The organism is Alkalibacterium sp. s-m-28 (genome assembly GCF_054658175.1).
Genome location: NZ_BAAGIQ010000010.1, coordinates 1 through 43,982, shown reverse-complemented (window position 1 = coordinate 43,982; position 43,982 = coordinate 1). Strand labels below are relative to the sequence as shown.

General features: G+C 41.7%; 47 protein-coding genes and 1 other annotated feature. Of the genes, 42 read left to right on the top strand and 5 right to left on the bottom strand.

All coding sequences use genetic code 11. The features are described from left to right. A partial coding sequence (locus ACYQ4S_RS02990; RefSeq protein WP_459769278.1) for a hypothetical protein occupies window positions 1-190 on the bottom strand: 190 nt, incomplete at its 3' end. Window positions 191-363: 173 nt separating this feature from the next. On the opposite strand from ACYQ4S_RS02990, the gene yhbY reads away from it, so the two are divergent. The 25 genes from yhbY to ACYQ4S_RS02865 all read left to right on the top strand — a co-directional run bounded on the left by yhbY (window position 364) and on the right by ACYQ4S_RS02865 (window position 22,804). Next, window positions 364-675, top strand: a complete 312-nt coding sequence (gene yhbY / locus ACYQ4S_RS02985; RefSeq protein ID WP_091479023.1) for a ribosome assembly RNA-binding protein YhbY — start codon at window positions 364-366, stop codon at window positions 673-675. Between the two features lie 22 nt (window positions 676-697). Then, on the top strand, window positions 698-1,339 hold the full coding sequence (locus ACYQ4S_RS02980; protein ID WP_346025461.1) for a nicotinate-nucleotide adenylyltransferase: 642 nt from the start codon (window positions 698-700) through the stop codon (window positions 1,337-1,339). Then, window positions 1,329-1,961 (top strand): bis(5'-nucleosyl)-tetraphosphatase (symmetrical) YqeK, encoded by a 633-nt coding sequence (yqeK, locus tag ACYQ4S_RS02975; protein ID WP_346025462.1) that lies wholly within the window; start codon window positions 1,329-1,331, stop codon window positions 1,959-1,961. Before ACYQ4S_RS02980 ends, yqeK begins: the two co-directional genes overlap by 11 nt. After that, entirely contained in the window at window positions 1,942-2,301 is a 360-nt protein-coding gene (rsfS, locus tag ACYQ4S_RS02970; protein WP_091479018.1) for a ribosome silencing factor, read from the top strand. Before yqeK ends, rsfS begins: the two co-directional genes overlap by 20 nt. Next, window positions 2,301-3,023 (top strand): class I SAM-dependent DNA methyltransferase, encoded by a 723-nt coding sequence (locus tag ACYQ4S_RS02965; protein WP_346025464.1) that lies wholly within the window; start codon window positions 2,301-2,303, stop codon window positions 3,021-3,023. The genes rsfS and ACYQ4S_RS02965 overlap by 1 nt, the downstream gene beginning before the upstream one ends. 9 nt (window positions 3,024-3,032) lie before the next feature. Next, on the top strand, window positions 3,033-4,238 hold the full coding sequence (locus ACYQ4S_RS02960; RefSeq protein ID WP_459769276.1) for a nucleotidyltransferase: 1,206 nt from the start codon (window positions 3,033-3,035) through the stop codon (window positions 4,236-4,238). Between the two features lie 105 nt (window positions 4,239-4,343). Beyond that, a complete protein-coding gene (locus ACYQ4S_RS02955) occupies window positions 4,344-4,907 on the top strand; it encodes a DUF177 domain-containing protein (RefSeq protein WP_346025466.1) in 564 nt (187 codons plus the stop codon). A gap of 45 nt (window positions 4,908-4,952) precedes the next feature. After that, a complete protein-coding gene (gene rpmF, locus ACYQ4S_RS02950; RefSeq protein ID WP_091264598.1) occupies window positions 4,953-5,132 on the top strand; it encodes a 50S ribosomal protein L32 in 180 nt (59 codons plus the stop codon). A 103-nt stretch (window positions 5,133-5,235) separates the two neighbouring features. Beyond that, the gene (locus ACYQ4S_RS02945; protein WP_346025467.1) at window positions 5,236-5,616 is read left to right on the top strand and encodes a DUF3397 family protein; all 381 of its coding nucleotides are present in this window, start codon (window positions 5,236-5,238) and stop codon (window positions 5,614-5,616) included. A gap of 176 nt (window positions 5,617-5,792) precedes the next feature. After that, on the top strand, window positions 5,793-6,224 hold the full coding sequence (mraZ, locus tag ACYQ4S_RS02940) for a division/cell wall cluster transcriptional repressor MraZ (protein ID WP_091264592.1): 432 nt from the start codon (window positions 5,793-5,795) through the stop codon (window positions 6,222-6,224). A gap of 15 nt (window positions 6,225-6,239) precedes the next feature. After that, window positions 6,240-7,193 carry a 16S rRNA (cytosine(1402)-N(4))-methyltransferase RsmH gene (rsmH, locus tag ACYQ4S_RS02935; RefSeq protein ID WP_346025469.1) on the top strand — a complete coding sequence of 318 codons (954 nt, stop codon included), beginning with the start codon at window positions 6,240-6,242 and terminating at the stop codon, window positions 7,191-7,193. 40 nt (window positions 7,194-7,233) lie between these two features. Continuing rightward, window positions 7,234-7,614: a cell division protein FtsL gene (gene ftsL / locus ACYQ4S_RS02930; RefSeq protein WP_346025470.1), complete on the top strand. Its 381-nt coding sequence runs from the start codon at window positions 7,234-7,236 to the stop codon at window positions 7,612-7,614. Further along, entirely contained in the window at window positions 7,611-9,755 is a 2,145-nt protein-coding gene (locus tag ACYQ4S_RS02925; protein WP_459769273.1) for a penicillin-binding protein, read from the top strand. The genes ftsL and ACYQ4S_RS02925 overlap by 4 nt, the downstream gene beginning before the upstream one ends. A 20-nt stretch (window positions 9,756-9,775) precedes the next feature. Further along, window positions 9,776-10,738 carry a phospho-N-acetylmuramoyl-pentapeptide-transferase gene (gene mraY, locus ACYQ4S_RS02920; protein ID WP_459769271.1) on the top strand — a complete coding sequence of 321 codons (963 nt, stop codon included), beginning with the start codon at window positions 9,776-9,778 and terminating at the stop codon, window positions 10,736-10,738. A gap of 96 nt (window positions 10,739-10,834) precedes the next feature. Then, window positions 10,835-12,220: a UDP-N-acetylmuramoyl-L-alanine--D-glutamate ligase gene (murD, locus tag ACYQ4S_RS02915; RefSeq protein WP_459769269.1), complete on the top strand. Its 1,386-nt coding sequence runs from the start codon at window positions 10,835-10,837 to the stop codon at window positions 12,218-12,220. 23 nt (window positions 12,221-12,243) lie between these two features. Then, window positions 12,244-13,368, top strand: coding sequence for an undecaprenyldiphospho-muramoylpentapeptide beta-N-acetylglucosaminyltransferase (gene murG / locus ACYQ4S_RS02910; protein WP_346025474.1), 1,125 nt, complete (start codon window positions 12,244-12,246; stop codon window positions 13,366-13,368). A 20-nt stretch (window positions 13,369-13,388) separates the two neighbouring features. After that, on the top strand, window positions 13,389-14,207 hold the full coding sequence (locus ACYQ4S_RS02905; RefSeq protein ID WP_346025475.1) for a cell division protein FtsQ/DivIB: 819 nt from the start codon (window positions 13,389-13,391) through the stop codon (window positions 14,205-14,207). A 234-nt stretch (window positions 14,208-14,441) separates the two neighbouring features. Continuing rightward, the gene (gene ftsA / locus ACYQ4S_RS02900; protein ID WP_346025476.1) at window positions 14,442-15,752 is read left to right on the top strand and encodes a cell division protein FtsA; all 1,311 of its coding nucleotides are present in this window, start codon (window positions 14,442-14,444) and stop codon (window positions 15,750-15,752) included. 30 nt (window positions 15,753-15,782) lie between these two features. Beyond that, the gene (ftsZ, locus tag ACYQ4S_RS02895; RefSeq protein WP_459769265.1) at window positions 15,783-17,000 is read left to right on the top strand and encodes a cell division protein FtsZ; all 1,218 of its coding nucleotides are present in this window, start codon (window positions 15,783-15,785) and stop codon (window positions 16,998-17,000) included. 24 nt (window positions 17,001-17,024) lie between these two features. After that, a complete protein-coding gene (locus ACYQ4S_RS02890; protein WP_346025478.1) occupies window positions 17,025-17,495 on the top strand; it encodes a cell division protein SepF in 471 nt (156 codons plus the stop codon). 24 nt (window positions 17,496-17,519) lie between these two features. Next, the gene (locus ACYQ4S_RS02885; RefSeq protein ID WP_346025479.1) at window positions 17,520-17,819 is read left to right on the top strand and encodes a YggT family protein; all 300 of its coding nucleotides are present in this window, start codon (window positions 17,520-17,522) and stop codon (window positions 17,817-17,819) included. A 7-nt stretch (window positions 17,820-17,826) separates the two neighbouring features. After that, complete coding sequence (locus ACYQ4S_RS02880; RefSeq protein WP_346025480.1) at window positions 17,827-18,612, top strand: YlmH family RNA-binding protein; 786 nt, start codon at window positions 17,827-17,829, stop codon at window positions 18,610-18,612. A gap of 76 nt (window positions 18,613-18,688) precedes the next feature. After that, window positions 18,689-19,345 carry a DivIVA domain-containing protein gene (locus ACYQ4S_RS02875; protein WP_459769262.1) on the top strand — a complete coding sequence of 219 codons (657 nt, stop codon included), beginning with the start codon at window positions 18,689-18,691 and terminating at the stop codon, window positions 19,343-19,345. A gap of 263 nt (window positions 19,346-19,608) precedes the next feature. Then, complete coding sequence (gene ileS / locus ACYQ4S_RS02870) at window positions 19,609-22,389, top strand: isoleucine--tRNA ligase (RefSeq protein WP_459769280.1); 2,781 nt, start codon at window positions 19,609-19,611, stop codon at window positions 22,387-22,389. A 214-nt stretch (window positions 22,390-22,603) separates the two neighbouring features. Next, window positions 22,604-22,804 (top strand): cold-shock protein, encoded by a 201-nt coding sequence (locus ACYQ4S_RS02865; protein ID WP_091264554.1) that lies wholly within the window; start codon window positions 22,604-22,606, stop codon window positions 22,802-22,804. 58 nt (window positions 22,805-22,862) lie between these two features. Here ACYQ4S_RS02865 and ACYQ4S_RS02860 read toward each other — a convergent pair whose 3' ends face one another. The 3 genes from ACYQ4S_RS02860 to ACYQ4S_RS02850 all read right to left on the bottom strand — a co-directional run bounded on the left by ACYQ4S_RS02860 (window position 22,863) and on the right by ACYQ4S_RS02850 (window position 25,114). Continuing rightward, window positions 22,863-23,105 (bottom strand): GlsB/YeaQ/YmgE family stress response membrane protein, encoded by a 243-nt coding sequence (locus ACYQ4S_RS02860; RefSeq protein ID WP_091264552.1) that lies wholly within the window; start codon window positions 23,103-23,105, stop codon window positions 22,863-22,865. Window positions 23,106-23,219: 114 nt separating this feature from the next. After that, window positions 23,220-24,416, bottom strand: coding sequence for a toxic anion resistance protein (locus ACYQ4S_RS02855; protein WP_459769260.1), 1,197 nt, complete (start codon window positions 24,414-24,416; stop codon window positions 23,220-23,222). 29 nt (window positions 24,417-24,445) lie between these two features. Continuing rightward, on the bottom strand, window positions 24,446-25,114 hold the full coding sequence (locus ACYQ4S_RS02850; RefSeq protein ID WP_459769258.1) for a 5-bromo-4-chloroindolyl phosphate hydrolysis family protein: 669 nt from the start codon (window positions 25,112-25,114) through the stop codon (window positions 24,446-24,448). A 172-nt stretch (window positions 25,115-25,286) separates the two neighbouring features. Between ACYQ4S_RS02850 and ACYQ4S_RS02845 the strand changes: the two genes are divergently transcribed. The 11 genes from ACYQ4S_RS02845 (at window position 25,287) to rpsD (ending at window position 34,385) form a co-directional block, all read left to right on the top strand. Further along, the gene (locus ACYQ4S_RS02845) at window positions 25,287-25,841 is read left to right on the top strand and encodes an NUDIX hydrolase (protein WP_459769257.1); all 555 of its coding nucleotides are present in this window, start codon (window positions 25,287-25,289) and stop codon (window positions 25,839-25,841) included. An 11-nt stretch (window positions 25,842-25,852) separates the two neighbouring features. Then, entirely contained in the window at window positions 25,853-26,098 is a 246-nt protein-coding gene (locus ACYQ4S_RS02840; protein WP_459769255.1) for a hypothetical protein, read from the top strand. 29 nt (window positions 26,099-26,127) lie between these two features. Further along, window positions 26,128-26,850 carry a 5'-methylthioadenosine/adenosylhomocysteine nucleosidase gene (locus ACYQ4S_RS02835; RefSeq protein WP_459769253.1) on the top strand — a complete coding sequence of 241 codons (723 nt, stop codon included), beginning with the start codon at window positions 26,128-26,130 and terminating at the stop codon, window positions 26,848-26,850. A gap of 258 nt (window positions 26,851-27,108) precedes the next feature. Further along, window positions 27,109-28,107 (top strand): ABC transporter permease, encoded by a 999-nt coding sequence (locus ACYQ4S_RS02830; RefSeq protein WP_459769251.1) that lies wholly within the window; start codon window positions 27,109-27,111, stop codon window positions 28,105-28,107. Next, window positions 28,104-29,060, top strand: a complete 957-nt coding sequence (locus tag ACYQ4S_RS02825) for an iron chelate uptake ABC transporter family permease subunit (RefSeq protein WP_459769249.1) — start codon at window positions 28,104-28,106, stop codon at window positions 29,058-29,060. Before ACYQ4S_RS02830 ends, ACYQ4S_RS02825 begins: the two co-directional genes overlap by 4 nt. 2 nt (window positions 29,061-29,062) lie before the next feature. Then, window positions 29,063-29,824 carry an iron ABC transporter ATP-binding protein gene (locus tag ACYQ4S_RS02820; protein WP_459769248.1) on the top strand — a complete coding sequence of 254 codons (762 nt, stop codon included), beginning with the start codon at window positions 29,063-29,065 and terminating at the stop codon, window positions 29,822-29,824. A gap of 30 nt (window positions 29,825-29,854) precedes the next feature. Further along, entirely contained in the window at window positions 29,855-30,862 is a 1,008-nt protein-coding gene (locus tag ACYQ4S_RS02815; protein ID WP_459769246.1) for a siderophore ABC transporter substrate-binding protein, read from the top strand. Window positions 30,863-30,970: 108 nt separating this feature from the next. Continuing rightward, window positions 30,971-31,603: a DUF1054 family protein gene (locus ACYQ4S_RS02810; protein ID WP_459769244.1), complete on the top strand. Its 633-nt coding sequence runs from the start codon at window positions 30,971-30,973 to the stop codon at window positions 31,601-31,603. Window positions 31,604-31,628: 25 nt separating this feature from the next. Further along, window positions 31,629-32,186, top strand: coding sequence for a sugar O-acetyltransferase (locus ACYQ4S_RS02805; protein WP_459769242.1), 558 nt, complete (start codon window positions 31,629-31,631; stop codon window positions 32,184-32,186). Between the two features lie 148 nt (window positions 32,187-32,334). After that, window positions 32,335-33,468, top strand: coding sequence for a baeRF6 domain-containing protein (locus tag ACYQ4S_RS02800; RefSeq protein WP_459769240.1), 1,134 nt, complete (start codon window positions 32,335-32,337; stop codon window positions 33,466-33,468). A 311-nt stretch (window positions 33,469-33,779) separates the two neighbouring features. Further along, window positions 33,780-34,385 (top strand): 30S ribosomal protein S4, encoded by a 606-nt coding sequence (gene rpsD / locus ACYQ4S_RS02795; protein ID WP_091478967.1) that lies wholly within the window; start codon window positions 33,780-33,782, stop codon window positions 34,383-34,385. A gap of 79 nt (window positions 34,386-34,464) precedes the next feature. Here rpsD and ACYQ4S_RS02790 read toward each other — a convergent pair whose 3' ends face one another. Next, the gene (locus ACYQ4S_RS02790; RefSeq protein ID WP_459769238.1) at window positions 34,465-34,923 is read right to left on the bottom strand and encodes a GAF domain-containing protein; all 459 of its coding nucleotides are present in this window, start codon (window positions 34,921-34,923) and stop codon (window positions 34,465-34,467) included. Between the two features lie 130 nt (window positions 34,924-35,053). Between ACYQ4S_RS02790 and ACYQ4S_RS02785 the strand changes: the two genes are divergently transcribed. The 6 genes from ACYQ4S_RS02785 to ACYQ4S_RS02760 all read left to right on the top strand — a co-directional run bounded on the left by ACYQ4S_RS02785 (window position 35,054) and on the right by ACYQ4S_RS02760 (window position 43,470). Next, on the top strand, window positions 35,054-36,772 hold the full coding sequence (locus ACYQ4S_RS02785) for a septation ring formation regulator EzrA (protein ID WP_459769236.1): 1,719 nt from the start codon (window positions 35,054-35,056) through the stop codon (window positions 36,770-36,772). Between the two features lie 149 nt (window positions 36,773-36,921). Continuing rightward, on the top strand, window positions 36,922-38,058 hold the full coding sequence (locus ACYQ4S_RS02780) for a cysteine desulfurase family protein (protein WP_459769234.1): 1,137 nt from the start codon (window positions 36,922-36,924) through the stop codon (window positions 38,056-38,058). Window positions 38,059-38,068: 10 nt separating this feature from the next. After that, the gene (gene thiI / locus ACYQ4S_RS02775; RefSeq protein ID WP_459769233.1) at window positions 38,069-39,286 is read left to right on the top strand and encodes a tRNA uracil 4-sulfurtransferase ThiI; all 1,218 of its coding nucleotides are present in this window, start codon (window positions 38,069-38,071) and stop codon (window positions 39,284-39,286) included. Window positions 39,287-39,354: 68 nt separating this feature from the next. After that, window positions 39,355-39,858 carry a thiol peroxidase gene (locus tag ACYQ4S_RS02770; protein ID WP_459769231.1) on the top strand — a complete coding sequence of 168 codons (504 nt, stop codon included), beginning with the start codon at window positions 39,355-39,357 and terminating at the stop codon, window positions 39,856-39,858. Window positions 39,859-39,875: 17 nt separating this feature from the next. Then, window positions 39,876-40,114: a binding site (T-box leader), on the top strand. A gap of 51 nt (window positions 40,115-40,165) precedes the next feature. Further along, on the top strand, window positions 40,166-42,817 hold the full coding sequence (locus ACYQ4S_RS02765) for a valine--tRNA ligase (RefSeq protein WP_346025497.1): 2,652 nt from the start codon (window positions 40,166-40,168) through the stop codon (window positions 42,815-42,817). After that, window positions 42,814-43,470 (top strand): HAD family hydrolase, encoded by a 657-nt coding sequence (locus tag ACYQ4S_RS02760; protein ID WP_459769229.1) that lies wholly within the window; start codon window positions 42,814-42,816, stop codon window positions 43,468-43,470. The genes ACYQ4S_RS02765 and ACYQ4S_RS02760 overlap by 4 nt, the downstream gene beginning before the upstream one ends. Window positions 43,471-43,982 lie beyond the last annotated feature (512 nt).

Here is a 43,982-nt window from a genome sequence, read left to right as displayed (position 1 = left end):
TCTTTACAACTTTCGGTGGGTCATCAAGGGTCAATTTGTTGTAATCAAGCTTTGTGATATCGGTCCCTTTAGGTGGTCGATCACCCGCATCTTCAAGCCAAGTAATATAATCGTTTAAAAGTTGAATCAAACTGTTTTGCCACTTGATTTTATTAACTAAATACATGATAATCTGAAGTAGATTAGGCATCTCTTTTCACTCCTTAAGTGATGAATGTTTGTTTTTAGTGAACTTCATTTTATCAGATTAAGGGGGGAAGAGGTGCCTTTTTGTATTTTAATTGATAGAGCAACGATAGTTGCATTAAAACAACACGAAAAAACAAAAAAATTGGTAATTACTTTAATTTAGAAAGAAGGACAATGATGAAATTAACAGGCAAGCAGAAGCGTTTCTTAAGAGCAGAAGCGCACGATATGTCACCCCTTTTCCAGATTGGAAAAAACGGGCTGACTGTTGAAATGATAAGAGAATTTGAAGACTCTCTTGAAAATAAAGAACTGATGAAAGTCCAGCTGCTGCAGAATACTGACTGGACCACCAAAGAGGCAAAAGAGCTTATCGAAGAAGAGTCGGATATAACCGTCGTTCAGACGATAGGAAAAGTTCTGGTGCTATATAAACAGGCGGAAGAAGAAAAATATCAGCACTACTCTTCCAGACTACCAAGATAAAATTAAAGGCAGGTGTAAGCAAGTGAGTCAAAACGTTTCCAGTACCATTGAACCCGAAGTGCTCACTGAACTTTTACAGTCGATTCCTGATAAAAAAATCGGCATCCTTGGAGGAAGTTTCAACCCACCTCATCTAGGTCATCTTATCATAGCAGAGCATGTAAGAGATCAGCTTGACCTGGATACTATTCTGTTTATACCATCGTATGAGCCGCCTCACAAGCAGTCGAAGCAGACAATCGATCATGTGCACAGAGTTAATATGCTTGAACAATCACTTTCAGATAATGAGCAGTTTAAGATCGATCTAAGTGAAATAGAGAGGAAAGGCAAAAGTTACACATACGATACGATAAGAATACTTAAGGAGAAGCATCCTGATACAGAATTCTACTTTATCATAGGAGCGGATATGGTCGAGGATCTGCCGAACTGGTATAAAGTAGATGAACTTATTCAGCTCGTTCAGTTTGTAGCTGTCAACCGGCCCAATTATAAGACCGGTACCCCTTATCCAGTGATTATGGTAGACGTGCCTGATGTGGATATCAGCTCGAGTATGATCCGCCAGAAGGTAAGAGACGGCTGTTCGATCAGGTATCTAGTCACGGCTGAAACCGAGAAGTACATCGAAAGTGAAGGACTATATAAGAATGAAAAATAACAAACCGATATATTCTCAAAACTATTGCGATCTGTCTAGGCCTGAACTTGTTGAGCTTATGGAAAAGACGCTGAGTAAAAGACGGTTCAAGCACGTTTTGAGAGTTGAAAAAACAGCTTTGAAACTAGCTGAGGCTTATAATGCTGACAAGGAGAAAGTCAGTATAGCTGCACTGGCTCATGACTATGCAAAAGAAAAACCGGATGAAGAGATGCGTGATCTGATCATTAGTGAAAACCTGGACCTGGAAATGCTTCAGTTCGGAAGCAACATCTGGCATGGGCCTGTGGGAGCAGTTCTGATGAAAAACGAGTATCACTTAGATGATGAAGAGATACAGGATGCAATAAAATACCATACCATCGGTTCGCCCCGAATGGATATCGTGGCGCAGATCATTTACATTGCAGATTTCATCGAACCTAACCGGTCGTTCAATGGTGTGGAGGATGCTCGTCAGCTTGCAAAGACCGATCTTGAATCGACTATAGCTTACATTTCCAGACACACATTAAAAAATCTGATAAAACGTAAGGCAAAAATATATCCCAAGGCAATCGAGACATACAATGTCTGGGGCGTTAAAAACAAGGAGGAGCAAGATGACCCGTTCGTCTATTGAACTTTTAGAATATGTAGTTAAAGCAGCTGATGATAAAATGGCTCAGGAAATACTGGCATTGGATATGAAAGAGGTATCACTTCTAGCAGACTATTTTGTAATTATGCACGCCAACAATAACCGTCAGCTTGATGCAATTGCCCAGAGTATACTGGAGGCAGCTGAGAAGAATCAGCAGCCAGTTAAGAGAGTGGAAGGTAAGGACCAGGGTAAATGGATCCTGATCGATCTCGGAGATGTTATCATTCATTTATTCAATGAGGAAGAACGAGAGTTCTACAAACTGGAAAGACTTTGGTCTGATGCTGAGCAGGTCGACGTCAGCGGCTGGCTGAGCTAATGAGCTACAACTGGTTTGCTAAAGTATACGATCAGCTCATGGACGATAGTCTGTATGGCAAGTGGCTGGAGTATACTAAAAAACATGTATCAGAGAATCGGACAATGCTTGAGCTGGGCTGTGGAACAGGAATCCTGGGTATTATGCTCAAAGAGTCGGGTTATGACCTGACAGGTCTTGATCTGTCTGAAGAGATGCTAAGCCTGGCTTACGACAGGCAGACTGAAAGCAAAGTCTTTTTCCCTCTTCTTCAAAGGGACATGAAAGAACTCTCAGAGCTCCCTCATTATGATAGTGTCATCTGCTACAGTGATGCACTGTGTTATATGGAAGATGAAGCATCTCTCGCTAAGGTTTTTAAAGAAGTCTACTCGGTGCTTTCTGATGAAGGGGTCTTTCTATTCGATGTACATTCTCTTCATAAAATGGAGCTCTTTCAGGAATTTTCCTTCCATGCAGAAGTTGATGATATCGTCTTTTTATGGGACAGTTACGAAGGGGAGCATGAAGGGTCAGTCGATCATCATTTGACATTTTTTGTAGAAACAGATGAAGGCCGATATGAGCGATTTGAAGAAGTCCATTCAGAACGTACCTATCCTGTTGAAGTATATATACAGCTGCTGAAGAAAGCAGGATTTAGAACAGTCGACGTGACAGCTGATTTTACTGATACGGTCGAATCAGATAGTGAACGATGGTTTTTCGAAGTCAGAAAGTAAGGTGACAGGATGAGAGTGTGTGGGATCGTTGCTGAATATAATCCGTTTCATAATGGACACCAGTATCATCTTGAAGAGACTAGAAAAAAATTAAAAGCTGATATTATTATTGTTGTAATGAGTGGTAATTTCCTTCAGAGAGGGGAACCGGCAATCGTTGACAAATGGTCAAGAGCCCGAGCTGCACTGATGAATGGAGCAGATATCGTTGTGGAACTGCCGACTGACTTTAGTGTTCAGCCGGCTGATTTTTTTGCTGAAGGGGCTGTATCCGTCCTTAACGGTCTGGGTTGTGATCTGATCAGTTTTGGAAGTGAGAGTGGGAATAGTCAGGCTTTCGGAGAAGCTGCGTACCTGTATCTAGAAAATGAGGCTGAACTGGACGACTTGTTCAGACAGGCGCATCAGCAGAAACAGACATATGCCCAGAATTTCAGTGATGTGATCAACACTTATTTCAGTCAGTTTCCACTTGATCTCACTCAACCAAACAACATGCTTGGTTTTGCGTATGCTAAAGAAATAAGAAGGAATGGATACGACATGTCCATCCAAACTGTTCCCAGAAAAAACAGCCACTATCATGATGATGAACTTGACAGTTCATTCAGTATAGCCAGTGCAACAGCTATTAGAAGAACTCTGCTTGAGAAGCGAGAAGCCTTTACGGCTGTCGAAACATTTGTACCGGCCGAAATGTATGATGTGCTGAAAAATCACCCACTTATATCATGGGAAAATCTGTTTCGTCTGCTTGACTACAGATTATCAGCGATAAGCACTGAAGACCTTAGTCAGATCTATCTGATGGAGAAGGGACTGGAGTACCGCTTGAAAGAGAAAATCAGCGATGCAGTATCAATGAAGGAGTTTATCGAATCTGTTAAGACTAGGCAGTTGACCTGGGTGTCCCTGCAGCGTATCTGCTGTCATATATTATTGAACAATACTAAACAGGCCATGGACATGGCAGAAAAGAGAATTGAAGCTGTCCGTCTTCTTGGATTTACGGAAGCAGGTCGAGGTTATATAGGCAGGCACAAAAAAGAATGGTCGATCAAATTGGTTTCCAATCTCAATAAAAGTACAGCGCCCAATTTTGAGCAGGATATCAAGGCGGGACATATTTATCGTCTGGCTGATAAAGAGCAGATACTTCACCAAGATTTTTATACGAAACCTTTTAATTTTATTGACAATAATGGACTAAAATAGTATAATTGTTTTTGTTGTCCAAGTACAAGGTCTACCCTCTAGGTTCTCAGCATTGACTGCTTTTTATCCTAGCAGAACTAACCGACAAACACTGAGGTGAAGTCATTGAAAACTAAATGGGCATTAAACGAATTAAAAAGATATCAGGACCAGCCATTAAAACTGGATGGGATAGTCGATTTCTCAGAATCACTGAAAAATAGAGATAATGAAATCCTTTATGCTGAGCCAATACAGATTAGAGGGACACTGGAAAATGAAAAAAATGAAGTTTATTATGTGGATCTCGTACTCGATACGGTTCTCACAATGCCTTCGTCACGTTCACTGGAACCCGTCAAGGTTCAGTTGACTATCCCATTTTCTGAAATTTATCTGCCGGCACTATCATCTGTATCACTGGAATCATTTACAGAGGATGAACTGGTCGAGGAATTATCTGAAGACATTCTTGATTTGCAGAAACCGATCGAAGATACTATTTTAACTAATAAACCTACTCAGGTATTTACTGTGGACGAGCGTCAATCTGGCATGATGCCCAGTGGAAAAGACTGGCATGTTATTGATGAGGAAGACCATAACGATCATCCAGGATTGGCTGATGATGGTGAGGGTGATCCCCGATTTGCCGCATTGAAAGATCTGTTCAAAGAGGACAATGAGTAGTATTTGAATCAGGAATCGAATCCTTTTAAGGAGGTGTGTTGGAAAATGGCAGTACCTAAAAGAAGAACATCTACTAGCAGAAAAGCAAAAAGACGTACTCATATCAAATTGGACCTTCCAAACATGAGTGATTGTCCAAACTGTGGTGAAGTGAAGCGTAACCACCATGTATGCCCATCTTGCGGATTTTACGCAGGTAAAGAGGTAGTAAGCAAAGAAAGTTAATCGTGGCATACACGATCGACTCAATATAGAGTTTAGGAAAAAGCGTTTATGGGTTAACTCATGAACGCTTTTTCTGATAGTTAATCGTATGAATGGATAGGAAGTGGACATCATTGATGGTTCAGTCGATTTGATTATAATTATATTTTATATTTTGCCAATCATTATCCTGCTGTTTTCAAAAAAGATAAACCGCCAGTTCAGGTTGGTAAATATTCCCGTAAAAGTAGTGGACCTGCTAATCCCTTACATGCTGATTTTATTATTTTTTTTAGGGAAGCTTTACTTTGAAATCAATTTCATTCCGTACATTATTATTGTTCTGTCTCTAACGGGGATTATCATCGCCACATTCAGAACGTTCGTTAAAGAAGAACTGAACATTTACTTTTTCTTCAGGATCTGGTGGAGATATGTGTTCCTGATTCTTCTTACTGGGTATCTTGCAATAGGCATCTTCATTACTTATCTGGCCATTATTTAAGTATCAACTTAGAGAATAGCTCAAAGCATCCGAGAGTATGACGGCAGTCATATTTTCCGGATGCTTTTTTTTTGCCAGTTTTATTTTACAATTGTGTTTTATTTGTATAATGATGTGGTAGAAAGTGGGGCATTGTGGTAGACTTAGCCTTATAAGTGGGGAGAGGGGGCAGTGAAATGTTATTAGGCGAATATAAGCATAATATTGATGCAAAAGGTCGGCTGATCATCCCATCCAAGTTCCGTGAGGATCTGGGGGAGCGTTTCATTGTGACCCGTGGCCTGGATGGCTGCCTTTTTGGCTATCCCATGCAGGAATGGACCTTGCTGGAAAATAAATTAAAGCAACTTCCCCTGGCAAAGAAAGAATCAAGAACCTTCACACGGTTTCTTTATTCAGCTGCAACTGAATGTTCACTGGATAAGCAAGGACGTATCAACCTTCCGAGTCCGCTGATCAATCATGCAGTACTGGAAAAGACCTGCTATATCATTGGTGTATCAGAAAGGATTGAAATCTGGAGTGAAGAGAAGTGGGAAGCATTTTCTCAAGATGCTGACCAGTCTTTTGAAGAAATAGCGGAAGAAATGATCGACTTTGGCTTTTAGTAACGGAGGATATACATGACACTATTTGAACATGAAACAGTTTTACTTAATGAAACCGTCGAGGGTCTGAATATACGTCCAGACGGCGTCTACGTTGACTGTACACTAGGCGGAGCCGGACACTCGTCGCTTATACTTCAGAAACTTGATGAGAGAGGGCATTTATACTCCTTTGATCAGGATATTATGGCAATTAATAATGCAGCAGAATTGTTAAAAGAAGAAGTGGATAAGGGAAAAATCACGTTTGTCCACACTAACTTCAGAAATATTGCATCAGCATTGAATGGACTTGGGGTCCAGAAAGTTGACGGTATCATGTATGACCTGGGTGTTTCGTCACCTCAACTGGACATCACTGAACGGGGATTCAGTTATCACAAAGATGCACGCCTTGATATGCGAATGGATCAGTCACAGGACTTAAGTGCTCATGATATTGTCAATAATTGGGAGTACAACGACTTAGTCAGAATATTTTTTAGATACGGGGAAGAAAAATTCTCTAAACAGATCGCAAGACTGATTGAATCTACAAGAAAAGACAGACCCATCAATACAACCCAGGAGCTGGTTGAGCTGATTAAAGAAGCGATTCCGGCGCCGGCAAGAAGAAAAGGCGGGCATCCTGCCAAACGAATCTTTCAGGCCCTCAGGATAGCTGTCAATGATGAACTGGGCGCACTTGAAGACTCGCTCGAAGCAGCAATCGATCTATTATATATTAACGGACGGATCAGCGTCATCACATTCCATTCGCTGGAAGATCGCATTGTCAAGCAGATGTTCAAGAGTTACTCCAAGCTACCGGACCTACCTAGAGGACTTCCGGTCATTCCTGATCACGAGCAGCCGGTACTTAAGCTGATCAACAGGAAGCCGATTATTCCTGGAGATGAGGAACTGGCTGAGAATAACCGGTCTCGAAGTGCAAAACTAAGAATCGCAGAAAAACAGAGAAACAGCTGAACAGATAAAACGGTATATTGAAGAAAGGAGTATTGATCACATGATGAATGATAACTTAGCAAGACAGTATGAAATGAACCAACAGCCCCTGCATCAGCCTGGCATCAATCAGGAACCGGAGAAGGTAAGAGAAGCCAGTCCGAAGACGAAAGGACTGACGCGGCTTGAATCTGCAGTCATCAGCTTTTTTGGTGTCATACTATTCGGTTTGGCAGTTGTACATATTGCATTATCTATACAGGTATCTACGATCAATCGTTCGATTCAGGATATCGAGTCTCAGGCAGTCGTTACTCAGATTGAAAACGAAAACTTTGAACAGAAAGTGCAGGAATTGTCCAGATATGACAGAGTTTATTCCATCGCCATAGAAAATGGACTGGAAATGAACGTAGAACAGATCAGGAATGTATTCAGATGAAACAGTTGAAAAAAAAGGTTAAAGAGACCAACCCTTTCCACAATAGAAAAACGATCGCAATATTTATGTATGTAATCTGTTTTGTTCTCTTTGCTTCGCTTTTTCTGAGATTTACCTGGATCATGGTCAGAGGAGAAGTAAACGGGGAAGATCTTCATCTTAATGTAGAAAAATTATATACTCGAAATAATGTGCTTCAGGCCCGCCGCGGGACAATATTCGACAGAAACGGTAATCCGATCGCAACAGATGCAACGACCTACAAGATGGTAGCTATTCTTACTGATGAATGGTCATCACCTAGCAGACCCCAGCATATTGAAGAACCTCGAGCTGTTGCAGAAATTATTGCTACTCATCTGTCACTGAATGAGGATGACATTTATGCCCGACTGACTCAAGACAGTATGCAGGTAGAGTTCGGAAATGCTGGAAGCAATCTGACTTTCGAAACTATGAGTGCGATTAGAGACGATCTGTCGGAAAATGAACTGACCGGTATAACATTTGATGAAAGCAGAAGCCGGCTTTATCCCAATGGCACATTTGCTTCACATACAATCGGACTGGCTCAAGTGACAGATGAAAGTGATGATCAGCTTCATGGAGTCATGGGCCTGGAAAAACAGTATGATGACCATTTAAGTGGTGAAAATGGATGGATAAAATTTCAGGCTGATCGCTTTGGTTATGTAATTCCAGATCAGGAAATCGAAGAAGTGGATCCGATAAACGGCAAAGATCTTACACTTACAATAGACCGGCGTATGCAGAATTTTCTTGAAAGGATTGTTGAAGAAGTAGATCAGGAACACAAACCGGAATACATCACGGCTAATCTGATGAATGCTAAAACTGGAGAAATACTGGCTACATCTCAGCGTCCAACTTTTAATGCCACTACAAAAGAAGGAATCGATCAGTCCTGGCAGAATCTTTTGGTTGAATATACATTTGAGCCCGGATCAACTTTAAAAGCAATGACTCTGGCTGCTTCTATTCAGGAAGGTACCTTCAGACCATATGAATACTTCCGCTCGGGACAGATTCAGGCCGGCGGAGGAACGATCCGTGATGTCAGACGCGAAGGATGGGGAACAATTACCCATCTGGAAGGACTGGCTCGTTCCAGCAACGTATCATTCGTTCATCAGGTTGAAGAGATGGGGCATGATAAATGGAAGAGCTATCTGGATGCCTTCGGCTTCGGTACTGGAACAGGTATAAACTTGCCTAATGAGTCGAACGGAAGTAATCCATACGAGTGGCCATTACAGAAAATTAATACTGCTTTCGGTCAGGGGATTGCAGTGACTCCTGTTCAGATGCTGAGAGCCTTTTCTGCTCTTACTAACGGTGGGATAATGGTAGAACCTCACATTGTATCAGAACAGACAGAGGGCTCAGAAAAACAGCCGGTCATTTCTCCTGAAACAGCTGCTCAGACATTGGAGTACCTTAAAGAAACAGTTTACAGCGAGCATGGAACTGCTAGAGGGTACCAGATCGATGGTTTTGAAATAGCAGCTAAGACTGGAACTGCTCAGATTGCAGATCCGGAAACTGGCGGATATCTGAGCGGGCCAAATAATAATGTATTTTCAGTAGTCGGAATGGCGCCAGCTGATGATCCGGAATTGATTCTGTATGTGACTGTGCAGCAGCCTGAACTGAATACGATCTCTCACGGCAGTCAAGCTGTCCAGAAAATATTCAACCCGGTGATGAAGAGGGCACTTAAATACTATTCTGCCGGTGACGATATGCAAAGTGAAAATAGTTATGCAAATGACATGCCTGACTTTGTTGAAAAACCAGCTCAGGATGCCATAGCGTATCTGGAGGAAAATGGTGATGCGTACAGCCTGATCGGCTCTGGAGAACGAGTTGTTCAGCAGTTTCCAAGACAGGAGATGCAGGTAGATGAAACTCAACGAGTTTTGCTTCTGACAAATGGTGCAATGACCTTACCGGACCTTACCGGCTGGTCAAGAAATGATTTGTACAGACTGGCAGAACTCACCGGGATAGCACTCACGGTAGAAGGTGAAGGTTTTGTGACGTCACAGAACATGTCTGCCGGGTCATTTATTGAAACTGGAACTGAAATAGTGGTACAATTAGCTTCGAATCAAGAATGACATAGGAGTGGACAAGAAAAGTGGATAGTGTGTATTTGGTAATGACGTTGGTAGTCAGTGGATTGATAGCTGCTTCCCTGATGCCGACTGTAATTAGTTATTTCAAAAAAAAGCAGCTGGGTCAGACAACCAGAGAAGAAGGCCCTTCCTGGCATGAATCAAAGTCGGGCACACCGACAATGGGAGGTCTCTCGATTCTTATCTCTGTGGTTCTTTCCTCGTTAATTTTTTCATTCTTGGTGGGGGGGCAGTTCTGGCTGACAGCCTTACTTGTATTCATCTTTATCGTATTTGCATTGATCGGCTTTATAGATGATTATATTAAAGTCGTCATGAAAAGAAATCTTGGACTTACCAGTCTCCAGAAGCTTATCGCTCAAATTGCAGGTGCAGTTCTTTTCTATTTCGGGGTCAGCAGTCTGATTTCTATCCAGACGATCAGTTTACCTTTTAATGTAAGTCTATCGATTGGATGGCTGTATATTTTCTTCGTCTTGTTCTGGCTGGTCGGGTTTTCGAATGCGACTAATCTGACAGATGGAATTGATGGTCTGCTTGCAACGACAGGAATGATTGCATACGGAGCATATACTGTAATTGCTGTCTGGCAGGAACAGTGGGAAGTAGCCGTCTTTACTGCAGCGGTTGTCGGTGCGCTTATAGGATTCTTTATTTTTAATAAAAAACCGGCAAAAGTGTTTATGGGAGACGTCGGCTCACTCGCGTTAGGTGCAGGACTTGCAGGTGCATCCATCATTCTTGATCAGGAATGGACGCTGCTGCTCATAGGACTTGTATTTGTCATTGAAACAGCAAGTGTAATGCTGCAAGTTGGATCGTTTAAGCTAAGAGGAAAACGAATCTTTAAAATGAGTCCGATTCATCATCACTTTGAGATGAGCGGATGGGGCGAATGGAAAATAGTTATCATTTCTTCTATTATCACACTGATCACTAGTATACTGGCATTGATCAGTATATAAACAACCGGAACTGGTAGTAGTTATCTACTTCCAGTTTTTTTCATAGCTGATTATAAGAAAGATCGGAGACTGAATTTTAGTTTAAGGAGAATAGCCATGAGCAATCAAACGGAGTACAAAAATAAGAAGGTGCTGATTTTAGGGCTGGCTGTCAGCGGGTACAGTGCGGCAAAAGTTCTTAAAGAACTTGGGGCGGAAGTTACTGTCAATGATTACAAAGATATCGACAGCAGTGATGAAGCCAAGGAACTCAGATCATTAGGAATAACGGTGGTATCAGGAGGGCATCCGTTGTCTTTACTTGATCAGCCGATAGATCTGCTCGTAAAAAATCCAGGGATCCCTTATTCCAATATTTTACTGAAAGAAGCTGAGAAAAGAGACATTCCGATTATTACTGATGTGGAAGTAGCTTATACTATTTCACCATCTTCCTTAGTAGCGATTACAGGAACAAACGGAAAAACTACAACCACCAAGATGATCGAGTCCTTACTGGTAGCTGAACCAGGTGAAGGTCATATCTATTCTGTTGGAAATATCGGAACCCCTTCAACTACTGTCGCCTTGCATTCCAATCCTGAGGACACGCTTGTTATGGAAGTATCAAGTTTTCAGCTCATGGGAACTAAGACATTCCGTCCGAATATCGCTGTTATTACCAACATTCATTCTGCTCATCTGGATTATCATGGGTCCAGGGAAGAATATGTAGAAGCAAAGATGGCTATAACCAAAAATCAGAAAGCTGAAGATTATCTTATCTATAATCATGACCAGCTTGAACTGACAAATCTTGTGTTATCAGCTAGTGAAGCCCAGCTGATTCCTTTTTCCCGCAAGTCTCAATTAGAAAAAGGGGTCTATCTTGATGGTGGGGTCATTTGCTTCAATAATGAGAAAATCATGGACAGTTCCAGCATCGTCCTACCTGGTAAGCATAATCTGGAAAATGCACTGGCAACTATAGCTGTTGCAAAATTGCATAATGTCACTAATCAGACAATAGAGAAAGTATTCAGTCATTTCCATGGTGTGCCTCATCGTATGCAGTTTGTAGATGATATTCGTGAAAGACGGTTTTATAACGATTCTAAAGCGACGAATTCTCTAGCAACGATCAATGCTCTGGAAGGCTTCCAGCAAAAAGTCATCCTGCTTGCCGGCGGGCTGGACCGTGAAGATGATCTGGAAAATCTTATTCCTTCTTTTAGAAATCATGTCAAAGCATTGTTTACTTTTGGAGAAACAAAAAATAAATTGCTGGAAGTAGGAAAAAAAGCTGGTATAAGCGAACAGGCTGCTTTCGAGACATTGTCCGAGGCAGTATACAAAGCATTTGAAATCAGTGAAAAACACGATGTCATCTTACTGTCCCCATCATGTGCAAGCTGGGATGCTTATGCTAACTTTGAAGCAAGGGGCCAGGATTATATTGATACGATCAGAAACATAAAAATCAATGATGAAAAAGGGGAGTAAGCACTCAAGTGAGTGCATAATTTATGAAAATATTAGTAACTGGTGGCGGTACCGGAGGCCATATCTATCCGGCTCTTGCACTGATCAAACGGATGAAAGCGATGAATGACGACATCGAATTTTTGTATGTCGGCACAGAGAGAGGACTGGAAAGTACAATTGTCCCGAATTATACCATCCCGTTCAAGGCATTAAAGGTAGAAGGATTCAAGAGGAAGCTTAATTTTGAAGGAATAAAATATAATCTGAAAACTATCGGATATTTTATACAGTCCATAAGAAAATCTAAAAAAATAATTGACGAATTTTCCCCTGATGCAGTCATTGGAACCGGAGGGTATGTCAGTGCTCCCGTCTGCTATGCAGCAGCTAAAAAGGGAATACCGACAGTGATCCATGAGCAGAACAGCGTTGCCGGGATCACAAATAAGTTTCTGGCCCGTTATGTATCTGCTATAGCAATCTGCTTCAAGGATGCAGAAAATCAGTTTAAAGGACATGAAAATAAGATTGTATTTACAGGTAATCCAAGAGCTCAGGAAGTCGCAGATATTCAGGCGAACGATAGCTTGCAGACATTTAAACTGAATCCCAAACAACCAACTGTCCTTATTTTTGGTGGAAGCAGAGGAGCAGCAGCGATTAATAAAACAGTGATCGATCATTGTCAGGCGTTCGTCGAAGCTGATTATCAGGTTCTGTTTGTGACAGGTAGAGAGCACTATGAAGACTTGTCTGAAAAATGGAAAAGCAGCTGTGGACTTGAAGAGGAACACTCCAAAGTCAGTATAGTCCCTTACATTGAAGACCTGCCCAGCGTCTTCGCATCGGTTTCACTAGTTGTGTCAAGAAGCGGAGCAACTACCCTGGCGGAACTGACAGCTCTTGGTGTCCCAAGTGTACTGATTCCAAGTCCTAATGTGACAGAAGATCATCAGACGAAGAATGCCAGAAGTCTGTCGGAAGCAGGAGCAGCAGAGCTTATTCGTGAAGATGAACTGAACAGCAGCAAATTTATTGAAACAGTGAATCGCCTTATGTCGGATGAAGGTATGAGAAATGATATGGCAGCTAAAGCTAAACAGCTCGGAGTGCCTGATGCATCTGACAAGATTATTCATCTGTTGATGACACTATTGAATGGTTAAGAGTTTTAGGAGAAGTGACTATGTCAAAAAAAGAGGGACTAGAGGAAACTGCCGGTAATAGTCAGGCAGGAACAGCTTCTTCAGGTCATACAGAAAGCAGAAGAAGACTCTACTGGAAATGGTCTGGCTTGATGCTGGTCTTTACACTGGCCATATTTGTTTCACTTTATACAATCAGTTCATACAGCAATGTGAAAGATGTATCAGTGGAAGGGACCAGTGAGGTATATGATCAGGAAGTATTCAATAACAGTTCGATCACTATAGGGGATTCTGTTCTAGGTACGTATTTTGGAAGAGAAGATATCGAAACAAGGATAACAGAAGCAATTCCTCAGGTTTCCGGTGCTGAACTGAAGGTGACTGGACTGCAGTCTGTAGCGATAACGATCAGCGAATACGAAACAGTTGCGTTTCTTCAGACGGATGATCATTACCAGAAAATACTTGAGAATGGTGTCATTCTGGATGAAACGTTACCTAGAATCACATCCAGCCAGCCCATACTGCTGAATTTTTCACAAGGAGAAGCGCTCGAGCGCATGCTTTCGACTTATGAAGAAGTGGATGACCAGGTTCAGTCATTGATATCTGAAATAGTACACGTGGAAGATGATCACAACCCGATGCTTGTACGGGCATTTATGAACGATGGAAATGAGGTGCTTGCCTCGATCCCGACTTTTGCAGAACGGATGAACTATTATCTCCAGATGAGAGAAACAGTAGATGGTAATGGTGTTTTCGATCTGGAAGCCGGTGCTTATTTCATCCCTTATGACTCAGAGGAATACGAGTCCTATGAAAATGAAGAGGATATGGATCAGGGCGGGGAGTAGTCTGCTCTTATAAATATCTAAGAAGTCTCATCCTGGCGGTGAGGCTTTTTTAATTACTAATTTTGGAAATCGAAGCATCTGTACTGTTACAGAAAAGCAATTCAAATATACTGATAAATCAATAAATAGGCTTCAATATACACGTGAGTTTATGGTAGAATGATATGTATCAATAGTTAAAATCGAAACAGCGTGTTTGAATTTGATTATTGAAGAATGGGAGGTTTCAATAAAGTGAAGGATGGAATTTATTCAAGTTTAGATATTGGAACCACTTCAATAAAAGTCATTGTTTCTGAAGTGTTGAATGGCAAGATGAATGTTATTGGAGTTGGCAGTGAAAAATCTAATGGAATCAACAAAGGATTAATAATTGATATTGACGAAACAGCACTGTCTATAACAAAAGCAGTCAAACAGGCAGAAGAAAAATCTGGTATACAGATCGGCTCACTCATTGTAGGGGTACCTGCCACTAATATTGAAATCAATCCTTTTCACGTGACCGTTTCAAATGAAAATGCTTCACAGGAAATTAACGAATCATTACTCAAAAAAATTATAGAGCAAGTCAGGACTAAGAAAACACCGTCCGATAAGACACTTCTCTCGATTATGGTAGAAGAGTTTTTAGTCGATGGGTTCGACGGGATAAAAGATCCTAGAAAAATGGTTGGAGATCAAGTTGAACTTTACGGCACACTTCTGGCGACATCAAAAACAGTTCTGCACAACATTAAAAAAAGCGTCAATAATGCAGGGTACAGTATCAGCGATTTGATTTTTCAGCCTGAAGCGATGGCTGGACTGATCATGTCAGAAGATGAGCGACGTTTCGGCACCATTCAGATTGATCTTGGGGGAGGGCAGACTTCCGCTTCTGCTGTTCATGACGAACAGGTGAAATATGCCACAATCGTTCAGGAGGGTGGAGAAAACATCACAAAAGATATCTCAGTTGTTCTGAATACGTCATTGAAGAATTCTGAGAAGCTTAAAAGAGAAGTTGGCTATGCGTATAGTGAACTGACTGATGAAAGAGACCAGACCCTTTCAATAGATGTTGTTGGACAAGAAGGGACAGTAGATGTAAAGGAATCATACATCGCTGAAATAATTGAGGCCAGACTGGCTCAGATTTTTGAAAAAATTAAATTTGAACTGGATAATATAGGTGCATTTGATCTTCCGGGTGGAATCATTCTAACAGGTGGTACAGCTGCCATAACTGGAGTGAAAGAACTGGCGGAAGACATTTTTGAAGTGAATATCAAAACGTACATACCCGATTTCATGGGCGTTCGTTACCCTTCTTTCTCAAATGCCATTGCACTTGTTTACACTAAAGCACATATGGATGAGCTGACCAAGCTTCTCAATACCATTGTCTTAAACAATGAGTATATACAGACGGAAGATCAGCCAGCTGAAAAACTTCCAGCTGTCTCCAGCAAGCAGTCTAAAGTCAGCAGTAACCACAGTAATGCTTCTAGCGATTCATTTATTGATAAAATAAAATCAATCTTTTCGAGTTTTTTTGATTAAATTGGATAAGGTTATACAGGAGGAAAAAGAATGGAATTAGGATTTGATTCAGCAATCTCAAACGGAGCAGTCATTAAAGTAATCGGTGTGGGTGGAGCTGGAGGAAACGCTGTTAACCGTATGATCGAAGACGATGTACAAGGCGTGGAATTTATTGTTGCAAATACTGACCTGCAGGCACTGGATATGATGAGTGCAGAAACTAAAATTCAATTAGGACCTAAGCTGACTAGAGGACTTGGAGCAGGAGCCAACCCCGAAGTAGGAAGAAAATCTGCTGAGGAAAGTGAAGAAGCTATTGCCGATGCTCTACAGGGAGCTGATATGGTTTTCGTCACTGCAGGAATGGGTGGCGGAACTGGAACTGGTGCTGCGGGAATCGTGGCACGTATTGCTAAAGAACAAGGCGCACTGACAGTCGGTGTCATTACTCGACCATTCACTTTTGAAGGACCGAAGAAAGGCCGATTCGCAGCCGAGGGTATTGCATCAATGCGTGAACATGTGGATACACTAGTAACGATCTCAAATAACCGTTTGCTTGAAATCGTAGATAAGAAGACCCCGATGATGGAAGCTTTCAGAGAGGCTGACAACGTTTTAAGACAAGGGGTACAGGGTATTTCAGATCTGATCACGAATCCCGGTTATGTCAACTTGGACTTTGCAGATGTTAAAACTGTCATGGAAAATCAGGGATCAGCATTGATGGGTATCGGTACAGCAACAGGAGAAAACCGAACAGCTGAAGCAACTAAAAAAGCAATCTCATCACCACTACTTGAAGTCTCTCTGGATGGTGCTGAAAATGTACTTCTAAATATTACGGGCGGATCTGACCTGACGCTATTTGAAGCACAGGATGCTTCAGATATCGTGTCTGCAGCAGCTACAAACGACGTTAATATTATCTTCGGTACATCAATCAATGAAGATCTGGGCGATGAGGTTATCGTAACGGTTATTGCAACAGGTATAGATGCTGAGAAAAACCAGAAGCAGAAGCCAGCTCCATCTAAGAAGCAGTCAAAACCTTCCACACCTGCATCAAATGAAAAGGATCCTTTCGGCAACTGGGATATCCGTAAAGAACCTAACCTCAGGGACAGACACAATGCAGACCTGGACGAAAAAGCTGAAAACCGTAAAGAGTCGGCTTCCGGAAATCTATTTTCCAGAGATGATGAAACCGACAGCACAAATGAAGAAATGGACACTCCGCCGTTCTTCAGACGTCGACGTAAATAACAGTCACTGGAAAGGAAGAGTAAAATGAGCATCAAAGATAAACTGAATGATTACTTTTCTTTAAACGATACTGACAACGACCTAGAAGAAGACCTGTCAGAGCAGACACCGAAAAAAGAGAAGAAAAAAGCCACTGAGGCAGCTGCCCCGACTTATAGAGGGGTCGACGAGCTAAAAAAATCTGCCTCTCAGAATGTTGTGGCCATCAACCACCAGCAGGCTCTGAAAAAGCCTCGCATTAAAGTGATGGAACCAAGGCTCTATTCTGATGTTCAGTCCATTGCTGACCTGCTTCTTGGCAATCAGTCAGTCATCCTGAACTTCAGAAGAATGGAAAAGAATCAGGCCAAGAAAATGATCGATTTTCTTATGGGGACCACCTATGCGATCAAGGGAGATATTCAGAGACTCGGCGAAGAAATTTTCATCTGTACCCCTCATTCTTTCGAAATCGATGGGGCAGAACTACAGGCATTAAAAAACAGTGAATACTAATGAGAACGGAGCTTTACTTTATAAATGGGCCTTCAAATATTAAGTGTGCTATATAATCTAATCATGCAGGGGCTGCAGGTCTATAGAATAGCACTTGTTGTATACTTTTTGCTGTCATGGCTTCCAGGTGGATATCAGTCTAGCCTGGGGCAGTTTCTGATCAGAATCTGTGAACCGTATGTCGGATTCTTCAGACGCTTCGTTCCGCCGATTGGAATGATCAGTTTGGCAGGACTAGCCGCACTATTTTCTCTGACATTTGTGGGTTACGGAATTGATGCAGTTTTCAGCATACTATTTAATCTAGTTAGACAGTTTGGATGAGATGACAATGGAATCAGTGTATCAGCATTTTAGAGAAGAAGAAAAACAGTTTATCGATCAAGTCAGTGATTGGCTGCGTCAGGTAGAAATGCAGTATACGCCATACCTCAGTCCATTTCTGGATCCTAGACAGCAGTTTATTGTTGAGTCGATAGCTGGGCAATATGACGATATAAAGATAAGTACGTATGGGGGATATGAGGCAGCCGAACGCAGGCGCCTCTTTCTGTCACCGTCTTACTTTGATCCTGCTCAGAATGATTTCGACATTAGAATCGCTGAAATAAGATACCCTAGGAAGTTTGCGGACTTGAGTCACGGAAAAATACTCGGTACGCTTATCGGGTCAGGAATCGACAGGAGTACAATTGGAGATATCATTTCAGATGGTGACCGCTGGCAGTTCTTTGCAGACGGATCGATCATGGATTTCTTGATGTCTTCTGTAGACAAGATAGGAAAAATCACTATCCAGCTTGAAGAAATATCCTATACGGATCTGATTCTTCCAAAAGACAGCTGGGAAGATAGAGATGAAATTGTTTCTTCATTAAGACTGGATGTTGTTCTTGCTGGTGCTTTTAATATTTCCAGACAGAAATCCAAAGAGCTTATTGCTTCTGGAAAAGTAAAGGTAAACTGGAATGAAACAGATCGGCCGGATACTGTACTCGGTATTAATGATGTCGTATCTATTAGGGGATACGGTCGGTTAAGACTGCAGTCGATTGAAGGGAAAACAAAAAAAGAAAAAATCCGACTATCGCTGGGCGTTCTGGACAGAAACAGTTAATTGTTTCTTGAGATAATGATTCAGTTTCATTATACTAAAGGCATTGGAGCCTAATAAAATGTGGAGGTGTTTTTCCATGGCATTAACACCATTGGATATACATAATAAGGAATTTCCTGTTAAAATGCGAGGGTATGATCAGGACGAAGTAAATGATTACCTTGATCAGATTATAAAAGACTATGAAATGCTGTTGAAGCAGAAGAAAGAAACTGAAAAGAAACTGAGTTTTGCTGAAGAAAAACTAGCGAACTATGATCAGATGCATGATTCACTCAATAAATCGATTTTAGTCGCTCAAGATGCAGCTGACCGCTTGAAGCAGAATGCAGAAAAAGAAGCGGAAATGATTACAAAAGAAGCAGAAACACAAGCTTCCAATGTTAAGCACGACGCAGAGAATCATGCAGATGAGCTTCTGAAAGATGCAGTGAACAAAGCTAGACGCATCGAGCAGGAAACAGAAGAATTGAGAAAACAGAGTCGTATTTTTAGGCAGAGACTTCAGCTGATGATTGAATCTCAGCTGGAACTGGTTAAAAAGGAAGAATGGGAGGATCTTCTTCAGCCGCCAACCTCTGAACAGCCGGATATCGAAACAATTAAAGAAGTTAAGAAAGAACTGGAAGACAGGCAGAACGAAGATCAGGTCGATGAAGTTGAAGAGACTGAAGAACTGGACGGATACGAAGAAGGCATGACGCCCGCGGTCGAACTTCCTGAAGTAAAATAATTTAAGATACTTAAAACACAACAGATAGTGGACGCTTAACAGAGAGTCAATAACTGGTGAGAATTGACAAGCGGAAGCTATGTGTTATCATTTAAGTCAACAAGTACTGAAATAAGTAAGTACTTGCGTCATTCTGCGTTAAGGAAGCAAAGGAAAGGAGAAGGCTTATTCTTCACTTTTCAAAATTAAGGTGGTACCACGATGATTTCGTCCTTTCGGATGAGGTCTTTTTTTTATCAAAAATTATAGAAAAAGGTGAAATGATGGAAATCAAAGATACATTGAATTTACTGAAAACAGATTTTCCCATGCGAGCGGGCTTGCCGAACAAAGAACCAGAGAGACAGAAGGAATGGGAAGAAGCAGACGTCTATAACAAGAGACAGGAGCTGAACAAAGACAAGCCGCCTTTTGTTCTTCATGATGGTCCTCCATATGCGAATGGAAATATCCATATCGGACATGCTTTGAACAAAATTTCAAAGGATATTATCGTCAGATATAAATCCATGTCTGGTTTCAGATCCCCATATGTACCAGGATGGGATACGCATGGATTGCCTATCGAACAGGCCTTGACTAACACAGGAGTAGACAGAAAGTCCATGTCAGTCGTGGAATTCAGAAAGCTTTGTGAAGAATATGCCTGGGAACAGATTGAAAAGCAGAGAACAGACTTCAAACGTCTAGGAGTAGCAGGCGAATGGGATAATCCATACGTGACCATGACGAAAGACTATGAAGCGGAACAGATCCGCGTTTTCGGTAAGATGGCTGAAAAAGATTATATCTATCGAGGACTTAAACCGATTTACTGGTCTCCTTCAAGTGAATCAGCTCTTGCTGAAGCAGAAATCGAGTACCATGATGTGCGTTCGGCTAATATTTATGTGGCATTTACAGTAAAAGATGGCAACGATCTTCTGGATAAGGATACATCATTCATCATCTGGACAACGACACCATGGACACTGCCTGCGAACTTAGCTATTGCAGTTAAGCCTGACACGAATTATGCTGTACTGGAAGCAGACGGCCGTAAATTTGTTGTAGCATCCAAACTAGCTGAAGAAGTTGCAGAGACCCTTGAGTGGACTGATGTGACATTGATTAAAGAAGTAGCCGGCAAAGATCTCGAAGGGATCACTGCACAGCATCCATTTTACGATCGTGAGTCTTTACTGATTTTAGGGGATCACGTTACCCTTGAAGATGGTACTGGACTTGTCCATACTGCTCCTGGACACGGGGAAGATGACTTTATCGTCTGCCAGAAGTATCAGTTGCCTGTTCTGTCTCCAGTAGACGAAAAAGGCTGCTTCACTGACGAAGCTCCAGGACTGGAAGGCCAGTTCTATGACAAAGCAAATAAACAGATCACTGAATGGCTGGAAGAGAATGATGCGCTGCTTAAACTTGATTTCTTTACTCACAGCTATCCACATGACTGGCGAACAAAGAAACCGGTAATATTCAGAGCGACTCCGCAGTGGTTTGCTTCTATAAACAATTTCAGAGATGATATTCTTGATGCTGTACAGAAAGTGGACTGGCTGCAGCCTTGGGGAATGCAGCGTATTTATAACATGGTCAGAGACCGTGGAGACTGGGTCATTTCCAGACAGCGTGCCTGGGGTGTACCATTACCGATATTCTACGGTGAAAACGGTGATGCGATCATTACTCCGGAAACAACGGAACATGTTGCCCAGCTATTCGAGGAACATGGCTCGAATAGCTGGTTTGAAAAAGAACCTGCAGATCTGTTACCCGAAGGATTCACACATCCATCCAGTCCTAATGGGGTATTTACGAAAGAAACAGATATCATGGACGTATGGTTCGATTCCGGATCTTCTCACCATGCAGTACTGCGCAAAAGAGAGAACCTGACCTTCCCGGCAGACTTATACCTTGAAGGATCCGATCAGTATAGAGGCTGGTTCAACTCCAGTATCACGACGTCTGTCGCAATAAATGGAGTATCTCCTTATAAAGCTGTTCTTTCTCAAGGAATGGTTCTTGATGGCAAAGGGAAGAAAATGAGTAAATCGATTGGTAATGTAATCGATCCTAATAAGGTCATCAAGCAGATGGGTGCCGATCTGATCCGTCTTTGGGTATCCAGTGTAGATACTCAGGCAGATGTAAAAGTCAGCATGGATATTCTTAAACAGGTATCGGAAATTTACAGAAAGATCAGAAATACGATTCGCTTCCTGATCCAGAATACTGAAGATTTCGACTTTAAAGCGGATGGTATTGCTTATGAAGACTTACGCCCAGTGGATCAGTACTTGATGAACCGTCTGAACCAGACAGTGAAAAACGTCGTGGATGGCTATGAGCGTTATGATTTTTCAGATATCTTTAAAGAAATCAATCAGTTCTGTACAGTGGATGTTTCAAACTTCTATGCGAACTTCTCCAAAGATGTTCTGTATATAGATGCACCTGATGCCTACAGTAGACGAGCGATGCAGACAGTTTTCTATCACATCATCAGAGATCTGACTAAATTGCTTACGCCGATCCTGCCTCACTCAGCTGAAGAAATGTGGACATACCTGCAGGAAGAAGAGGATTTCGTACAGCTGTCAGAATTCCCTGAAGTACAGTCCTTCAGCAATGAGGAAGAAGTACTTGAAAACTGGAGTGCATTCATGACATTCCGAGACAAAGTACTGAAAGCTAACGAAGTGGCAAGAGAGAATAAAGTGATCGGAAAAGACTTTGAAGCGAAAACAACAGTCTACGCTTCAGATGATATCAGAAGTCTTCTAGATACACTTGACAGTGATATCCGCCAGATCCTTATCGCTTCTGAATTCAGTGTAAAAGGTTTAGATGAAAAACCTCAAGACGATGAGTCTGTTCTTGATTTCGATGGAGTAGCGATCAAGGTCGAACGTATGCCGGGGGAGGTATGCACACGCTGCCGTATAACGTCTGAAGAGACAGTGGCTCTGAATGAAGATGAGCAGTTGTGCCCGCGCTGCCATTCTATTTGTAAAGAGCACTACCCTGAAGTTCTGAACAGTTAAAGTGCTTAAAAAAATTGAGTTCCTGTGTTTTCGATTGAAAACTAGAGGAACTCATTTTTTTAATGCTAATTTCAATATAGAGTTATTGATTTAAAACGTTTACTTTTGTATAATTTTATATGTAATGGAGGTTTAACTGCTTAATCCTAACTTTCATAGTAGTATGTCAGTCTTAGATTTCTGTTGCAAGAAAACAAGTAGGAGGAAAGTACTTATGGCTCAAGGTAAGGTCAAGTGGTTCAACGCTGAAAAAGGCTTCGGATTTATAGAAGTTGAAGGACATGAAGATGTATTTGTCCACTACAGTGCAATTAATAGTGAAGGGTATAAGTCACTTGATGATGGTCAGGAAGTAGAGTTCGACATCATCGAAGGTGACAGAGGACCTCAAGCATCCAACGTTGAAAAACTGTGATAATAAAAAACTTCCTCAAGTACAGACTTGAGGAAGTTTTTTATATTGAAATTTGTTATTATAATCTGCTTGCAATCAAGTCATAGATGAAAACTATCAATATTGCCCCTACAATTGCAGGAATAATATAGAAGCCACCTAATTCAGGTCCCATCTGGAATAACGCGTGACCTGCCCAGGCACCAACGAACCCTATAATAATGTTACCTATAATACCACCTGGCACATCAGTACCAACAATAGCCTGACCGATTGCACCAATCACTCCACCCACTATAAGTGACCAAATAAATCCTAACATAATACATCTCTCCTCTTTCGTTTTGAATAACTTACATACTTAGTATAGTAAACTGTCACATTTTGTTCAAATATTTACACTTGAAAAAGATAACATTGTACTGTTTAATTAGAATCAGTTGTTTTTTGGTTCAGTCAGTTGTAGTAATTGATCTTTCAAACGGTTTTCAAGCTGCTGAAGCTGAACTTCTGCTTCTTTACGCTTGGATCGTCCTTCCCGTTGTATAGATAAGGTTTCTTCCAATGTCTCAACAAGATCGGCCTGAGTTTTTTCAAGCGTTTCAATGTCGATGACACCGCGCTCGTTTTCTTTAGCTGTTTCAATTGAGGACTGTTTTAACATTTCTGAATTCTTAGTCAGAAGTTCGTTAGTTGTCTCAGATACCTGTCTCTGAGCCGTAACAGCTTCCTTCTGACGAAGGAGAGTCAGTGCAACAACGATCTGGTTTTTCCATAAAGGAATAGCAGTATTAATGGATGTCTGTATCTTTTCACTTAAGGCCTGATTGGTATTCTGGATGAGACGGATCTGAGGGGCCTGCTGAATTGTCATCTGACGAGCAGTCTTCAAATCATAAACTCGCTTATCCAGACGATTCAGGAACTGATTCAAGTCATTTACCTTCTGGACTTCCATCTGGTTGCCGCTTTCCTCCGCATGCTTGACGGCCTGTGGAATGACTTCATTGCTGAGCTCATCGATTTTTACTTCTCCGGCTGCTATATAGACATTCAAAGCTTCGAAGTACTCATAGTTCTTTTCGTATAATTCTTCAAGCATGACATTGTCTTTAAGAAGCAGTTCACGCTCTTTGTCCAGCTTGACGGCTATTTTGTCAACTTGAGCACCGATCTTCTGATATTTGGCTGTCGTTTCATAGATTGAACGGTTGATTTTTCGGAACATTTTTTTGAAGATGTTTCGGTCATCTGCCTTGAGTTCATTAGGATTAGCCTCATTCAAACGAAACATCAGATCATTGAGGGTTTCGCCGATATGACTGGTCTCCTGATTCTGAACATGATTCAGTACGGAATGTGAAAACTCTCCAAGTTTCTGCTGGGCTTGAGCACCGTAGTTCAGAAGTGAATCAGTGTCAGAAGTATCGATCATTTTTGCCAGTTCGTAAGCTTGTTTTTTTCTCGTTTCATTTAAAGTATCGATCACTTTTTTTACTTCATTCTGCTTTTTTATTTCTTTTTTTTCTACAGAGCTTTCAGTATCAGAAGAAGCACCAAAAGGATTTGCCAATAAGTCGTCGATTTCACTCTGTTCTTTTTTTTCGAACAAATCATTATCTTCGTTTGCCATTGTAACAGCTCCTTGTGTATGGGTTAGTATTAAAGTTCATCATTCAATGTACGTTTAGCCAGCTCGATTTCGACATCAAGATCCTGGATATCGTCTTCTTTAAACATGACATAATCTTCTACGATCTGCCCGCACATATTGTCGATTGTCTGAGATGATTTCTCAAGAATATCATAGGTTGCTTTGCTTTTAGCCTTGTGGTTTTCAATTTCAACGTATTTTTTAACCAGATCTGCCAGTGATGGCAGGTGGACGTATAGAAACTGGTCGACTTCATGAAGACGATCAGGTTCATCGGTAATTTCCTTGAACAATGCTTTTGATAGGGCTACCGTGTTATTGCGGTTTTCAATTGCTCTAAGCTTACCAGACTGAGTCATATTCTTTTCGATCATTATAACCTGTTCTTTCGCTTTGTGCATTGTTTTTCTGAAGTACTGAATATCTTCTTTAGATAGGCCTTTTGAAGTATAAAAGGCTTCTTTCTCCTGGGTCATCTTCGGTAATTTTTGGCTTGTATTCTTTGCAGAAGATGTCTTTCTACCAAATTTTTTCAACATAAGCACTCCAGCTCCTATACTCAGCCCCAAAGCGAGCAGTCCGTTAAATTCAAGTCCGATCATCATGATGAATATAAATAGAGAAGTGAGTAAAGTTAGTGTATAAATTAAAGATGTATATAGTGTTGACTGTTTCATTGTTGATCCTCCATTCTGGTGAAACGATTACTTATTCTAACTATATAGTATCACAAAATATGGTAGAATTGACATAAGACCTAAGATGGATTTAACAGGATATGAACGATAATTATATAATGAAAATTGCTGGCGAATCCTGTATGATTAACGGTATGTGAGGAGTGGACCAATGGATTTTAAAGAAGAAACGATCAAGGAAACATCAGTATATAAAGGAAACATTACAGAGTATACGGTACAGGAAGTCAGGCTCCCTAATGGAAAAACGGCTCAGAGAGAAATAGTCAGACACGATGGAGCTGCTGCGGTCATTCCTTTTATCAACGACGATGAAATCATACTTGTCAAACAGTACCGTAAGGCGATCGAGCATATCAGTATTGAAATACCTGCTGGCTTGAAAGACGAGTCGGATGCCAGTGGATCTGTAACTGCTGCACGTGAACTTGAAGAAGAAACTGGCTATAGAACAAATAACCTTTCTTTTGTGACTTCTTTTTATAGTACACCAGGGTTTACAAATGAATTTCTTGAAATCTATGAAGCGACAGATTTGTACTTAGCAGAAAATCCGCTTTCCCAAGATGAGGATGAAAATGTCGAAGTAATGATCGTAACATATGATGAAGCCTGGGATCTATATGACCAAGGGTTACTCAGGGATTCCAAGACAGTTTTCGCCTTGTTCTACTGGAAAATGAAAAAAACTATGAAGAAAGACTGAGGATGATAAGGATGTCTTCAAGAAGTGAACTGAAAAAACAGAAAAAACTGGATGAAATAAAGAAAAAAAAAGAAAGCAGATTAAGAAAAGCTGAAGATCGGAAGAAGGAAAGAAAACTATCTAAAAAAGGACGCACATCAAAGAAAAGACTGAATGAGATGGAGAAGTACCGCCGAGTGGAAAAACAGCTTACTCTGGCCATTATTATAGTCGCGCTACTGCTTATAATCGTTCTGGCGTTCGTTTTCTTTATCTGAGCTTATCACTATAAGGAAAGGGTGTTTAGATGAAATTAGGAATTATAGCTGCGATGGAGCAGGAAATCCGATTGCTCACTGACGAGTTGTCTGACATGAGTCAATCTGAGATTGCGAATCAAACCTTTTATGAAGGTAAGTTAGGACAAACCAATGTCGTTCTAGTACAGTCTGGTATTGGAAAAGTCAACGCAGCGATCGCAACGACTCTGCTGATCAACAGATTTAATGCTGATACGGTAATCAATACAGGATCAGCAGGAGGCATAGGAGAAGGACTCAGAGTAGGGGACCTTGTCATTTCAACAAGATTGAGCTACAATGACGCCGACGCAAGAGCCTTTGGTTATGCATTCGGTCAGATACCGCAGATGCCTGAATACTACGAAGCAGATACAGGAACAGTAAAGGTTTTAAAAACAGCGGCTTTAAAAACTGAATGGACAGTTAAAGACGGGCTTATAGTGAGTGGGGATTCCTTTATCAGCAATGCTTCTGCAATCCAGCAAATCAAATCCTATTTCAGTGATGCACTGGTTACAGAAATGGAAGGAACAGCTGTCGCACAAACGTGTTATCAGTTCGATATTCCATTTGCTGTGGTCAGGGCAGTATCTGATGTCGCAGATGAAGAAGCATCTGTGTCATTCAATGAATTTATCGAATCTGCTGGGAAAAAATCTGCAGAAATGGTTCTTTGCTATATTGAGTTAATAGAAGAAAATGATTCGGTCGACTCGTCATCTATATGAGCAAATAAACCGGTTCAGCTGATCTCTATTAATATTGTGAAACCCGTTATATCACAAGGTGAGACATTTTCGTCTCCTTGTGATATAACGGGCATTTTTGTTGGCAGGCAGATAGCCAGTATTTAGTTTCCAGTCATTTTTTTGTGAAAGCTTGCATTTGTTCAAATTATTCGATATAATTCTCAAAGAGAATGATAATCATTCTCAGTTACTGAACAAAAATACTACAATCCACTGAATGTTAAAGGACTGGATGAGATGGAAGGCAGCAAAATTGAAAGGCGGAAACCGTTTAATTGGATTATGATCGCCTTGCTGATTGTTTTTACAGTAGTCTCGATCTTTACGGGCGTAAATGATTTGAGCATCGGAAACGTATTCAGTCTGACCGATACACAAAGGCTGATTCTGCTGACTACCCGACTGCCGAGAACCATAAGCCTGATACTGGCAGGCAGTACATTAGCCATTTCCGGTCTACTAATGCAGCAGCTGACACAAAACAAATTCGTTTCTCCTACAACTGCGGGAACATTTGCGAGTGCACGGTTAGGCATAGTTACAGCCATTATTTTCTTTTCACATTATTCGCTGACTCAAAAAACTGTTCTGGCATTTATCTTTTCACTGATCGGCACCTTTACTTTTATCTTGTTTGTCCGTTCTGTCAAGATAAAAAATGCGGTAATGATTCCTCTTGTGGGGCTGATGTTCGGAAATATAGTCAACTCCTTGAGTACATACCTGGCTGTCCAGTATGAAGTTGTGCAAAATACATCCTCATGGCTTCAAGGAAATTTTTCTCTTATCTCTTCTACTAATTATCAGCTGCTGTTTCTTTCTGTGCCGCTGCTGTTTCTTTCTGTGCCGCTGCTGTTTCTTATATACTTACTTGCGCACTATTTCACTATTATGGGACTGGGAAAAGATGTATCGATTGAACTGGGCGTACCTTATGGGCTTTTAGAGCTCGCAGGCGTGACGATTGTTGCACTGGCAACCTCAGCAATTATTCTGACAGTTGGAAGTATTCCATTTGTAGGTATCGTAGTACCAAATCTTATATCTTTGAAAAAAGGTGACCACTTCGGGAAAATACTTTTTCCTACAGCAGGCTTTGGTGCACTGTTTCTTCTGGTCACCGATGTCTTATCACGTACGCTCATCTTTCCATATGAAATACCGATTAGTGTCGTCATTGGTGTGGTAGGAAGTGTGCTCTTCTTATACTTACTGCTTAGAGGGGAATCCAGATGAATACAAAACGATTAAACCTGCTTTTCTCACTGCTGCTGATCAGCATCTCGGTGTTTCTGTTTCTATACTTGACCTTTAACACAAGAGGAAATCTGTCCTTTGCAATTAGGCTGAGAAGCCAGCGTATTGTTCCATTTTTCCTCGTAGGATTTTCGTCTACCATAGCGACCATTGTTTTTCAGACCATGACCCAGAATATTATACTGACACCAAATATTATCGGTCTGGATTCAATGTACATCCTGATTCAGACAGTCATCATCTTCTTTTTTGGTATGAACCATCTACTGGTCACTCATCCCCAGCTCAATTTTTTCCTGAGTCTGCTGCTGATGATTGGAGGGAGCCTGGGCATGTTCTGGCTGTTCTTCAAGAAATACCCAGGGAAGATCTATCTTATGCTGATGACAGGACTGATCCTCGGAACATTTTTTAGCAGCTTCACTAATTTTCTTCAAATCATTATTGATCCAAATGAATTTGATAGTCTGTTTGCGCGAACGATTGCCAGTTTCAATAGAGTAGATGTGACACTCGTCGGCTTCTCGGTTCTCATAACGGTTCCTGTACTTATTTATCTCTTTAAAGAAAGCCGGACCCTGGATGTTCTTCATCTAGGAAGAGCCTACGCCTTGAATCTTGGAATCAATATCGACCAGTACTACTTGATCCTGTTCATCATGGTAAGTATCCTTACAGCTGTATCGACTGCTCTAGTAGGTCCTGTATCCTTCTTAGGGTTTATCGGAGCTAATATTGCTTATCGTCTGTTCGACACATATAAACATGCAACCTTGTTTATTGGAGGCAGCCTTATCTCGGTATTATTCATACTATCCGGTCAGCTGCTGGTTGAACATGTCTTCAGATTACAAACGACATTAGGTGTAATTATTCAGTTCGTAGGGGGCATCTATTTCCTGTTTATACTATTTAAAGAAAGGAATGTTTGATCATGATGGAAGTCCAGAATGTGACAAAACGTTATGGCGAAACAATTGTAGTGAACAATGTCAGCTTGCCGATCGAAAAGGGTAAGATGACTGCATGCATCGGACCTAACGGAGCAGGAAAGAGCACGCTGCTCGAAATGGTAAGTAGACTGATTCCTCAGGATACCGGACATATCTATATAGATGGAAACGAGGTAAAAACCTGGAAGAAAGGTGATTTTGCCAAACGGCTGTCTGTACTCAAACAGACCAACCAGATGAATGTCCGGCTCACGGTAAGAGAGCTCGTCTCATTTGGGCGATTTCCTTATACAAAAGGCCGGCTGAATCAGCATTGTCATGAGATGATCAACAATTCCTTGGAGTATCTTGGGCTTGTGGATTTACAGAGCCGTTATATCGATACACTGTCAGGAGGTCAGCTTCAGAGAGCGATGATCGCTATGGTTCTCTGTCAGGATACAGATTATATCCTGCTGGACGAACCGTTAAATAATCTCGATATGAGTTACGGGGTCCAGATGATGAAAACACTCAGACGCCTGGTTGATGAACTTGGAAAGACAGTCATAACTGTCGTGCATGACATCAACTTTGCTGCAAGTTATGCGGACAATATTGTCGCCATGAAAGAAGGCCGACTTTTTGCTTCCGGACCGGTTGACGAGATGATCACTAAACCTGTACTGGATGACTTGTACGATATGGATGTCAAGATTATTGAAAGTAACGGCACTAAATATTGTCTGTACTATACTAATTAAATTTAAAAACAAAGAATAGGAGAAGAGACAATGAAGAAATCAGATTTAGTAAGATGGGGACTCATTCTGAGTACACTGACCTTAACAGCATGCGGAGACACACAAGAAGAGAATGTGGATTCAAGTGCAGCTGACGGAGAAGAAACTGTGTTAGAAGACAGTTCAGAAGAAAACGTGGAAGAAACGGAAGAATCACCTTCTGTCGTGACGATTGAAGATGCTGCAGGCAATACAGTAGAGGTACCGGCTGATCCGCAGACTATAGCTGTGTTTGACAACGGCCAGCTGGATAATCTGTCTACCCTAGGTCTTGGAGAGCGTGTGGTGCTGATAGCTTCTCCTAATCTTCCTGATCATTTATCTGAGTACGAAGATATTGAGGTTGCCGGAAGCTTTTTTGAGATCGATCTGGAAGTGACAAATGCAGCTCAACCTGATCTGATTATAGTAGCTGGTCGGTCAAGTTCGGCCTATGATGATCTGAAAGATATTGCTCCGACGATCGATTTGAGTAATGACTCGACAGCCTATTTTGACTCAATAGACAGCAATCTGGACCGTCTTGGTATGATTTTTGGTTTAGAAGATGAAGCAGAAGCCATCATGTCAGAACTTAAAACTGAGCTTGAAGAGCTGAGAGAGCGTGCAGAGGCGTCAGAGTTGACGACTTTGATGGCTATGTACAATGAAGGCTCACTTTCAGCATATGGACCGGGTTCACGATTCGGTGTGGTTCATGATGCCTTTGGATTTACACCTGTTGATGAAGGGATCGAAGAAGCAAATCACGGCATGGAAATCTCCTTCGAATATGTGCTCGAGATGGATCCGGATCTTCTCTTTGTCATTGACCGAACTGCTGCAATAGGCGGCGATACGTCTTCTCAGCCAATAGAAGAAAATGCGGTCATTCAGCAGACATCCGCATTCCAGTCTGATTCCATCTATTATCTGTCACCAGCTGCATGGTACCTCGCTGAAGGCGGCGTAGGAACATTCCGCATCATGATGGATGAAGTAGGACAAGCTCTAGATTAATTGGACACACGACTTAAATAAGGGGGTAAGGTATCGGGATGAACTAATCCTGCATCCTTTCTCCTTTTTTGATACACTAATAAAGCAATGATAAATCAGGAGGTTGTTATGGAAAATTATTTCGAACCAGAACATTTCAGTATTTTTTCAGTCGATGGACTGGATGAGAGGATGGCACTGATCAGAGAACAGATCCAGCCTGTTTTCCAGTCGTTCGGTGATGAATTCAAAGCCCATGTGAATACACAGACGGCATTTGACGGAGGCTTTCACATTGCCCAGCATAGACGGAGAACTTCTAATGCGCCGGAAAGTACCTGGAGTGCTCTGGGAGGGAACTCTCGCGGTTACAAAAAATATCCGCATATCCAGCTGGGAATCAACAGCGATCATATTTTTCTCTTCCTGTCACTGATCGATAACCCGGTCCATGAGAAGGCAATGGGTCAGCATCTTCTCGAAAACCTGGAGTTGTTCGATCATCTATCAGCGGAGTATGTTATTTCACCTGATCATACTAAACCTGATCTTATAAAAGCAGATAATGGAACGATTGAAACCTCCTTGAATAGACTGCTTAAAGTAAAAAAAGGAGAGTTCATGATAGGTAAGATCATGCGTGAAGATAGTATAGAGTTGTCGGATAAAGACGCACAGTTTGACTTCTATAAAAAAACACTCGATGACCTTATGCCTATCTATTCCCGCCTGCTTGATGTTCATCAGAAGAACGAGAACTAACTTAAAGGATAAAGGAGTTTGTCATATGCAGTCAGAGAAAGAGAAAATGACAGCAGGAGAGATGTATGACCCATCTGATCCTGAACTGATAAAAGGAAGACGCAAAGGCCACTATAGAGCTCAAGATTTCAACAGAGCTGATACTGATGAAGAGAGAAAGCGGATCATTAAGGATCTGTTCGGAACCACTGGTGAAACTATTAAAGTGGAACCGACTGTGCGTGTAGATTATGGATATAATATACATGTAGAGGAAAATTTCTATGCCAATTTCAACTGTGTGTTTCTGGATGTCTGCCCAATTCGCATTGGGAAGAATGCGATGCTGGGCCCGGGAGTCAGTATTGTTACACCTGAACATCCTCTACTACCAGCAGAACGGAATTCAGGGTATGAATTCGGGAGACCAGTGACTGTGGGGGATAACTGCTGGATCGGAGCAGATGCGACGATCGTAGGCGGCTCTGAACTGGGCAATAATGTAGTTGTTGCTGCTGGAGCTGTAGTTAATGGCGTCTTTCCTGACAATGTTGTGATCGGTGGAGTGCCGGCCCGTATCATTAAGAACATACCGGTTAATTAACAAGGCCAGTCTTCATAGGCCTTTTTTACTTGTATGAATACTCAGCATATTCTTAGACATTTTTTAGTGTATTAGCTATGATGTACATATAGCACTCTTTATTGAGATGCTTCTCAGTGAAGAGAATAATGAATGGAAGGTGACGCATATGCAAGAACTTTTAACATTCCCGACAGACGAACTGTTTAAAGAGTACGAGGTAGTCGTTTCGATCTCACTGAACAATGAATCGAATGCAGTAGAAATAGAAGCGAACCAGATTCAGTTCCAGAATTTACTGAAAGAGGCAAAAGCTAAACTCTGTGAGTTGTATGATGAGAAATACTGCAATACGTTACTCGAAAAAGTGAAGCCACTTGTGGATCATTCAGATTTCTGGAGGCAGATGACTCAAAGTGTCGTCTTTTATGTCACCCCGGACGAAGTCTACTACTACCGCTTAAGTGTGCCGATTCACACTGGTACAGTAGTAGCTGAACAACCATATATCTTACCATTGATCGCCAATTTCCAGTACGTGAGCTACTATCACCTGCTGGCCCTTAATCATGATAAATTCAGTTTATACAACGGCAGACGCAATAAACTGCAGGAAATAGATCTGCCTGAAGAGGCCCCTGACACACTGACTAAAGCTTTAGGGGACGAACTGACTGGTGGAGAGCTCAACGTTGGATCTTATAATGGAAGTGAAGGAAACAGTGGTGGAGTCTTTCACGGACATAACGAGAAGAGCAATGAAGTTGAGATCGACCAGGAGAATTATTTCCGTGAAGTTGATAAGTATGTATATGAACATTATTCCAAACCGACAGAACTGCCTTTAGTCCTGTTCGCTCTGCCGAAAAATATAGCTGATTTTGAACGTTTGTCAAAAAATGAATACCTTGACGAAACACGTATTGAAGCTTCTCCATCGCAGTTATCGTTTAATGAGATTCAATCACATACTTCTGAAGTGGTGGATGAAATTATTAATCGCAGATACAAGAAACTCGTTGAGAAATTTAACGAAACGACACCTGAATATCGACTTGAAGCCCAGTATAATGACTTGGGAATGGCAAGTATTCAAGGGAAAATCGACGTTCTTCTGATCGAAGACGATTACCAGGTCCAAGGTGAACTTGATGAAAACGGACAGTACCAGGAAAGCACAGAAACTAAAAAGTATGTCAACCAGCTTGTTCATAACGTACTCAAGACTAAAGGAGACGTCTATGTTCTGGAAAAAGCCAGTATGCCTTCAGATACAGGTATTGCTGCAACTTTAAGATTCTGATTCATAAAGAATAAGAGTAAAAGCCGGGGCCAATGACTCCGGTTTTTATTTTATCTAAATGTCCCAATCACCTTGACTTCCCGACTTATTATCGGTATACTGACCTTTGTGTAAAATATCGCAGCGGGAAGCGGTAACCGCGTCAACAGTTTCTTGCCATGTGAATCATATGAGCGCAATTGTGTAACCAGCGGCTGCAATTGGTGAAGGTTGAAAAGAAACTGCACGTATTACTGAGCTTCCATTCGTTATTTTACTCCATTGCAGTTTTTGAATAAAACTGACAACAATTTAAATGGAGGAATCCCAAAATGGCAAGATATACAGGACCATCATGGAAAAAATCAAGACGTTTAGGCATATCTTTGACCGGTAGCGGAAAAGAACTGGCAAGACGTCCATATGCACCAGGTCAGCACGGACCTACTGCGCGTATCAAACTATCTGAATACGGCCTGCAGTTAAAAGAAAAACAGAAACTTCGTTACATGTACGGGTTGAACGAACGTCAATTCTTCAACTTGTTCACTAAAGCAGGTAAGATTCGTGAAGGTAAGCACGGTGTCAACTTCATGGTGTTGCTTGAACAGCGTCTAGATAACGTTGTTTACAGACTTGGTCTTGCGACTACTCGTCGTCAGGCTCGTCAGCTTGTAAACCACGGTCACATCACTGTAAACGGCAAACGTGTCGATATTCCATCATTCCACGTATCAGTTGGAGATGTAGTCGGTGTTCGTGAAAAATCTAAAGACCTTAAAATCATCAAAGAATCAGTTGAATCTATCTTTGGTCGTCCGGATTTCATTACTTTCGACGACGAAAAGCTGGAAGGATCTCTTACACGTCTACCACTACGTGAAGAAATGCCTGCTGAAATCGATGAAGCGTTTATCGTTGAGTACTACAACAGATAATCCGATATTAACAGTATTAAAAAGCCTTCTGTCATTAAATCGACAGAAGGCTTTTTTAGATTGACTGAACACGTCATGTTTAAAGAGCTTCGAGGAGAACATTACAGAATTCTTCCAGCATTTTTTTGTCGTCTTGCGAGAAACGATTCTTGATTGGCGCATCAATATCAAGGACACCGATTTTTCTACCGTTTTTGATAAGCGGAACTACAATTTCTGACTCACTGGCTGCATCACAGGCAATATGACCTGGAAACTGATGAACATCAGGAACGACAATTGTTTCTTCGTTCTTAAAGGCTGTGCCGCATACTCCGCTGCCGTCCTTTATTCGAACGCAAGCTACTTTACCCTGGAAAGGACCCAGGACGAGTTCCTGATCAGTTGTGTCCCACAAGTAGAAGCCAGCCCAGTTTACGTCTGTCAAGTGATCAAAAAGCAGAGCAGATGCATTGCTGAGATTGGCTATCAGGTTAGGCTCATCTGCCAGAACAGCCTGAAGCTGCTTATTTATCATATAATTCAGTTCTTTTCCCATGATTCTTTCCTTTCGCTGCTATGTTTTTTTTAGAATTTGCTTGCTAGTATAACATAATTGATCTAAGTTTGATATACTATATAAAAGAGAATAAGGGTAGACTCTCGTATCTACTGCTGGAGGGAATAAAATGACAATCGAAATTGTCGTAGCGATCAGCATCGTCATACTTGCAGTGATAGTGTATTTCAGTACATATTACCTCAAGAAAACACATTATACTGATATCGACCGACTGGATCACAAAAAAAAGGACGTATTCAGTTATTTGCCTAATGAGAAAGCAGATAAGCTTGAAAGAATGGCAATTAGTGGCCAATCTAAAGCATCAGCTGAAATGGCTGTCAGTAAGGTGAACTTGATCAATGATGAAAGACTGCCGGAAGTAGAGGCGTTTTTATTTGATGCCGAACAAGCCACAGATCGTTACCGGTTCAAGCAGGCTTCAGACTATCAGAAAAGAGCAGATGAATCGCTGAAAGCTATTGAAGAAGATGTCAAGCAGATAGTCAGTACGATCGATGAATTGCTGCAGCGTGAAGAAGCGAATCTGAAAAAAGTCGATGCTATTAAGAAAAGGTACCATAAAATCAGAAAAGAACTGCTGGCGAACAGCTTTACTTTTGGCGACAGCATCAATAATCTCGAAGACAAATTGGGTGACATTGAATCCAAGTTCACCTCGTTTTCCGATCTGACAGCATCAGGAGATCACGAAGAAGCTAAGCTGATTGTATCTAAACTGGATAAAGATATGTCAGCGATGGAAAAGCTAATGAGTCGTATCCCTGAACTGATCAAGACGATCAACACGTCCTATATCAAACAGAAAGAAGAGATAGTCGAAGGGTACAGAACTCTGACTGAAACAGGGTATCTCTTTCCAGAAGCAAATGAAATGGAAAATAAGTTAAACACGCTCCATAGTGATATCATTGAACTGAAATCTCTTGTTGAGGAACTGGATATTAAAAAAGCAGATTCTCAAAGTGAAGCTGTCGAAATAGAGATCAATGACTTATACGATCTTATGGAAACTGAAATTGAATCCAAGGCATCGGTAAACACTTTAATCAAGAAACTAAAGAAGATCATATTGTACGTTCAGGAGCAGAATCGTGAAATGGGCTTTGAACTTGACCGGATCAACCAGAGCTATACCCTCTATCAGAATGAGGAGAATCAGTATAAAGACCTGAAAGAGGCCCTAAAAGAACAAGTCAAACTGATCAGTGAGGTAGAAGCAGAGCTTTCAGAAGAACAAATACCGTACTCAACTGCAGAAGGGTTACTTAAAAAGAGCTTCGAGCAGTTGGAGAACGTGTCCCGAACTTATGAGACAATGTCGAAACAGCTTTATTCTTATAGAGAGAAAGAGCTGCAGATCAAAACTGATATTGAAGAAATGGAAATGGCATTAAGGGAAATGAAACGTTACATTGAAAGCAAGCATCTTCCGGGTCTGCCGAAAGCTTTTCTAGATCTCTTTTTCTATACAACAGATCACCTGGAGGCTTTATCCAAGGAACTCGCCAGACCTCGTCTAAATCTGAAAGAGGTGCTATCTCTTCATAAAATGTGTGAAGACGATATCGAATCACTGGCGTATCAGACCGACGCGATCGTCGATGAAGCTCTCCTGACAGAACTGACCAGCCAGCGCCTATACAGACATAAAGACGAACATCCAGAAGTAATCGAGACAATCAAATACAGTGAGTCCCTCTTCCTCGATGAGTATGATTATAAAACTGCCCTTAAAATGGTCAGAGAAAAACTGGAAACAATTGAGCCTGGTGCATATCAGACCCTATACGAAGAGTATAAAAAAGATAAATCGTATGATTAAAACCTAATTTACGGGAAAAGTCAGTCTAGTACTGGCTTTTTTCACGGTTACCATACTGCGGGTAATACACCAGTCCAAGGCTTGAAGAAGCAAAAAATTTTGATATAATAGAAAAAGTTTGTATATGAACGGCATAGAGAGGTTTTGACATGATATACTTTGACAATTCAGCTACAACTAAAATTAATGACTCAGTTCTCGAGTCCTATCTGGAAGCAAGCAAACGATACTACGGTAACCCGTCCAGTCTGCATGTTATGGGCGAAGAGACGAGTAGTCTGCTGAAACGGTCCCGTGCTCAGGTGGCCGAGCTGCTTCAGGTCGATTCTGAAGAAATAGTCTTTACCAGCGGTGGTACTGAAGGAGACAACTGGGCAATAAAAGGCACAGCAATCGAAAAGATGGCTTACGGGAAGCATATTATCTCTACAGCTATCGAGCATCCAGCAGTAATTAAATCCTTGGAGCAACTGGAACAAATGGGCTGGGAAGTGACGTACCTTTCTGTAGATGAGAAAGGTCAGATCGATTTGGATGAACTAAAGCAGGCTATCAGAAAAGATACGGTTCTTGTATCCATAATGGCTGTCAACAATGAGATGGGAAGCATACAGCCTTTAAGGAAAATTGGAGAAATACTTGAAACTTATCCATCTATACACTTTCATGTAGATGCTGTACAGGCAGTCGGCAAAATTGATCTGGACCTGGCTGGATCAAGAATCGATATCGCTGTCTTTTCTGGACATAAATTCCATGCGCCTAAGGGGACCGGCTTCATTTATCTGAAAAAAGGCAGAAAACTTGCTCCCCTGATGAGTGGTGGGGGCCAGGAAAAAGGAAAACGAAGCGGGACAGAAAATGTACCAGGGAATATTGCTATGGCTAAAGCTCTGAGACTTCTGTTAGAAGACGTAACAGTTAAAAGAAAAAGATTATCTGAACTGAAAAACGAACTGACTGATTATTTGAAAAAATTGGAGAAAGTGACCATCTTTACCCCTGATGAGAGTGCACCTCATATTATTTGTTTCGGAATGAACCGGATTCGAGGGGAAGTCATTGTCCACGCACTGGAAAAGCATGGGATCATTGTATCGACGACTAGCGCTTGTTCCAGCAGGAGAAAGACGAAAACACCGACTGTACTGGATATGGGCTACACTAAAGAAGAAGCTGAATCAGCTGTCAGAATAAGCTTGAGTCACTTAAACACGAATGATGAAGTTCAGCAATTCAAAGACCAGTTCAATTTGATATATGAGCAGTTGAAAGATATAAATTAAGGAGAGCGTTATGCAGATTACAGAAATTCTGGTTCGCTATGGCGAGCTGTCAACAAAAGGAAAGAACAGAAAATTTTTCATCAAGAAGCTGCACAGAAATGTTCGGTCACAACTTCGTCAGTTCAGCACAGTCAAGATCAGTTCGAACAGGGACAGGATGCATATTGATCTGAACGAGGAAGACGCCAATGCAGTGATGACCGAACTTAAGGATGTATTCGGAATCCAGTCATTTTCACCTGTCGTTAAAGTTGATAAAACGCTGGATGAAGCTAAGAAAGCCGTGGTTCATCTGGTTAAGGAACAGTTCAGAGAGAATGTGACTTTCAAGATCATGACCAGAAGAGCTGACCATGATTTTGAATATGATACGAATGAAATGAACCGTCTGCTTGGAGCTGAAGTTGAAAAGGCTGTTCAGCCAGTATCAGTGAAAATGAAGAACCCGGATGTTACAGTCAGGGTAGAGGTTCGAAAAGACGGGATTTTCATCTCTGTTGATACTCTGTCAGGTGCAGGAGGTCTTCCAGTAGGTACAAGTGGAAAAGGGATGCTTATGCTGTCAGGGGGGATCGATTCACCTGTTGCGGGATATCTGTCGATGAAACGAGGCATGTCTATAGAAGCTGTTCATTTTCACAGTCCGCCTTACACTAGCCCGCAAGCTCTTCAGAAAGCTAAAGATCTCACTGCCAAAATTGCACGTTTTGGCGGAGACGTCACCTTCCTGGAAGTTCCCTTTACTGAAATTCAGGAAGAAATTAAGAAAGTGATTCCCGAAACGTATTCAATGACTATTACCAGACGAATGATGCTGAGGCTGACTGATGCGATCAAAGAACACAGAAACGGGTTGGCGATAATCAACGGTGAGTCGCTCGGGCAAGTCGCTTCTCAGACTCTAGAAAGCATGAGAGCTATAAACGAAGTGACCAATACTCCTGTTCTCAGACCACTGATTTCAATGGACAAGAACGACATCATTAAAATTGCACAGGATATCGATACCTTTGATCTGGCGGTTCAGCCTTATGAAGACTGCTGCACGGTCTTTGCCCCTACACGTCCTAAAACAAAGCCTAGACTGCACAAGGTCAAGGAACTGGAAGAGGAGCTGGATATCGAAGGGATGATGCAGCGTGCACTGGACGGCATTGTTGATACGGTGATCGGTAAACATTCCGATTCTGAGCAGTCAAATGAAGATGCATTTGATTCGCTTTTCTGATCTTTTGGTTGCATTCAGCTCTGATGAAACGTACACTAGACTTAAACGATAGGAAAGAAGGGAAAAACATGGATGTAACTTTAAAAGGTAAAAAATTCCAGACAAACGCTCAACCCCCTCAAGTAGGAGACGATGCGCCTTCCTTTACGGCTAAGAATCTGAATGAAGAAACGGTCAGCTTGTCAGATTACAAAGGAGATGTGCTGATCATCAGTACGGTTCCGGATATTGAAACAAGCACGTGTTCCAGACAGACGAATACCTTCAATGATAAAGCTGAAGATCTGAAGAATACACGGATCATTTCCATATCGACAAATACTATAGAGCAGCAGACCAAATGGGCAGAATCTAAAGTGCTGTCTTCAGATATTCTTCATGACAGTGACCGGTCATTTGCTAAAGATTATGGTCTTTACATCGAAGCTATTGACAAAATGGCTCGGACAGTCTTTGTCATCAATAGAAACGGCCAGATCGTCTACCGTGAAGTGGTGAAAGAAATGGCAGAAGATCCTAACTATGAAGAAGCTTTGTCAGCTGCAAGACATGAAGAAGCAGAACTGAACTAATTCAGACAAGAGAATAAATAAAAGCATAGAACAAGAGGAGTAATGATCCGAATCATCTCAGAGAATGGGTGTCAGCTGGAAATCCCTGATGAAGACGATCACGAAGTAGCTTGGGAGCTTTTACGGGGAAACCAAATAGTACTCGTAAATGGGACGACAGACCATTAATACTGTCTAGAGAGATTACAGCATATATTTGATCGACCGGAATATGCTGTAGTAATATAGGTGGTACCGCGAAGCATTCGTCCTAGTTTGATTAGGATGGGTGCTTTTTTTGATAATTAAAATAAATGAGGTGCATAAAATGGAAGAGAATAACATGTCAACGAAATACGATCCAACTGCCGTAGAAGCAGGAAAATATCAGGAATGGCTGGATAAAGATTTGTTCAAGCCAAATGAGAAGGGAACAGAACCGTATTCTATCGTCATTCCGCCGCCGAACGTGACAGGGAAACTTCACTTGGGCCACGCATGGGATACGACGCTTCAGGATATCATAATTAGACAAAAGCGTATGCAGGGATATGACACCTTGTGGCTTCCAGGGATGGACCATGCCGGAATAGCAACCCAGGCCAAAGTAGAAGAGAAACTGGCTGAGCAGAACATTTCCCGTCATGATCTGGGTCGAGAGAAGTTTCTTGAAAAAGTATGGGACTGGAAAGAAGAATATGCGGCTAATATCCGTGATCAGTGGGCAAAAGTTGGTATATCAGTCGATTATTCAAGAGAACGGTTTACGCTTGATGAAGGACTGAATAAAGCAGTAAACAAAGTATTTGTTGATCTGTATAATAAGGGTCTTATCTATCGTGGAGAGTACATCATCAACTGGGACCCTAAAGCGCAGACGGCCTTATCAGACATTGAAGTCGAGCACAAAGAAGTCAATGGTGCCTTCTACCATATCAGCTATCCGATAGTGGACAGCGAGGAGTCGGTAGAAATTGCTACGACCCGTCCGGAAACAATGCTTGGAGATACGGCTGTAGCTGTCCATCCAGATGATGAGAGGTATCAGCACCTGATTGGAAAGAAAGTGCTACTTCCTATATTAGACAGGGAACTGGATGTCATCGCTGATGACTATGTCGACATGGAATTTGGTACAGGAGTAGTCAAGATTACTCCCGCCCATGACCCGAATGATTTTGAAATCGGTCAGCGACATGATCTGAAACAAATCAATGTGATGAACAATGATGGATCCATGAACAGTCTGGCAGGAAAATATGAAGGGATGGACCGGTTCGAAGCACGTAAAGCTCTAGTCAGTGATCTTAAAGAAGAAGGATATCTAATCAAGATTGAAGACATGCAGCACAGCGTGGGTCACTCAGAACGAACAGGTGTCATTGTCGAGCCGAGACTGTCAACTCAATGGTTTGTGAAGATGGATCACTTATCTGATAAAGCACTGGCTAACCAGCTGACTGAAGATAAAGTCAATTTCGTACCGGAACGTTTTGAGAAGACATTCAATAGCTGGATGGAAAATGTACACGACTGGGTTATTTCAAGACAGTTGTGGTGGGGACACCGTATACCGGCCTGGTATCACAATGAGACAGGTGAAGTTTACGTTGGAGAGTCAGCCCCCTCTGATCTGGAAAACTGGACGCAGGATAATGATGTGCTGGATACCTGGTTCAGTTCGGCCCTCTGGCCTTTTTCTACTATGGGGTGGCCTGACGTGGAAAGCAGCGACTTTAAGAAATACTTCCCGACGAGTACGCTGGTAACAGGGTATGACATTATTTTCTTCTGGGTCAGCCGTATGATTTTCCAGAGTCTTGAATTTACAGGCAAAGCGCCGTTCAAGCATGTTCTCATGCATGGACTGATAAGAGATGAGCAGGGCAGAAAGATGAGTAAATCTTTAGGAAACGGAATTGATCCTATGGAAGTCATCGACAAGTATGGTGCGGATGCACTGAGATGGTTCCTTTCCAACGGATCTGCTCCTGGCCAGGATGTCCGCTTCAGTTATGAAAAGATGGATGCATCATGGAACTTCATCAATAAGATATGGAATGCAAGCAGATATGTCATCATGAATTTAGGTAACTTTTCAGTTGAAGAAATCGATCTGACTTTAGAAAAATCGATTGCAGACAAATGGATCCTAGCTCGTCTTAATGAGACAGTCAGACAAGTGACCGACCTGTTTGAGAAGTTTGAATTCGGTGAAGCTGGCCGTCAGTTGTATAAATTCATCTGGGATGATTACTGTGACTGGTATATAGAGATGAGTAAGGAAGTCCTGACACAGGGAACGAAAGAACAGAAGCAGTCTGCCAAGTCTGTTCTTGTACATGTTCTGGACCAGACCCTGCGTCTGCTTCATCCGATCATGCCATTCGTAACTGAAGAAATATGGTCTCATATCCCTCACTCAGGAGAGTCCATCGTAACTGCAGAATATCCTGTGACTCGCACTGAATTCGAAGATCAGGATGCTGTAGAAAACATGGACATGTTGATCGAACTGATTAGGGCTGTCAGAACGATTCGTTCGGAGGCTGACAGACCTTTGTCCAAAACGATTGATTTGCTGATCAGAACTAAAGGAGACAAAGAAGAGACTTTCCTTAAAAAAAATGAGTCATTCATCAGACGATTCTGTAACCCTGATCAGCTAGTCATAGAACAGTTGGTCGATGTGCCGGAAGAAGTGAAAGTAGCTGTAGTAACTGGCGCGGAAGTATTCATCCCACTTGCCGGACTAGTCGACTTCAAAGAAGAAATCAAGCGTCTGGAAAAAGAGCAGTCTAAATGGCAGAGTGAAATCACTCGAGTGGAGAAGAAACTTGCTAATGAAAAATTCGTTCAGAATGCTCCAGACAGCATCGTTGAAGAAGAGCGAGCTAAAGGGAGAGAGTATCAGGAGAAATATGATTCTGTCACTCGACAGTTGGCGAAAATGAAAGAGATAGAAGAGGATAATCGATGAATAGACTGATCATATTTGATATGGACGGGCTGATGTTCGACACTGAACCCCTCTATTATAAAGCCAACCAGAAGACAGCTGACCGTATAGGCCTTCCCTTTGACTATGCGTTTTATGAAAAGTATATTGGTGCCAGCGAGAAAGACTTTTTCAATGCGATGTATCAGTCATTTGACAAGGAAAAAGTCGAGCGATTCATCACTGACAGTACAGCGGATTTAAAAGATGTCCTGTTTGCGGCTCCTCCAGTCAAGAAAAAAGGACTGGTCGATCTGCTCGATTATCTGAAAAGTAATGAATACAAAATGGTGGTCGCGTCCAGTTCTGAAAGAGAGGTCGTCAAGGCACTTCTCGTTAGTGCTGAGGTATCAGATTACTTTGACGGCGTCGTTGGAGGAGATGATGTGACGCATTCAAAACCTCACCCTGAGATATTCATCAAAGCCAGTACGCTGGCAGGTGAAAATTTATCTAATATTTTAGTTCTTGAAGATTCAGTAAACGGGATCAAAGCGGCTAACGCAGCAGGCTTTCCAGTTATAATGGTACCGGATCTTATCGAACCTGATGATGAGATACGCAGCCGAACATTAGACGTCTGCCATGATCTTCATGAAGTTCTAACGAAGATAAAAAGTGACATTTTAATTTAATGGGTAATGTTATAGAAGAGGAGCTAAAGACAGCTTCTCTTCTTTTCATGTGCGCCCGGCATGGGCGACAACTTGGTGGTGAAAGTCCACTACAGACTTGGCAGTAGGAACTGTTAGCGAAAGACAAGGGTGTCCGCCGTGAGGCGGAATCTGAAGGAAGTCGGACGCAAATGCTTGCACTGACGAACAGAAACTTCATATCAAGGCTTAATAGAACGGATGAGCTTGCATGACAAAGTGAAGTCCGATACTGCCCGAATTCTATTGAGTAAATGAAGCAGTGACATGAGCAGAAGGTTGTCGTTCTTACCCGGGGAGGTCTCGTCAGCGCTTAGTAGTAACAACGAATGGCGAGAAGTCAGCCAATATTTTTGTGACGAGTAACCGCAGGAACAGAGGTCATAGTAGGGAAAATGTACCGAAGGACCGAACAGTATCAATACTTTGAAGATTGGAGGTTAGGCATTATGACAAACGCAGAAAACAACCACAAGGTTGGCAAGCTACAAAGG

Coding starts and splice junctions, on each gene's coding strand:
- yhbY (WP_091479023.1), top strand. CDS start 364: ATGATGAAATTAACAGGCAAGCAGAAGCGTTTCTTAAGAGCAGAAGCG.
- yqeK (WP_346025462.1), top strand. CDS start 1,329: ATGAAAAATAACAAACCGATATATTCTCAAAACTATTGCGATCTGTCT.
- rsfS (WP_091479018.1), top strand. CDS start 1,942: ATGACCCGTTCGTCTATTGAACTTTTAGAATATGTAGTTAAAGCAGCT.
- ACYQ4S_RS02965 (WP_346025464.1), top strand. CDS start 2,301: ATGAGCTACAACTGGTTTGCTAAAGTATACGATCAGCTCATGGACGAT.
- ACYQ4S_RS02960 (WP_459769276.1), top strand. CDS start 3,033: ATGAGAGTGTGTGGGATCGTTGCTGAATATAATCCGTTTCATAATGGA.
- rpmF (WP_091264598.1), top strand. CDS start 4,953: ATGGCAGTACCTAAAAGAAGAACATCTACTAGCAGAAAAGCAAAAAGA.
- mraZ (WP_091264592.1), top strand. CDS start 5,793: ATGTTATTAGGCGAATATAAGCATAATATTGATGCAAAAGGTCGGCTG.
- rsmH (WP_346025469.1), top strand. CDS start 6,240: ATGACACTATTTGAACATGAAACAGTTTTACTTAATGAAACCGTCGAG.
- ftsL (WP_346025470.1), top strand. CDS start 7,234: ATGATGAATGATAACTTAGCAAGACAGTATGAAATGAACCAACAGCCC.
- ACYQ4S_RS02925 (WP_459769273.1), top strand. CDS start 7,611: ATGAAACAGTTGAAAAAAAAGGTTAAAGAGACCAACCCTTTCCACAAT.
- murD (WP_459769269.1), top strand. CDS start 10,835: ATGAGCAATCAAACGGAGTACAAAAATAAGAAGGTGCTGATTTTAGGG.
- murG (WP_346025474.1), top strand. CDS start 12,244: ATGAAAATATTAGTAACTGGTGGCGGTACCGGAGGCCATATCTATCCG.
- ACYQ4S_RS02905 (WP_346025475.1), top strand. CDS start 13,389: ATGTCAAAAAAAGAGGGACTAGAGGAAACTGCCGGTAATAGTCAGGCA.
- ftsZ (WP_459769265.1), top strand. CDS start 15,783: ATGGAATTAGGATTTGATTCAGCAATCTCAAACGGAGCAGTCATTAAA.
- ACYQ4S_RS02890 (WP_346025478.1), top strand. CDS start 17,025: ATGAGCATCAAAGATAAACTGAATGATTACTTTTCTTTAAACGATACT.
- ACYQ4S_RS02885 (WP_346025479.1), top strand. CDS start 17,520: ATGGGCCTTCAAATATTAAGTGTGCTATATAATCTAATCATGCAGGGG.
- ACYQ4S_RS02880 (WP_346025480.1), top strand. CDS start 17,827: ATGGAATCAGTGTATCAGCATTTTAGAGAAGAAGAAAAACAGTTTATC.
- ACYQ4S_RS02875 (WP_459769262.1), top strand. CDS start 18,689: ATGGCATTAACACCATTGGATATACATAATAAGGAATTTCCTGTTAAA.
- ileS (WP_459769280.1), top strand. CDS start 19,609: ATGGAAATCAAAGATACATTGAATTTACTGAAAACAGATTTTCCCATG.
- ACYQ4S_RS02865 (WP_091264554.1), top strand. CDS start 22,604: ATGGCTCAAGGTAAGGTCAAGTGGTTCAACGCTGAAAAAGGCTTCGGA.
- ACYQ4S_RS02860 (WP_091264552.1), bottom strand. CDS start 23,105: ATGTTAGGATTTATTTGGTCACTTATAGTGGGTGGAGTGATTGGTGCA.
- ACYQ4S_RS02855 (WP_459769260.1), bottom strand. CDS start 24,416: ATGGCAAACGAAGATAATGATTTGTTCGAAAAAAAAGAACAGAGTGAA.
- ACYQ4S_RS02850 (WP_459769258.1), bottom strand. CDS start 25,114: ATGAAACAGTCAACACTATATACATCTTTAATTTATACACTAACTTTA.
- ACYQ4S_RS02845 (WP_459769257.1), top strand. CDS start 25,287: ATGGATTTTAAAGAAGAAACGATCAAGGAAACATCAGTATATAAAGGA.
- ACYQ4S_RS02840 (WP_459769255.1), top strand. CDS start 25,853: ATGTCTTCAAGAAGTGAACTGAAAAAACAGAAAAAACTGGATGAAATA.
- ACYQ4S_RS02835 (WP_459769253.1), top strand. CDS start 26,128: ATGAAATTAGGAATTATAGCTGCGATGGAGCAGGAAATCCGATTGCTC.
- ACYQ4S_RS02830 (WP_459769251.1), top strand. CDS start 27,109: ATGGAAGGCAGCAAAATTGAAAGGCGGAAACCGTTTAATTGGATTATG.
- ACYQ4S_RS02825 (WP_459769249.1), top strand. CDS start 28,104: ATGAATACAAAACGATTAAACCTGCTTTTCTCACTGCTGCTGATCAGC.
- ACYQ4S_RS02820 (WP_459769248.1), top strand. CDS start 29,063: ATGATGGAAGTCCAGAATGTGACAAAACGTTATGGCGAAACAATTGTA.
- ACYQ4S_RS02815 (WP_459769246.1), top strand. CDS start 29,855: ATGAAGAAATCAGATTTAGTAAGATGGGGACTCATTCTGAGTACACTG.
- ACYQ4S_RS02810 (WP_459769244.1), top strand. CDS start 30,971: ATGGAAAATTATTTCGAACCAGAACATTTCAGTATTTTTTCAGTCGAT.
- ACYQ4S_RS02805 (WP_459769242.1), top strand. CDS start 31,629: ATGCAGTCAGAGAAAGAGAAAATGACAGCAGGAGAGATGTATGACCCA.
- ACYQ4S_RS02800 (WP_459769240.1), top strand. CDS start 32,335: ATGCAAGAACTTTTAACATTCCCGACAGACGAACTGTTTAAAGAGTAC.
- rpsD (WP_091478967.1), top strand. CDS start 33,780: ATGGCAAGATATACAGGACCATCATGGAAAAAATCAAGACGTTTAGGC.
- ACYQ4S_RS02790 (WP_459769238.1), bottom strand. CDS start 34,923: ATGGGAAAAGAACTGAATTATATGATAAATAAGCAGCTTCAGGCTGTT.
- ACYQ4S_RS02785 (WP_459769236.1), top strand. CDS start 35,054: ATGACAATCGAAATTGTCGTAGCGATCAGCATCGTCATACTTGCAGTG.
- ACYQ4S_RS02780 (WP_459769234.1), top strand. CDS start 36,922: ATGATATACTTTGACAATTCAGCTACAACTAAAATTAATGACTCAGTT.
- thiI (WP_459769233.1), top strand. CDS start 38,069: ATGCAGATTACAGAAATTCTGGTTCGCTATGGCGAGCTGTCAACAAAA.
- ACYQ4S_RS02770 (WP_459769231.1), top strand. CDS start 39,355: ATGGATGTAACTTTAAAAGGTAAAAAATTCCAGACAAACGCTCAACCC.
- ACYQ4S_RS02765 (WP_346025497.1), top strand. CDS start 40,166: ATGGAAGAGAATAACATGTCAACGAAATACGATCCAACTGCCGTAGAA.
- ACYQ4S_RS02760 (WP_459769229.1), top strand. CDS start 42,814: ATGAATAGACTGATCATATTTGATATGGACGGGCTGATGTTCGACACT.